At 66.8% G+C, this 57,087-nt stretch carries 51 protein-coding genes and 1 tRNA gene (1 of these 52 only partly in view); 31 read left to right on the top strand and 21 right to left on the bottom strand.

What is annotated here, in order from left to right; translation table 11 throughout:
* From ACLQ3C_RS18240 to ACLQ3C_RS18215, 6 genes are all read left to right on the top strand, one after another.
* Window positions 1-529, top strand: partial view of an AurF N-oxygenase family protein gene (locus tag ACLQ3C_RS18240; protein WP_425706506.1) — the 3' portion only. Its footprint begins 407 nt before the window's first position; the window shows 529 of its 936 coding nt (coding positions 408-936); its start codon lies off the left edge, out of view; its stop codon occupies window positions 527-529.
* Window positions 529-2,112: an FAD-dependent oxidoreductase gene (locus ACLQ3C_RS18235; protein ID WP_425706505.1), complete on the top strand. Its 1,584-nt coding sequence runs from the start codon at window positions 529-531 to the stop codon at window positions 2,110-2,112. Before ACLQ3C_RS18240 ends, ACLQ3C_RS18235 begins: the two co-directional genes overlap by 1 nt.
* A 182-nt stretch (window positions 2,113-2,294) precedes the next feature.
* A complete protein-coding gene (locus ACLQ3C_RS18230) occupies window positions 2,295-2,642 on the top strand; it encodes a molybdopterin oxidoreductase (protein WP_425706504.1) in 348 nt (115 codons plus the stop codon).
* Window positions 2,642-5,140 carry a nitrite reductase large subunit NirB gene (nirB, locus tag ACLQ3C_RS18225; protein ID WP_425706503.1) on the top strand — a complete coding sequence of 833 codons (2,499 nt, stop codon included), beginning with the start codon at window positions 2,642-2,644 and terminating at the stop codon, window positions 5,138-5,140. Before ACLQ3C_RS18230 ends, nirB begins: the two co-directional genes overlap by 1 nt.
* Window positions 5,137-5,469, top strand: a complete 333-nt coding sequence (locus ACLQ3C_RS18220; protein WP_425706502.1) for a Rieske (2Fe-2S) protein — start codon at window positions 5,137-5,139, stop codon at window positions 5,467-5,469. The genes nirB and ACLQ3C_RS18220 overlap by 4 nt, the downstream gene beginning before the upstream one ends.
* A 143-nt stretch (window positions 5,470-5,612) precedes the next feature.
* Complete coding sequence (locus ACLQ3C_RS18215; protein WP_425706501.1) at window positions 5,613-7,277, top strand: MFS transporter; 1,665 nt, start codon at window positions 5,613-5,615, stop codon at window positions 7,275-7,277.
* Between the two features lie 17 nt (window positions 7,278-7,294).
* Here the strand turns inward: ACLQ3C_RS18215 and ACLQ3C_RS18210 are convergent, their stop codons facing one another.
* Window positions 7,295-11,485 (bottom strand): molybdopterin-dependent oxidoreductase, encoded by a 4,191-nt coding sequence (locus tag ACLQ3C_RS18210; protein WP_425706500.1) that lies wholly within the window; start codon window positions 11,483-11,485, stop codon window positions 7,295-7,297.
* Window positions 11,486-11,653: 168 nt separating this feature from the next.
* Between ACLQ3C_RS18210 and ACLQ3C_RS18205 the strand changes: the two genes are divergently transcribed.
* From ACLQ3C_RS18205 to ACLQ3C_RS18180, 6 genes are all read left to right on the top strand, one after another.
* A complete protein-coding gene (locus ACLQ3C_RS18205) occupies window positions 11,654-12,340 on the top strand; it encodes a response regulator transcription factor (protein ID WP_425706499.1) in 687 nt (228 codons plus the stop codon).
* 160 nt (window positions 12,341-12,500) lie between these two features.
* Complete coding sequence (locus ACLQ3C_RS18200; RefSeq protein ID WP_425706522.1) at window positions 12,501-13,919, top strand: ATP-binding protein; 1,419 nt, start codon at window positions 12,501-12,503, stop codon at window positions 13,917-13,919.
* A 181-nt stretch (window positions 13,920-14,100) separates the two neighbouring features.
* Complete coding sequence (locus ACLQ3C_RS18195; RefSeq protein WP_425706498.1) at window positions 14,101-15,684, top strand: S1C family serine protease; 1,584 nt, start codon at window positions 14,101-14,103, stop codon at window positions 15,682-15,684.
* Between the two features lie 92 nt (window positions 15,685-15,776).
* On the top strand, window positions 15,777-16,400 hold the full coding sequence (locus ACLQ3C_RS18190; RefSeq protein ID WP_425706497.1) for a MogA/MoaB family molybdenum cofactor biosynthesis protein: 624 nt from the start codon (window positions 15,777-15,779) through the stop codon (window positions 16,398-16,400).
* Window positions 16,401-17,063: 663 nt separating this feature from the next.
* Window positions 17,064-17,720, top strand: coding sequence for an MspA family porin (locus tag ACLQ3C_RS18185; RefSeq protein ID WP_425706496.1), 657 nt, complete (start codon window positions 17,064-17,066; stop codon window positions 17,718-17,720).
* A gap of 68 nt (window positions 17,721-17,788) precedes the next feature.
* Complete coding sequence (locus tag ACLQ3C_RS18180) at window positions 17,789-18,466, top strand: MspA family porin (protein WP_425706495.1); 678 nt, start codon at window positions 17,789-17,791, stop codon at window positions 18,464-18,466.
* A 397-nt stretch (window positions 18,467-18,863) separates the two neighbouring features.
* Here ACLQ3C_RS18180 and ACLQ3C_RS18175 read toward each other — a convergent pair whose 3' ends face one another.
* From ACLQ3C_RS18175 to ACLQ3C_RS18165, 3 genes are all read right to left on the bottom strand, one after another.
* Entirely contained in the window at window positions 18,864-19,844 is a 981-nt protein-coding gene (locus ACLQ3C_RS18175; protein WP_425706521.1) for an MscL family protein, read from the bottom strand.
* A gap of 127 nt (window positions 19,845-19,971) precedes the next feature.
* Window positions 19,972-21,540 (bottom strand): carboxylesterase/lipase family protein, encoded by a 1,569-nt coding sequence (locus tag ACLQ3C_RS18170; protein WP_425706494.1) that lies wholly within the window; start codon window positions 21,538-21,540, stop codon window positions 19,972-19,974.
* 28 nt (window positions 21,541-21,568) lie between these two features.
* Window positions 21,569-22,225: an SAF domain-containing protein gene (locus ACLQ3C_RS18165; protein ID WP_425706493.1), complete on the bottom strand. Its 657-nt coding sequence runs from the start codon at window positions 22,223-22,225 to the stop codon at window positions 21,569-21,571.
* A 251-nt stretch (window positions 22,226-22,476) separates the two neighbouring features.
* On the opposite strand from ACLQ3C_RS18165, the gene nhaA reads away from it, so the two are divergent.
* Both nhaA and ACLQ3C_RS18155 read left to right on the top strand, forming a co-directional pair.
* On the top strand, window positions 22,477-23,736 hold the full coding sequence (gene nhaA, locus ACLQ3C_RS18160) for a Na+/H+ antiporter NhaA (protein WP_425706492.1): 1,260 nt from the start codon (window positions 22,477-22,479) through the stop codon (window positions 23,734-23,736).
* A 119-nt stretch (window positions 23,737-23,855) separates the two neighbouring features.
* Window positions 23,856-24,197, top strand: coding sequence for an FmdB family zinc ribbon protein (locus ACLQ3C_RS18155; RefSeq protein WP_425706491.1), 342 nt, complete (start codon window positions 23,856-23,858; stop codon window positions 24,195-24,197).
* Window positions 24,198-24,208: 11 nt separating this feature from the next.
* On the opposite strand, the gene ACLQ3C_RS18150 is transcribed toward ACLQ3C_RS18155, so the two are convergent.
* Window positions 24,209-24,799 (bottom strand): 5-formyltetrahydrofolate cyclo-ligase, encoded by a 591-nt coding sequence (locus ACLQ3C_RS18150; protein WP_425706490.1) that lies wholly within the window; start codon window positions 24,797-24,799, stop codon window positions 24,209-24,211.
* 139 nt (window positions 24,800-24,938) lie between these two features.
* On the opposite strand from ACLQ3C_RS18150, the gene ACLQ3C_RS18145 reads away from it, so the two are divergent.
* From ACLQ3C_RS18145 to ACLQ3C_RS18135, 3 genes are all read left to right on the top strand, one after another.
* A complete protein-coding gene (locus ACLQ3C_RS18145; protein WP_425706489.1) occupies window positions 24,939-25,889 on the top strand; it encodes a UTP--glucose-1-phosphate uridylyltransferase in 951 nt (316 codons plus the stop codon).
* Between the two features lie 149 nt (window positions 25,890-26,038).
* Window positions 26,039-27,343: a gephyrin-like molybdotransferase Glp gene (gene glp, locus ACLQ3C_RS18140; RefSeq protein ID WP_425706488.1), complete on the top strand. Its 1,305-nt coding sequence runs from the start codon at window positions 26,039-26,041 to the stop codon at window positions 27,341-27,343.
* A 72-nt stretch (window positions 27,344-27,415) separates the two neighbouring features.
* Window positions 27,416-28,072, top strand: a complete 657-nt coding sequence (locus ACLQ3C_RS18135) for a GNAT family N-acetyltransferase (RefSeq protein ID WP_425706487.1) — start codon at window positions 27,416-27,418, stop codon at window positions 28,070-28,072.
* A 45-nt stretch (window positions 28,073-28,117) separates the two neighbouring features.
* On the opposite strand, the gene ACLQ3C_RS18130 is transcribed toward ACLQ3C_RS18135, so the two are convergent.
* Entirely contained in the window at window positions 28,118-28,927 is an 810-nt protein-coding gene (locus ACLQ3C_RS18130; protein ID WP_425706486.1) for a hypothetical protein, read from the bottom strand.
* Between the two features lie 878 nt (window positions 28,928-29,805).
* Between ACLQ3C_RS18130 and ACLQ3C_RS18125 the strand changes: the two genes are divergently transcribed.
* From ACLQ3C_RS18125 to glpR, 8 genes are all read left to right on the top strand, one after another.
* On the top strand, window positions 29,806-30,522 hold the full coding sequence (locus tag ACLQ3C_RS18125) for a hypothetical protein (RefSeq protein WP_425706485.1): 717 nt from the start codon (window positions 29,806-29,808) through the stop codon (window positions 30,520-30,522).
* Window positions 30,519-31,091, top strand: coding sequence for a hypothetical protein (locus tag ACLQ3C_RS18120; protein WP_425706484.1), 573 nt, complete (start codon window positions 30,519-30,521; stop codon window positions 31,089-31,091). The genes ACLQ3C_RS18125 and ACLQ3C_RS18120 overlap by 4 nt, the downstream gene beginning before the upstream one ends.
* A 157-nt stretch (window positions 31,092-31,248) precedes the next feature.
* The gene (locus ACLQ3C_RS18115) at window positions 31,249-32,265 is read left to right on the top strand and encodes an IS30 family transposase (protein WP_425706520.1); all 1,017 of its coding nucleotides are present in this window, start codon (window positions 31,249-31,251) and stop codon (window positions 32,263-32,265) included.
* Between the two features lie 354 nt (window positions 32,266-32,619).
* Window positions 32,620-33,465, top strand: a complete 846-nt coding sequence (locus ACLQ3C_RS18110) for a hypothetical protein (RefSeq protein WP_425706483.1) — start codon at window positions 32,620-32,622, stop codon at window positions 33,463-33,465.
* Window positions 33,466-33,794: 329 nt separating this feature from the next.
* A complete protein-coding gene (locus ACLQ3C_RS18105) occupies window positions 33,795-35,057 on the top strand; it encodes a sensor histidine kinase (protein WP_425706482.1) in 1,263 nt (420 codons plus the stop codon).
* The gene (locus tag ACLQ3C_RS18100) at window positions 35,054-35,725 is read left to right on the top strand and encodes a response regulator transcription factor (RefSeq protein ID WP_425706519.1); all 672 of its coding nucleotides are present in this window, start codon (window positions 35,054-35,056) and stop codon (window positions 35,723-35,725) included. The genes ACLQ3C_RS18105 and ACLQ3C_RS18100 overlap by 4 nt, the downstream gene beginning before the upstream one ends.
* Before the next feature lie 28 nt (window positions 35,726-35,753).
* The gene (locus ACLQ3C_RS18095) at window positions 35,754-36,416 is read left to right on the top strand and encodes an SIMPL domain-containing protein (RefSeq protein WP_425706481.1); all 663 of its coding nucleotides are present in this window, start codon (window positions 35,754-35,756) and stop codon (window positions 36,414-36,416) included.
* Window positions 36,417-36,557: 141 nt separating this feature from the next.
* Window positions 36,558-37,865 (top strand): gephyrin-like molybdotransferase receptor GlpR, encoded by a 1,308-nt coding sequence (gene glpR, locus ACLQ3C_RS18090; protein ID WP_425706480.1) that lies wholly within the window; start codon window positions 36,558-36,560, stop codon window positions 37,863-37,865.
* Here glpR and ACLQ3C_RS18085 read toward each other — a convergent pair.
* Window positions 37,822-38,589, bottom strand: a complete 768-nt coding sequence (locus ACLQ3C_RS18085) for a hypothetical protein (RefSeq protein WP_425706479.1) — start codon at window positions 38,587-38,589, stop codon at window positions 37,822-37,824. The genes glpR and ACLQ3C_RS18085 overlap by 44 nt on opposite strands.
* A gap of 105 nt (window positions 38,590-38,694) precedes the next feature.
* On the opposite strand from ACLQ3C_RS18085, the gene ACLQ3C_RS18080 reads away from it, so the two are divergent.
* Window positions 38,695-38,767 (top strand) — tRNA-Ala (locus ACLQ3C_RS18080).
* Window positions 38,768-39,296: 529 nt separating this feature from the next.
* Here the strand turns inward: ACLQ3C_RS18080 and ACLQ3C_RS18075 are convergent.
* Window positions 39,297-39,548 carry a type II toxin-antitoxin system prevent-host-death family antitoxin gene (locus ACLQ3C_RS18075; protein WP_425706478.1) on the bottom strand — a complete coding sequence of 84 codons (252 nt, stop codon included), beginning with the start codon at window positions 39,546-39,548 and terminating at the stop codon, window positions 39,297-39,299.
* 286 nt (window positions 39,549-39,834) lie between these two features.
* Here ACLQ3C_RS18075 and ACLQ3C_RS18070 point away from each other — a divergent pair, with 286 nt between their 5' ends.
* Window positions 39,835-41,028, top strand: a complete 1,194-nt coding sequence (locus tag ACLQ3C_RS18070; RefSeq protein WP_425706477.1) for a PfkB family carbohydrate kinase — start codon at window positions 39,835-39,837, stop codon at window positions 41,026-41,028.
* 572 nt (window positions 41,029-41,600) lie between these two features.
* On the opposite strand, the gene ACLQ3C_RS18065 is transcribed toward ACLQ3C_RS18070, so the two are convergent.
* Together ACLQ3C_RS18065 and ACLQ3C_RS18060 are read right to left on the bottom strand one after the other, a co-directional pair.
* Window positions 41,601-41,840 carry a CsbD family protein gene (locus ACLQ3C_RS18065; protein ID WP_425706476.1) on the bottom strand — a complete coding sequence of 80 codons (240 nt, stop codon included), beginning with the start codon at window positions 41,838-41,840 and terminating at the stop codon, window positions 41,601-41,603.
* 54 nt (window positions 41,841-41,894) lie between these two features.
* On the bottom strand, window positions 41,895-42,659 hold the full coding sequence (locus tag ACLQ3C_RS18060) for an SDR family oxidoreductase (protein ID WP_425706475.1): 765 nt from the start codon (window positions 42,657-42,659) through the stop codon (window positions 41,895-41,897).
* 165 nt (window positions 42,660-42,824) lie between these two features.
* On the opposite strand from ACLQ3C_RS18060, the gene ACLQ3C_RS18055 reads away from it, so the two are divergent.
* Window positions 42,825-43,325, top strand: coding sequence for a nitroreductase family deazaflavin-dependent oxidoreductase (locus ACLQ3C_RS18055; protein WP_425706474.1), 501 nt, complete (start codon window positions 42,825-42,827; stop codon window positions 43,323-43,325).
* On the opposite strand, the gene ACLQ3C_RS18050 is transcribed toward ACLQ3C_RS18055, so the two are convergent.
* The 7 genes from ACLQ3C_RS18050 to ACLQ3C_RS18020 all read right to left on the bottom strand — a co-directional run bounded on the left by ACLQ3C_RS18050 (window position 43,285) and on the right by ACLQ3C_RS18020 (window position 49,636).
* Window positions 43,285-44,025, bottom strand: a complete 741-nt coding sequence (locus ACLQ3C_RS18050; RefSeq protein ID WP_425706473.1) for an MBL fold metallo-hydrolase — start codon at window positions 44,023-44,025, stop codon at window positions 43,285-43,287. The two genes, ACLQ3C_RS18055 and ACLQ3C_RS18050, sit on opposite strands and share 41 nt — an antisense overlap.
* A complete protein-coding gene (locus ACLQ3C_RS18045) occupies window positions 44,025-45,302 on the bottom strand; it encodes an MFS transporter (RefSeq protein WP_425706472.1) in 1,278 nt (425 codons plus the stop codon). The genes ACLQ3C_RS18050 and ACLQ3C_RS18045 overlap by 1 nt, the downstream gene beginning before the upstream one ends.
* A 136-nt stretch (window positions 45,303-45,438) precedes the next feature.
* Window positions 45,439-46,596 carry a mandelate racemase/muconate lactonizing enzyme family protein gene (locus tag ACLQ3C_RS18040; RefSeq protein WP_425706471.1) on the bottom strand — a complete coding sequence of 386 codons (1,158 nt, stop codon included), beginning with the start codon at window positions 46,594-46,596 and terminating at the stop codon, window positions 45,439-45,441.
* 188 nt (window positions 46,597-46,784) lie between these two features.
* Window positions 46,785-47,573: an IclR family transcriptional regulator gene (locus ACLQ3C_RS18035; RefSeq protein WP_425706470.1), complete on the bottom strand. Its 789-nt coding sequence runs from the start codon at window positions 47,571-47,573 to the stop codon at window positions 46,785-46,787.
* Between the two features lie 168 nt (window positions 47,574-47,741).
* A complete protein-coding gene (locus ACLQ3C_RS18030) occupies window positions 47,742-48,806 on the bottom strand; it encodes a fatty acid desaturase family protein (RefSeq protein ID WP_425706469.1) in 1,065 nt (354 codons plus the stop codon).
* Between the two features lie 195 nt (window positions 48,807-49,001).
* On the bottom strand, window positions 49,002-49,142 hold the full coding sequence (locus tag ACLQ3C_RS18025; RefSeq protein WP_425706468.1) for a hypothetical protein: 141 nt from the start codon (window positions 49,140-49,142) through the stop codon (window positions 49,002-49,004).
* A 290-nt stretch (window positions 49,143-49,432) separates the two neighbouring features.
* Window positions 49,433-49,636, bottom strand: a complete 204-nt coding sequence (locus tag ACLQ3C_RS18020; RefSeq protein ID WP_425706467.1) for a cold-shock protein — start codon at window positions 49,634-49,636, stop codon at window positions 49,433-49,435.
* Between the two features lie 106 nt (window positions 49,637-49,742).
* Between ACLQ3C_RS18020 and ACLQ3C_RS18015 the strand changes: the two genes are divergently transcribed.
* Together ACLQ3C_RS18015 and ACLQ3C_RS18010 are read left to right on the top strand one after the other, a co-directional pair.
* Window positions 49,743-49,961, top strand: a complete 219-nt coding sequence (locus ACLQ3C_RS18015) for a hypothetical protein (RefSeq protein ID WP_425706466.1) — start codon at window positions 49,743-49,745, stop codon at window positions 49,959-49,961.
* A gap of 68 nt (window positions 49,962-50,029) precedes the next feature.
* The gene (locus ACLQ3C_RS18010; protein WP_425706465.1) at window positions 50,030-50,980 is read left to right on the top strand and encodes an esterase/lipase family protein; all 951 of its coding nucleotides are present in this window, start codon (window positions 50,030-50,032) and stop codon (window positions 50,978-50,980) included.
* Here the strand turns inward: ACLQ3C_RS18010 and ACLQ3C_RS18005 are convergent.
* From ACLQ3C_RS18005 to ACLQ3C_RS17995, 3 genes are all read right to left on the bottom strand, one after another.
* Window positions 50,977-51,810, bottom strand: coding sequence for a maleylpyruvate isomerase N-terminal domain-containing protein (locus tag ACLQ3C_RS18005; protein ID WP_425706464.1), 834 nt, complete (start codon window positions 51,808-51,810; stop codon window positions 50,977-50,979). The two genes, ACLQ3C_RS18010 and ACLQ3C_RS18005, sit on opposite strands and share 4 nt — an antisense overlap.
* 162 nt (window positions 51,811-51,972) lie before the next feature.
* Complete coding sequence (locus ACLQ3C_RS18000; protein ID WP_425706463.1) at window positions 51,973-53,541, bottom strand: 4Fe-4S binding protein; 1,569 nt, start codon at window positions 53,539-53,541, stop codon at window positions 51,973-51,975.
* 65 nt (window positions 53,542-53,606) lie between these two features.
* Window positions 53,607-54,608: an AurF N-oxygenase family protein gene (locus ACLQ3C_RS17995; RefSeq protein WP_425706462.1), complete on the bottom strand. Its 1,002-nt coding sequence runs from the start codon at window positions 54,606-54,608 to the stop codon at window positions 53,607-53,609.
* Between the two features lie 226 nt (window positions 54,609-54,834).
* Between ACLQ3C_RS17995 and ACLQ3C_RS17990 the strand changes: the two genes are divergently transcribed.
* Window positions 54,835-56,646 carry a cation:proton antiporter gene (locus tag ACLQ3C_RS17990; protein ID WP_425706461.1) on the top strand — a complete coding sequence of 604 codons (1,812 nt, stop codon included), beginning with the start codon at window positions 54,835-54,837 and terminating at the stop codon, window positions 56,644-56,646.
* A 26-nt stretch (window positions 56,647-56,672) separates the two neighbouring features.
* Here the strand turns inward: ACLQ3C_RS17990 and rpsR are convergent, their stop codons facing one another.
* Window positions 56,673-56,942, bottom strand: a complete 270-nt coding sequence (gene rpsR, locus ACLQ3C_RS17985; RefSeq protein ID WP_425706460.1) for a 30S ribosomal protein S18 — start codon at window positions 56,940-56,942, stop codon at window positions 56,673-56,675.
* Between the last annotated feature and the right edge of the window lie 145 nt (window positions 56,943-57,087).

Below are 57,087 nucleotides of genomic sequence, written 5' to 3'. Positions count from 1 at the left end.
CGCCAAGGCCAGTGAGAAGATGGTCGGCACCTCCTACAAGCCCACCAAGTGGGTCGGGCGGCTGGGCAAGCTGTTCAAGCGCACCGCCAAGAACGAGGTGGCCTTTGCCGGCATCCTCGTCGCCGAAGAGGTCCTCGACGTCTTCCAGCGCGGCTGCATGCGTGATGACCGCGTCCTGCCGTTCATCCGCACCGTCAACGAGATCCACGTCCTCGAGGAGTCGCGGCACATGAGGTTCGCGCGCGAGGAGGTGCGCGAGTCCATGGAAGGTGTCGGCTGGTTCCGCCGCCAGTTCAGCGCGCTCTACGTCTCGCTCGGCGCATACTTCATCGTGTCGAGTCTGGTGCAGCGCAAGGCCTTCGAGGATGCCGGCCTCGACGCCGACCGCGCGGTCGAGGAGATGAACCACAACTCGCATTTCCAGTCGATGATCCGCGGGAGCTGTGCGCACCTGATGGAGTTCCTCGACGAGGTCGGTCTGCTGACCCGGCCGGCGATGCATTACTACCGGAAAGTGCACATGCTCTGATGTACGTCATCACCCAATCCTGTTGCAGCGACGCAGCATGTGTCTCGGTCTGCCCGGTCAACTGTATTCATCCCACGCCTGAAGAGCGCGGCTTCGGCAGCTCGGACATCCTGCACATCGACCCGCAGGTGTGCATCGACTGCGGTGCGTGCGCCGATGCGTGCCCGGTGGACGCCATCTTCCCGGCCGACAAGCTCGGTACCCGCGACAAGGTGTTCATCGAGATCAACGCCGACTATTACAAGAACAACCCGGACGCCTCGGCCGACCAACTGCCCGTGGTGTACCCGGAGATCCCGAAACTGCCTGCCGGACTGCGGGTTGCGCTCGTCGGCACCGGACCGTCGGGCGGGTACGCGCTGCGCACCCTGCTCGACCGGACCGAGGCGCAGATCACCGTCATCGACAAACTGCCCACGCCGGGCGGCCTGGTGCGTGCCGGTGTGGCGCCCGATCATCCGGGCACCAAGGGTGTCCTGCGCGGCTTCGACCTGATGTACCGGGACCCGCGGGTCACCATGGCCACCAACGTCGAGGTCGGACACGACGCCGGGCAGATCACGCCGGCGGAACTCGCCGAACACTTCGACGCGGTCTTCTACGCGGTGGGCGCGAGTGAGTCACGGCGCCTGGGCATTCCGGGTGAGGATCTGGCCGGGTCGACGTCGGCAACCGAGCTGGTCGCCTGGTACAACGCGGTTCCCGGCGCGGACGCCGCCCCGCCGATCCGCTCCGATGACACGGCCACCGGCCGTGCGGTGATCGTCGGCACCGGCAACGTCGCCCTCGACGTCGCGCGGATTCTCGTCTCGCCGCCGGAGTTGTTGGCCACCACCGACATCGCCGATCGCGCGCTGCGCATCCTCGAGGAGCAGAACGTCCACGAGGTGGTCGTGCTCGGGCGTCGCGATCAGGCCGGTGCCGCCTACACGTCGGCCGAATACCGTGCGCTCTCGACCATTCCGGGCGTCGAGGTGGTCGTCCACGACGATCCCGCTGCGCAGCTGCCAGACCTCACCGCACCGGCCGACCCGAACCGTCGCCGCATCATCTTCTTGTTCCACAGCGCGCCCGCGGAGATCCTCGGCGAGCAGCAGGTGGAAGGGGTGTCGGTGCGGACCGGGCAGCAGAGCCACCGTATCGCCGCCGACCTCGTGGTCCGTTCGATCGGTTACCGCTCGGTGCCGATCCCGGGGTTGCCGTTCGACGAGACGCGCGGCATCTTCCCGAATGACGCGGGCCGCATGCTCGACGAGAACGGTCAGGTGCTTGCGGGCAGGTATGTGCTCGGGTGGGCCAAGCGCGGTCCGAGCGGTGGCATCGGGGCGAACAAGAAATGCGCCCAGCGGACCGTCGAGGACTTCATCTCGGATGCGGTCGGCGGCGAGCTGCCCCGCACCACGCGTGCGGCCGGCGAGTTCACCGCGTTGCTGCGCAAGCGGACCCGGCATGTCATCGGATATCGCGGAATGCGCGCGATCGATCGTATCGAGCGCCGGCTTGGTGCGGAGCAGGGTCGTCCGCGCGTGAAGTTCACGCGGATCCCCGACATGGTCGGGGCTGCGGGCCGCCGCAAGCGGTGATAGAGGGCCCCGCACGCATATGAAGTGCAGCTATGGCGACGACCACGACAATAATCGTCTCGGCCGTCGCCATAGCTGCATGCGGTATTCGCAACGCGCCGGGTATGCGCGGTGAGCGTCTCACAACATCGCCGTAACACGCGGGCAAGTCGCATTTCATGCGCCGTCGGGATAGTGGCGGCATGTCCAGTACCCCGCACTTCCTTCAGGGCGTCTTCGCGTTCACCGGCTCCGGGCTGACCAAGCCCGCGCCGATCGACCCGGCGCTGACCTATGTGGTGCCCGCGGGACTGACGGCGCAGCCGCTGTATTTTCGTGGCGGCAACCCCACCGGCGAGCTGATCTATGTGTCGCTCAACCGCGACGGCGCCCCGATGCGGATCTTCCCGATCGGGGCCAAGGATGCGGTCAACGTCCCGCTGCGGGTGGTCGAGGACGTCGACCCGGATTCGACGCTCGAACTCGTGCTCGCCGCACCCGATGGGTGCGCCGGTGAGGTGGTCATCGACTTCGGGCTGGTGCTCATCTGATGTGGGACGGTGACGCGACCCCCAAGCGGCGGCTGGTCGTCGTCGGCAACGGGATGGCCGGGGCCCGCACGGTCGAGGAGATCCTGGCCCGCGACGGCGGCGAGCAGTTCTTCATCACCATGATCGGCGACGAGCCGTACGGCAACTACAACCGCATCATGCTCTCGCACGTCCTGGCCGGGGAGAACGCGGTCGACGACGACGACATGATGCTCAACCCGATGTCGTGGTACACCGACAACGGCGTCACCCTGTATGCCGGCGATCGCGCGGTGGAGCTCGACCGCTTCGCGAAGACGGTCACCTGCGAGAGCGGCCGGATCATCGGCTTCGACGTACTGATCATCGCCACCGGATCGCACACCTTCTTCCCGAACATGGACGGGCTCCGCGAGGCCGACGGCCGCCTGGCACGCGGGGTGTTCGGTTTCCGCACCATCGCCGACACCAACGGGATGCTGCAGATGGCGACCTCACGGGATCACCTGCGGGCCATCGTCATCGGTGGCGGGCTGCTCGGCCTCGAGGCCGCCTACGGGCTGCGGACGCAGGGCGTCGACGTCGACGTGGTGCACTCGCCGGGGCATCTGATGAATCAGCAGCTCGACGAGCACGGCGGAAAGGTGTTGCGCAACAAGATCGAATCGCTCGGCGTCGGGGTCTACACCGGCAAACGCACCACTGCGGTCCAGCGCACCGACGCCGGAAAGGTGGCGGGAGTGCAGTTCACCGACGGGGATTCACTGCCCGCCGACATGATCGTGGTGACCGCCGGTATCCGGCCCAATGTGGAGCAGGCCCGCAGCGCCGGTCTGGTGGTGGAGCGGGGGATCGTCGTCGACGACCAGATGCGTTGTGAAGACGAGGGATTCATCTACTCGGTGGGAGAATGCGCGCAGCATCGTAGCGAGGTGTACGGCCTCGTCGCCCCGCTATGGGAACAGGCGGTGGTGCTCGCCGACGTGCTGACCGGAGCCGACCCACGGGCCGAATATCATGGCTCGCGCCTCACCACCAAGCTGAAGGTCGCCGGGGTGGATGTCGCGGCGATGGGCGTCAAGGGTCCCGAACGCGAGGACGACGAGTTCGTCCAGTTCTACGAACCGCGTAACGGCATCTACAAGTCGGTGGTGGTTCGCGACAACAAACTCATCGGCGCGATGCTGCTCGGCGATGTTTCCAAGGTCGGATTCCTCACCCAGGCCTTCGACGAGAAGGTACCGTTACCCGAGGAACGCATCTCGATGCTCTTCGACATGGGGACGCCGAGCGCACAGACCGGTGCCGCCGAGCTGGCCGACGACGTGCAGGTGTGCAACTGCAACGGCGTCACCAAGGGCGATCTGGTCGCATGTGTGGCGGGCGGGGCCACCAGCGTCGCCGAGGTCTGTGCGGCCACCCGCGCGGGCAAGGGGTGCGGTTCTTGTAAGGGCCTGGTCGTCGACATCGTCGAATACGCGGCCGGTGGGTCGCTGACCGCCGACGCCTCCGCCGACTGGTATGTGCCATGTATTCCGCTGTCGAAACCCGAACTGATCGAGGCGATCCGGCGTCAGGGCCTGCGGTCGGTGAGCGCGGTGTTCGCCGCGCTCGCACCCGATGGTGAGGACGCGGCGGCGAAGATGCCGCTGGCCTCGCTGCTGCGGGTGGTGTGGGAATCGGACTGGGAACGCGAACCGGGTGCATTGTTCGTCAACGACCGCGTGCACGCGAACATCCAGCGCGACGGCACCTTCTCGGTGGTGCCGCAGATGAAGGGTGGGGTCACCTCACCCGAGCAGCTCCGCAAGATCGCCGATGTGGCCGAGAAGTACCGGATTCCGATGATCAAGGCGACCGGTGGGCAGCGTCTGGATCTGTTGGGGGTCAAGAAGGAAGACCTGCCCAAGGTGTGGGCGGATCTGGGCATGCCGTCGGGGTACGCATACGGCAAGAGCTTCCGCACGGTGAAAACCTGTGTGGGCACCGACTATTGCCGATTCGGCCTGGGTGACTCGACGTCGCTGGGCATCGCCATCGAGACGCGCTATCAGGGGCTGGAGACTCCGGCCAAGCTCAAACTGGCCGTCACCGGCTGCCCGCGCAACTGCGCCGAGGCGCTCTGTAAGGACTTCGGCGTGGTGGCGATCGGCAACGGGCTGTGGGAGATCTATGTCGGCGGCGCCGCCGGCGCGCATGTGCGCAAGGGTGACCTGCTGGCCACCGCCGACTCACCCGACGAGGTGATCCGGCTGTGCGGCTTGTTCATCCAGCACTACCGGGAGAACGGCAAGTGGCTCGAACGCACCTATGACTGGGTGCCGCGGGTCGGGATCGAGGAGCTGCGGGCGATCCTCGTCGACGACCGCGACGGACTCGTCGGCCGGCTGCAGGAGGGGATCGACGCGGCCGTGGGCGCCTACGTCGACCCGTGGCTCGACCGTGAGGAGCCGAAGACCAACGCGCAGTTCACCTCTGCGCTGCCGTTGCTGCCGCTGCCGCAGGTGCCGGTACGATGACCGCGCTCGAGCGCGCCGTCACCACCGAACCGGTCGAGGTGGGCCAGGGCTCCGAGGTGGCGGTGGGCGAGGGCCGCGCCTACGCGGTGGGCGACGAGCAGATCGCGGTCTTCCGGATGACCGACGGCACGTTGCGCGCCACGTCGGCGGTCTGCCCGCACAAGGGCGGCCCGCTCGCCGACGGGCAGTTCGACCTCGGCAAGATCGTGTGCCCGCTACACCAATACGCCTTCGCCTTCGTCGACGGCCGGTGCACGACCGACGGGATCGGCTCGGTACGGACGTACCGCATCGAGGACCGCGACAGCCGGATCCTGGTGTGGATCTGAGCCGTGTGGATCTGAGCCCACGCTGCGGGAGAAGAGTGTCGACGGTCCGAGATGTGGCCGGAACCGTTGGCGAGTAGGGTCGGCGCAGATACGCGGGGGCCGGTCGCCGGGTCTTCGCTCGACTCGATGATCGTGGAGGTCTGATGACTGCATCTGTCCGGGACGATGCCGCGGTGCGCGCATCCTGGATTCCGATGATCGGGCTGTTTCTGGCGCAGGTGCTGATGTCGTTCAATGTCGCGGCGCTGCCGGTCTCCCTCGGTGGGATGGTCGAGGACTTCGGGGTCGCACCGACCGTGGCGAGCACCACCATCGTGGTGTACGGCCTGGCAGTCGCCGCGCTGGTGATGGTCGGCGCAAAGATCGGTCAGCGTCTGGGCTGGCTGCGGGTCTTCCGTGCCGTCATCATCTTGTTCGCGTGTTCGTCGGTGTTGATGATCGTGTCGCCGTCGGTCGGCTGGGCCATCGCGGGCCAGGCGCTCGCGGGTGCGTCGGCGGCCATCATCGTGCCCGCACTCGTCGCGCTGATCGCCGAGAACTACCAGGGTGAGCAGCAGGCGACGGCCATCGGTTCCCTCGGCTCGGCCCGGGCTATCTCCGGGTTCAGCGCATTCTTCATCGGCGGTGCACTCGGCACCCTGGTCGGCTGGCGTCCGGTGTTCGTGATCGTCCTCGTGATCGCCGCGCTGGTGTTCGTGCTCAGTTTCCGCCTCCGGGCGGTGCCCGGCGACCCGGCCATCGACATCGACATCGTCGCCGCGATCCTCATCGGCGCCGGGATCGTGCTGCTGACGCTGGGCTTCAACAACCTCAACAACTGGGGGATCTTCTTCGCCGATCCCGGCGCGCCGTTCGACATCGCCGGGGTGTCACCCGCCCCGCTGATGGTGGTGCTGGGCGTGATCCTCGGTCAGCTCTTCTTCTTCTGGACCCGCCGACGCACCGCCGCGGGGAAGGTTCCCCTCGTCGACCTGTCGGTGCTGCGCAGCCCGCGTGAACGCGCCGCGGTGTACGCCATGTTCATCATCGTGGCGATGGAGGCGGCGGTGAACTTCACCATCCCCCTCTACACGCAGATCGTGCAGGGCCGCACGGCTTTCGACACCGCCGTCGCGATGATCCCGTTCAACCTGACCGTGTTCGTCACCGCCACGCTCGTGGTGCGCACCTACAAGCGTTTCCCGCCGCGGACCATCGGTGTGTTCTCCTTCGTTCTCACGACCGCCGCGCTGGTGTGGCTGGGCTTCGTCGTGACCAACAACTGGGAGACGGTGCCCACGATCCTCGGGTTGATCGTGTTCGGTATCGGGCAGGGTGCACTCGTCACCCTCGTGTTCAACGTGCTGGTCACCGCGGTGCCGAAACAACTGGCGGGCGATGTCGGGTCCATCCGCGGCACCACGCAGAACCTGGCGTCGGCGGTCGGCACGGCCACCATGGGCGCCTTGCTGGTGGCCCTGCTGAGTTTCGGTGTGGTGCAGTCGATCACCGACCATCCGAAGCTGCCCGAGGAGTTGGTCTCGCAGGTCGACCTCGACAACGTCAACTTCGTCAGCAACGACGACCTGCGCAAGGCGCTCGCCGAGACGACGGCCACGCCCGCCCAGATCGACGAAGCGGTCGGCGTCAACGAGGACACCCGCCTGCAGGCGCTGAAGTACGGCTTCCTCGTCCTCGCCGCGATCAGTGCCACGGCGATCGTCCCGGCCGGCCGGCTCCCCGCATATCGGCGCGAGAACATCGACGGTGACGGTGACGACACAGCCGACGACGCCACGGGTGACGACGTCCCCGACGACGACGTCTAGGCCGGCGGGCAGCCGGCTCAGTACACGTCGCGCACGTACCGCTTGTCGGCGGCGAGTGCCTTCACATACTGTTCGGCACTCTTCTCCGACAGCTTGCCGTACTGGGCGACAACACCTTTGATCGTGTCGTCGACGTCGCGGGCCATCCGGGTGGCATCACCGCACACGTAGATGTGTGCGCCGTCGTGCAGCCACCGGTACAACTCGGCGCCGTGTTCGGCGATGCGGTCCTGCACATAGATCTTGCGGTCCTGGTCGCGGGAGAATGCGACGTCGAGGCGGGTCAGCAGGCCGTCGGAGAGCATGCCGGTGAGCTCGTCGCGGTAGTAGAAGTCGGTGGCGCTGTACTGTTCGCCGAAGAACAGCCAGTTGCGTCCGGTGTGTCCGAGCGCTCGGCGTTCGTGCAGGAATGCGCGGAACGGGGCGATTCCGGTGCCCGGTCCGATCATGATCATCGGGGTGTCGGGATCGGCGGGCGGCCGGAAATGGTTGGTGGGAGTGAGGAAGATGCCCACCTCCGCGTCCTCGGCATGATCGGCGAGGAAGGTCGAGCACACGCCGTGCCGCGGCGTTCCGTGCACGTTGTAGCGCACCGCCGACACCGTGAGATGCACCTGGTCGGGCGAGGTCAGCGGTGACGACGAGATCGAATAGGACCGCGGTGCAAGTGGTTTCATGACATCGACCCACTCCTGCGGGGCGGCGTCGATGCGATGCGCGCCGAGGACGTCGACCGACTGCCGTCCCCACGCCCACGCGTTGAATGCGTCCTTGTTGCCGGGAGCGGTCAGCGCCGTGAGCTCCCCATCACCGGTGCGTTCGGCCAGAAAGTGCAGCAGGTCCGGGGTGAGGCGCGCAATCTCGAGTCGGTCGCGCAGGGCGATACCGAGGGTCGTGGTTCCGCCCGGGCCGAGAGGCCCGGTGGGCATGTCGACGGGAGCGTCCGCATCGAGACCGGTGTGGGCGAGCCACTCGTCGACGAGGTTCGCACTGTTGCGGGGATAGACGCCCAACGCATCACCCACGCGATACTCGAGAGCGCCGGGTGGGAGTTGAAAGGCGAAGTTACGTACGTCTTTTGCCGATCCGGCCGCATTGAGCCGCACGTTGTGCACGAGGCTGGTCATCAGCGGCTTCTTGCGCGAGTGGCGGGGGGCGGCCCGCTCGGCGGGTTTCGCCGGTTCGGTGACCGTGACCGTCGGTGTCGCGCGCGGCGCCGAGTCATCGGCGTCGGCATCGGCGGCCTCGGCGAGGTATGCGAGCACTCGTTTGAGCCAGACGGTCGCGTCCTCCTCGAAATCGGGCTCGCAATCGACCCGGTCGGTCAGGCGATGTGCACCGAGGTCGGTGAGGCGCTCGTCGAGTTTACGGCCGTGCGCGCAGAAGTCGTTGTAGCTCGAATCCCCGAAGGCGAGTACGGCATAGGAGAGTTCGGTGAGTCGGGGAGTGTGCTCGGAAGAGAGCCGGTCCCAGAAGGAGGTGCCGTTGTCGGGTGGGTCACCGTCGCCGGTGGTCGCGGTGATGAACAGGACGGTCCCGGTCAACGCGGCGGGGTCGGCGTCGTCCATCGACGCGGAGATGACCGTCCGGCCGGTGTCACGCACCCGCTGCGTGACGGTCTCGGCGAACTCCTCGGCATTGCCCATCTGTGACGCCCACAGCACGGTGACCGGCGGCAGTGGCGTTTTGTCGGGCAATGCCTGCGGCGCCGAAGTGCCGGTGCGCGAGAACAATCCGGCCAGCAGGCCGGAGACGTAGGCGTGGGTGGTGGGTGACAGCTGGGCGTCGGCGGGGAGTGTGGGAGTGGTGTCGGTTGTTGGCGCGCTGCGCAATCCGGCGACGAGGCCGGCGAGATAGAGATGTTCACCCTCGGTGAAGGACGGTGCGGCGACGGTCGTGACACCGAGCGCGGTGGCCAGTGCGTCCACCGGGGCCGACGCCGAATCGGGTGCCGCCACCGCCGCGACCGGTGCGGCCGCCGAAGCCGGCGGCTCGGGCACCGGCAATGCGGCACCGACTCTGGTCAATGCCACCGCGCACACCTTGAACTCCGGCTGCTGCGAATCCGGGTCGATGGCATCGGAGGTGACGGCGTTGATGGCGAGGTGCTCGCCCCACAGGTCGTTCCAGTGGAACGGCACGAAGACCGAGCCGGGTCGGACCCGATCGGAGAGGCGTGCCGGCAGCACGGCCCGCCCGCGCCGGGACGCGACCTCGACCCGGTCGGTGTCGGAAATGCCCAGGGGCGCAGCATCGTCGGGATGTATCTCGACGAACGGTCCGGGCGCCAGCTTGTTCAGCTTGGCGACGCGGCCGGTCTTGGTGAGGGTGTGCCATTGGTGCGGGAGCCGGCCGGTGTTGAGCAGGATCGGGTAGTCGTCGTCGGGCATCTCGGCCGGATCGACGTGCGGGCGCGCGAAGAACTGGGCGCGGCGCGTCGGGGTGGCGAAGGCCAGCCGTGGGCTGCTGCCGTCGTCGAGGGTGTGGACCGACTGACTGCGCCCGTCGTTGAGGTAGCGGATCGGGTGGCGGCCGTCGGCCGGGCCGCAATCGTCGGCCGGACCCGTCTCCTCGGGTGGGCACGGCCATTGGATGGGGGAGCGGCGCAACCGCTCATAGGTGACCCCGCGCAGGTCGTATCCGGTGCGGGGATTGGCAAAGCGCCGGATCTCGTCGAAGATCTGCTCGGCGCTGTCATAGCTGAAGGCGTCGGAATAGCCCATCGCGCAGGCGATCCGGGCGATGATCTGCCAGTCGGGGATCGCCTGACCGGGTGCGGGCATCGCCGGCTCGAACAGGGTGATGTTGCGTTCGGAGTTGACCATGGTGCCGGTGGACTCGCTCCACAGCACGGCGGGCAGCACGACGTCGGCGTAGGCGTTGGTCTCGGTGTCGGTGAACGCGTCCTGCGTGACGACGAGCTCGGCGCGCCGTAGGCCATCGATGACCGTGGCGCGGTTGGCCACCGAGGCAACCGGATTGGTGCAGATGATCCAGCATGCCTTGATCTCGCCGTCGGCCATCCGGGAGAACATGTCGATGGTGCCGCCGCCGACGTCGGTACGCAGCGTGCCCGCCGGGATCTGCCATTGGTCCTCGACGAAGGCACGATCCGCCGCGGAGACGACGGCGCGCTGACCCGGCAACCCCGGCCCCATGTACCCCATCTCGCGGCCACCCATGGCATTCGGTTGCCCGGTCAGCGAGAACGGACCGCTGCCGAGCCGGCAGATCGCGCCCGTCGCCAGATGAAGATTGATGAGCGCGTTGGTGTTCCAGGTGCCGTGCGTGGACTGGTTGAGGCCCATCGTCCAGCAGCTCATCCAGTTGGCGGCGTTGCCGATCAACTCCGCCGCCGAGCGCAGGTCGGCCTCGTCGATGCCGCAGACCTCGGCGACGCTCTCCGGCGGGTACTGGGACGCGAAGTCGGTCATCTGCTCGAAGCCGTCGGTGAACTCGGCGATGAACGCCTCGTCGAGGTGTCCGCCGGTGATGAGCAGATGCAGCAGCCCGTTGAGCAGTGCGAGGTCGGCACCCGAACGCACCGGCAGGTAGAGGTCGGCGGCCTCGGCGGTCGCGGTCCGCCGCGGGTCGGCGACGATGAGCGTGGCGCCGGCCTTGACGCGGTCCATCATCCGCAAGAACAGGATCGGATGGCAGTCGGCCATGTTGGAGCCGATGACGAAGAAGACGTCGGCGTGATCGAAGTCCTGATACGACCCGGGCGGCCCGTCGGCTCCCAGGGATTGTTTGTAGCCGGTGCCGGCGCTGGCCATGCACAGCCGCGAATTCGACTCTATCTGGTTGGTGCCGATGAAGCCCTTGGCGAGTTTGTTGCTCAGATATTGCGCCTCCATCGACATCTGCCCGGAGACGTAGAGCGCGACGGCGTCGGGCCCGTGCTCGTCGACGATGCTGCGCAGGCGCGCGGCGGTGCTGTCGATGACGGCGTCGAGGTCGGCGGGGTGCGGGTCGGCGTCACGGGTCTCGCGCAGCAGTGGCGCGCCCAGGCGGCCGCCGGCATTCAGCATGTCCGCGGTCGTCGAGCCTTTTGTGCAGAGTCGGCCGAAGTTCGTCGGATGGTCTTTGCGCCCGGTGCTCTTGAGTGCGCGTACCGGCCCGTCGGTGGCGTCGGACACCGCCAGGTCGAGACCGCAGCCGACCCCGCAATAGGCGCACAGCGTGGCAGTGGAGGTGGAGGTCGTCACTCCTCCAGCCTCGGCAGGGCGTGTTTCGCAACCCGAATACTGCGGTTACGCCGCTATCAACTTGGCCTCACACCGCAGATCGGCCGATGTGCGGGTGGCGTCACCTGCGTGAACGAGTTACGGCGTTGCTCAGACAGCTCTCAGTCGTTGTGGATAAGACTAGTACCCATGCGGATACTCGTGGTCGACGACGATCGGGCGGTGCGCGAGTCATTGCGCCGATCTCTCACTTTCAACGGCTACACCGTGGATACGGCCGGCGATGGCATCGAGGCGCTGGAAAAGCTCGTCGCCGAACGCCCCGACGTGGCGATCCTCGACGTGATGATGCCACGCCTCGATGGCCTCGAGGTGTGCCGTCGGCTGCGTTCCACCGGCGATGACCTGCCCATTCTCGTGCTGACCGCGCGCGATTCGGTCTCCGAGCGGGTCTCCGGTCTCGACGCGGGTGCCGACGACTATCTGCCCAAACCGTTCGCGATGGAAGAGCTGCTCGCGCGTCTGCGGGCCCTGCTGCGGCGTTCGGCCCCCGAGGACGGCCCCGACTCGGAGACCCTCACCTTCGCCGATCTGTCGCTCGACCCGGTCACCCGCGACGTCTACCGCGGTGAGCGGCAGATCAGCTTGACGCGCACCGAGTTCGCGCTGCTGGAGATGTTGATGGCCAACCCGCGCCGGGTGCTCTCGCGCAGCCGGATCCTCGAAGAGGTGTGGGGTTACGACTTCCCGACCTCGGGTAACGCACTCGAGGTCTACGTGGGTTATCTGCGCCGCAAGACCGAGGCCGACGGGGAGACACGTCTGATCCACACGGTGCGTGGCGTCGGCTATGTGCTGCGGGAGACATCGCCGTAGTGGCCGCTTTCGGACCCGGATCTGTCGGCGCCCCGGCGGGCGGTGGTCGGTGAGTTCACCGCACGGCCCGGCCACCGACCCCGGTGCGTCGATACCGCGCCGCCTGCACCGGCAGGCGGCCCGGCGCTGGTTCCGCTTCCGCCACCACACCGACCGGGAGATGCGGGCACCGACGGCGCTGACCCGATCGGTGTCGCTGCGGGTGCGGGTCACCTTGCTGTCGATGACGGTGGTGTTGCTGGCGGTGACCCTGATGGCCGGCGCGGCGTACTTCGTCGTCTACCGGGCCATGTACAACGAGATCGACACCGGCCTAAAGAGTCGCGCCGACGGCATGACGGCGCTGGCCAAGACCGGCACGCTCAATCAGCGTCCCGGTGCGCTGGTCACCGGAACCGTGTTCTCCACCAACATCTCCATCGCGCTGGTGCGCCCCGACGGATTGGCTCTGCGGATCGGTGACGTGCCGTTCGGTGACGCCGAACGCGACATCGCCGAATCGACGAACAGTCCCGGCAACAACAATCAGAGCCTGCACACCGTCGCGCGCCAGCGGGTGCTCGCCCGCAAACTCGACGACGGCAACACCCTCATCCTGGCGCAGTCGTTGCTGCACACCGATCGCACGCTCAAACGGCTCGCCTGGGTGCTGTTCGTCGTGGGCTGTGGTGGGGTGGCGCTGGCCGCCCTGGCCGGGATGACCGTGGCCCGGGCCGGGTTGAGACCCGTCGCCAGACTGACGCGGGCCGCCGAACGGGTGGCCCGCACCCAGGATCTGACGCCGATCCCGGTGACCGGTAACGACGAATTGGCGCGTCTGACCGAGAGTTTCAACACCATGCTGCGTGCGCTCGCCGAATCGCGGGACCAGCAGGCACGTCTGGTCGCCGACGCCGGCCACGAGCTGCGGACCCCGCTCACCTCGCTGCGCACCAACCTCGAATTGCTCATCGCCTCGAGCGAACCGGGCGCGCCGGCGGTGCCCGCCTCGGACATGGTGGAACTGCGCTCGGACGTGATGGCGCAGATCGGCGAATTGTCGACCCTGGTCGGTGATCTCGTCGACCTCGCACGCGAGGACGCCCCGGAGGTGGTGCACGAGGAGCTCGATCTCGGCGAGGTGGTCTCCGGTGCGCTCGAGCGGGTCCGGCGCCGGCGCACCGACATCGAGTTCACGATGACCCTGACGCCGTGGTACGTCTTCGGCGATCAGCACGGCCTGGCGCGTGCGGTGCTCAACGTCCTCGACAACGCCGCCAAGTGGTCGCCGCGCGGGCGCACCGTGGAGGTCGTGCTCAGCCAGCTGAATCCGACGACGGCCGAACTCGCCGTCGCCGACGCCGGCCCGGGCATCCCCGAAGAGGATCGGCAGATGGTGTTCGAGCGGTTCTACCGGGCCACCCAGTCGCGGTCGATGCCGGGTTCGGGACTCGGGCTGGCCATCGTGCGGCAGGTTGTCGACCGGATGGGCGGGACGGTCCGCGCCGAACAATCACATCTCGGCGGGACGGTCATCCTGATGACCTTGCCCGGTCATCCCGCGCCGGTGGAACCATCGCCGCGGGTGGTTCGTCAGTAGAGAGGTACGCGGTGCAGATGACATCCGGGCGGTGTTCGCGCGCAGGCCAGGGTGGTGATCGCCTAGGGTTATCTGCGCCACGATGCAACGGTGGTGGCCGGTTGTCGGCAGGGCGGATGCCTGTCGGATACCGGCAGCAGTGTCGGAACAGGATTTTCGGACGACAGATGTGGGGACGACGATGACGGGTGGAGGTTCGCACCGCGGGCCATATGACGGTTCGCAGGACTCCGGCGAATCCGGGTGGTCCGGTGCGTACGGCCGTCCGGGCGGCCAGGAATCCGGCAATCCGGGTGGCCCGCCCTCGGGGGCCGGTCCGTCGACCGGGCCCGTACCCGCGTACCCAGGGTCGCCCTACGGCGGTTCGCCGGGGGCGGCGCCGTGGGAGCGGTCACCGGCATTCGGCGACACCAGCGGCGCGTCCACGAGCGAACCCCAGTCGCAGACACCGGGTTTCGGCCCGGGAGGTGCTGATCGGACGCAGTCCTTCGGGGCGGGGCCGGGCGCAGGTTACGGCACCGAATCCCAGGGTGCGCACGGCACTCCCACCTCCGCGTATGGCCCCGGAACGGGTCCGCTGGGCCCGTCGGGTCCCCCACCGGGTACCGGGTTCGGCCCGCCACCGGCGGGCGGCGACCCGCAGGGTCCGCACAAGAAGTCGCGTGGCGGATTGTTCGCACTCCTTGCCGCCGGTGCCGTGGTTCTCGCGCTCGTCGCCGGCGGCGTCGGCGGGGTCGTCGGCGCCCAGCTCGACGACGACTCGACGACCAACACCGCGAACAATCAGCCGCTCGGCGGCGATCCCAGCTCGCGCGATTCCGGCGAGGTCCCGGCCCCGGCCGGATCGGTGCAGCAGGTGGCCGCCGACACCTTGCCGTCGGTGGTGTCGATCGACGTCACCGCAGGCAACGAGCAAGGTGAGGGATCGGGCGTCGTACTCAGCGCCGACGGCATCATCATGACCAACAATCACGTCGTCAGCGGCAGCAACGGCCGCCCGGCCGGCGACGTCGTGGTCAATTTCCAGGACGGGTCGCGGGCCTCGGCACGGGTTCTCGGCGCCGATCCGATCTCCGACATCGCCGTCATCAAGGTCGACAAGACCGGTCTGCGCCCGATCAAGGTCGGCACCTCCGACAATCTCGCCGTCGGGCAGGACGTGATCGCCATCGGTGCACCGCTCGGCCTCGAGGGAACGGTGACCACCGGCATCATCTCGGCGCTGAACCGGCCGGTCTCGACCACCCGCGAGGGTGACACCACCTCGGTCATCGACGCGATCCAGACCGACGCGGCGATCAACCCGGGCAATTCCGGTGGTGCGCTGGTGAATGCGCGGGGCGCGTTGATCGGCGTGAACACCGCGATCGCGACGCTGGGCGGCAGTAGTCAGGAACAGCAGAGCGGCAGCATCGGTCTCGGCTTCGCGATCCCGATCGACCAGGCGATCCGCGTGGCCAACGAGCTGCGTGACACCGGCAAGGCCACCCACGCCGGCCTCGGCGTGTCGGTGCGGCCGAGCACCGATCCGAACGCCCCCGGTGCACTGATCGCCGACGTCCAGGCCGGTGGGCCGGCCGCCGCGGCCGGAATCCCGAAGGGGGCGGTCGTCACGAAGATCGACGACCGTAACATCACGACCGGAGACGCACTGGTGGCCGCCGTGCGCTCGTACAAGCCCGGTGATCGAGTCCAGGTCACCTACACCGCCGGTGGCCAGACCAAGACGGCCACGGTCACGCTGGCCACCTTGCAGTCGAACTGACGCCCGCCACGCAGATGCCGTCGGCCTGACCGAGAACCGCAATCACCACGAGCACGCCGCAATCGTGCCGACTCGCAGAGAGGACAGTGGCCATGATGACCAGCGACTCCGATTTCCAGGTGGCCGAGAACGCGCCGACCGAGAAGGTCGAGGTGGATCCGGCCGACGTCGTTGCCGCCGACGCCGCGGCCCGCGCCTTCGCGGCACGCCATGGCGGACCGGCCCGCGACGGTGCCGGTGACGAGGCGGGCCGCGCGCTCGTCGTCGTCGTCAGTGACCGTGTTGCGCACGGCGACGTCGACAGCCCGCTGGGCCCACTGGTCGGTGAACTGCTCGACGAGGCCGGCTTCCACGTCGATGCGACGATCCTCGTCCCCGGCGACGAGGTGGAGATCCGCAACGCGCTGAACACCGCGGTGATCGGTGGCGTGGACCTCGTGGTGTCGGTCGGCGGCGTCGGGGTGGGCGCGCGTGACGTCACCCCGGAGGCTACCGACCCGCTGCTGGATCGGCGCCTGCATGGCATCGAAGAGGCCGTGCGCAGCTCGGGTCTGGCCGCCGGCGCGACCGACGGCGGACTTTCGCGCGGGCTGGCCGGAATCTCCGGGCAGACGCTCGTGGTCAACATCGCCGATTCCCGCGCGGCCGTCCGTGACGGCATGGCCACCGTTGCTCCGTTGGCCAAACACGTCATCGACAGCATTCGGGATTTCTGAACGCACACCGGGCAAGAAACTCGGCCGGGGTGATTTTCGGTTCAGGAGGGTTTTATATGGCTTCTGGAACATATGACGGAAACAATGCCGCGACGCCGCCGACAGAAGGCGGGCCATCGTCCTCCGGGGAATCGTCGGCACAGGTCAGGCGGGCCGCCCGCCGTCGCCGTGACCTCGACGCGATCTTTGGCGATGCACTTCCGGACGTTACCCGCGATGATCGTGATGAGCATCACAAGAGTGAGGGTCGCTCGCGTTATGACCGCGAGCGGCCACCGCACTATGAATGACGCTCGCAGCGCCGCATTCAGCAAGTTTTCCTTTTGTTAACTTCCGCGCTTTCGGCAGAGGCCGAGTAGCGATTCGCGATAGTGAAGGCCGACGCCGAGACACGGCTGATTCCAGCTGTTGCCCTCTTTGTGATTTCTCAGATAGCGTTCGCCGGGACAACAACCGGTGCCCAGCGTGGAGGACCGGGAGAGGGTCCTGTGGACTCGCGCGAGCGGGGCTGCAGCGGTGGCAAGGTCTGTTCACGTCCCCGTAACCCCATCGATGCGAACGGGTTACCGGGATCGGACACGATTCCTTCGATCACCAAGGTCACAACCGGAGGTGTGGGTTGCACCGCCCGGAGATACAGCAGAATCCTGTGAGAGGGAACGAATGAGCAAGTTCAGCAAGCTTGGGCTGCGCCGTGCTGCGGGTGCATGCGCCATCACCGCCGTCGCGGCGATCGGGCTGGCAAGCATGGGGTCGGGGAACGCCGCGGCGGCTCCCCTCGCCAACGGCCAGAAGGTCGTCACCGGCCTCGACGGCGAGAGCATCAAGACCTCCCGTACCGCCGAGTCGCAGTTCTCGGTCGCGCGCGTCGCCAACAACGGCCTCGGCCGGACCGCGCTGCTTTCGGGCACCTACGCCGCCCAGGGCAGCGACGGCGTCAACGGCAAGTTGAGCGTCAAGATCCTGGCCGGCTGCCAGATCGACGTCAGCGGTTTCTCGGCGACCACCGGTGGCTCGCTTACCGTTGCGCCGCCGTCGCTGACGCTCAGCGGCGGGATCAGCCTGCCGATCAAGCCCGGTGAGGCGACCATCCAGGACGTGTCGGTCACCAAGAAGTTCAAGTCGGGCAAGGGTGCGGCCGTTCAGCTCTCGAACTTCGAGATCGAGTTCCCCAACTGCGGTGGCTACGCTTCGGCCCGCACCATCGTGGTCGCGACCGGCGCCAAGGGATACGACATCAACGCCGACGACGACACCGTCACCGGTGAGGGCACGCTCCTCAAGTCCACTCTCTACGGCCAGCCGTTCTTCGTCAGCTGACCCAAGCAGATAACCAACTCTCAAGCTCTATCTGCTTCGGGCAGATGCACATTCCACGAAGGGGAATCATGAAGAAGATCATCACACGTCGCGTTGCGGCGGGCGTCGGCGTTGCCGGTGCCGCGTTGATGGCGATCACCGCTGCCGGTTCGGGCGATGCGTCGGCGTCGCCGGTGGCGAACACCACGTTCACCAAGACCCTGGTCGACGGCACCCCGGTCACCATCCAGCTGTTCGGCCAGGACGTGAACTACCAGAACTCGATCGTCGAGTCGTTCAACCTGGTTCGTGAGGTCTGGGTGTCGGGCAAGGTCCGCGTCACCGTCGGCGGCAAGGCCACCGGTGGCACCGTCGCGGCCGGTTACATCGTCGGTTGCCAGGTCGACATCGGGCTCGGCGCAGAGAGTGGCGTCGACGGTGGGGTTACCGCAACGCCGAAGCCCGGCAGCAATCCGCCGGTGTCCGCCTCGCCGAGCGGTGAGGGCACCGCTGGCACGACTCTGAGCCTCGGCCCCGGCCAGGCCGGCTACGTCCCGATCGTCCAGGAGAAGGACAGCGACGGTGACGGCGTCAGCGACTACACGTTCACCGGTAACAAGGGTGGCGTCGCCTACAGCCAGGAGCGCTTCAAGGTCAGCAACTGCGGTGGCTTCGCCGAGGCCAAGGCCAAGGTGACCGTGACCGTCGACACCGATGCGGTCAAGGGTGTTGTGACCCTGTACGGCAAGCCGTTCAGCATCGGCTGATCTATCGCGTCCGGACCGTCAGGTCCACCACGCAACGCAGCATCATCTAGAAACACATCATCTAGAAACAAAGGGCGGGAAACCGGAATCGGTTTCCCGCCCTTTGGCGTTCCATGCGCCAGGTGATCGTTCAGGAGTCGTTGGGTCGCTGGATGTTTCGCCGCGAATTGCGCTCGCCGGCGCCGCGCGCCCACCGCGAACGCAATCCCCTCAACGGACGCGGTCCGCGCTCGACGCGAGCGGCTTCGTGCGGAGGCCCGTAGGGGTTGCCGTCCCTCCGGGGGCGCTCGTTCGGCGCGGTCGAGGTAGGCGCTCAACTGCCGGCGCGGTGAAAGACAGCGAACGGCCCGCGTCCACCAGGACGCGGGCCGTTCGGGTCTGGGCCGGTCGGGCCCGGTCAGCGCGAATGCCGGCCGGGGCCCTCCGGCGGATGCTCGCCGGGATACTGCTCCCCCGGATACTGGTCGCCGGGATACTGCTCACCCGGGTAAGGCTGCCCGGGCCGCGGATTCGGGAAGTTGGCGGGCGGATGGTTCCCCGGGGGCGGGTAATTGCCGGGCTGGCCCCCGGGCGGCGGGGGATAGTTGCCGGGCGGCGGGTAGTTGCCCGGTGCGGGCGACGGCGTCGGAGCGCCCGGGCCGGGATACGGCGCGGTTTCCGGTCCCTGACCGGGATGCTCGGGAGTCGCCAACGGACCCGAAGGCGCGGGATCGGAGTAGGCGATCGGTCCCGAGTAAGGGCCGGGATCCGAGTACGAGCCCGGGGCCGAGTGTGACGAGGGGGCGGGCGGGGCCGAAGGCGAGGGCGGCGGCGTCCTGAACTGCCTCGTGGAGGTGTCGTCCGGCCCGGTCGGGCCGTCGCCCGGTCCACCGGTCGGAGGCCCCGACGGATCGCTGAGGTGTGGCGGCAACACCGACTCCGCCTGTTCCCGTGCCGCCGAGCCGGAGTCGTCGGGGGAAAGGAAGTCCCGGATCTCGGTCAGCAGCGAGATCTCGGTGACCTCGGCTTCGTTGGGCTTGCGGCCCAGCGAGGCGAGCTTGTTGTACGGAACGATGATGATGAAGTAGACGACGGCCGCGACGATCAGGAAATTGATGATCGCGGCGATGAGCCCGCCGAAATCGAGAAATGTCGCATTGTTGTCGGTGACCTTGAATCCGAGACCACAGACGGAGACCGGGGCGTTGACGGCGTCGCCGCTGGCCGGTGTGGCAGGGGCGCAATCGCCGCTTCCGGTCGGAATCGCCGCGAGCAGCGGATTGATGATCCCTTTGGTGAAGGCGGTGACGATGCCGGTGAACGCGGCGCCGACGATGACCGCGGTCGCCAATTCGACGACGTTGCCTCTGAGTATGAAGTCCTTGAAGCCCTTGAGCACTCTCCGGTCCTTCCTGATCGGTTTCTGGTGCCAGGTATCCATGCCGTCAAAGTCCCCGAATGGACAAGGACTTTCACGAAACTCTATCCGGGATCGTAAACGAGACTGGCCAAATTGTTCAGCCGAGTCAATGTGACGCGCCGGTCCTGGCGAGCAGGGGTGCGACGGAGGCGTAGCCGTCCGGGTCGAGATCGGGGGACCACGCCGGCCCGGTGAACACGCGCGCGGTGCCCGGTGCCGACGACCACGCCGGCCAGCCGGGGTCACCGCCGATCGTCAGGCCGATCGCCGCGGCGTGGGTCCGGTCGGCAAGTGACTGCGGCGGACGGCGGCCCGTCAACACCTCGACCCGGACGGCGTCGAGACAGTCGAACCAGAACGGTACGTCGATACAGTGCACCGCCCACCCCCGCATGGGGCTCGGCGGTGCGGACCGGAATGCGTAGCGGTACACCCATGTCGGGGCGGTGCCGCGGGCCCGCGCGATGCGCACGACCGTGCTACGGAACACGCGGTCGGTGAGGTAGCGGCCCAGCAGCGCGGCGCGCCCTCGCGCGGCGACCTCGCGATTCGCGGCGAGGTATCCGGAGCGCTGCGCTCGCGGGAGTCCGGCCGCGCCGAGCAGAGCTGTCAACGGAAGCCACCGGAGAATGGTGGCGGCGCGGGGGTTTTTGGCGGCACGGGCGACTAGCACCGAGAATTCGTCGTCGGCGGCTCCGACAACCAGCGGTTTGTCGGCGCCGACGCCGGCGGCGATCGCGTCGATGGTCGGCCGGGTGATCAGCTCGCCGTCGATCGACGGACCGAAATGCAAGCCGTGGGTCAGGAGCTCCCGGGCCGCGCCCAGACTGTTCACTTCGGTGAGGGCCTGCTGTTCCTCGAGGAGCCGCTCCTCGGTCACGGTCGACAGGCCGGCCCGGGTCGGGGCGACGCCGAGGCCGCCGGCGATGGCGCGCCCGAGCGCTTCGGACCGATCGACCGCGATGTCGGTGGTGGCCGCCGACATCGCCCACACGCGGTGGAACAGGTGCTGGGCTGCCGGCATCGCGAGCAGCGTCAGCACCGCCCCGCCGCCCGCGGACTGGCCGGCGATCGTGACCTGCGACGGGTCGCCGCCGAAATACGCGATATTGTCGTGCACCCACTGCAGTGCCAGCAGCCAGTCGCGCACCCCGCGGTTCGACGGCGCGTCCTCGATCCAGCCGAACCCGTCGAATCCCAGGCGGTAGGAGATGGTCACGGTGACGACGCCGTCGCGGTTGAACGAGCGGCCGTCGTACCAGGGGCTCGCCGGTGAGCCGGCGAAGTATCCGCCGCCGTGAATCCACACGAGCACCGGGAGCGCGGCATCGGTGCCCGGGGCCGGGGTGAAGACGTTGACATTCAGCGTGGCCTCGCCCGGGACGGACGGCTCGGGGATGAGTGTCACGCCGGGATCGCCGCGCTGTGCCGTCGCCCCGTAGTCGAGCGCGTCGCGTACGCCCGCCCACGGTTCGGCGGGTACCGGCGCGGCGAACCGCAGATCACCGACCGGCGGCTGCGCGAACGGGATGCCGAGGAACGCCGCCGACCCACCGGCTTCCGGCTCGCCGCGCCAGCAACCGCGTACCCGTCCGGTGACGGTGTCGGCCTCGGCGTGGTGGATGGTCCCCGTGTCATCGGTCCCTGTGCTGTTGGCCATGGCGGCGTCGGTCATGCACTCTTCCTATCGCACGCCGCCCAACTCAGTGCAGGACCACCGCGAGCGCCGCGTCGAGCCCGGCGCCGGCCACCCGGTGTGCGGCGCTCTCGGTCATCGCGAGCAGGATCGGCGGCGTCGTGGTGTTGCGCGTGGGCGTCGCCGCCGCGGTGGTGGGCACGAGCGCCACGATGGCCCCGCCCGCCAGGATCTGCGCTTGCGCGTTGAGTACGTCGACGACGTCGCCGGCGCGCAGCAGCGAGGCGACGGTGTCGTCGGCCAGGCGGATCGGGACCAGCCGCGCGTCGGCGCGCCCGGTCAGCTGCATCGGCAAACGTGGTGAGAGCAGCCGGGATTCGGTGACGACCTCACCGGTACGCACCGGGCCGGTCACGGTGTGCGCCTCACCGTCGGCCCGCAGCCGTAACGCGCCGTCGGGAACGAGCTCGACGGGAAAGCGGAGTTCCCGCAGATCGGTGCCGGTGATGGCCTGGCCGGGCAGCAGATCATGTGCGGCGACCAGGACCGGGGCATCGGTGGTGGCACGCTGGCCGCCCACCTCGACGACCACGGCGACGGCCACCAGCACACCGGACGCGACGCGCCGGATCATCACCGACCGTGCCCACCCCGGCCGCACCGCGTACGCGACGCGGTCACGCAGCCGCGGACCGAGTGCCGTTCCCCGCCTCCGAAGGTCCATGCGGCAGAACGATACTGGCGTGCGGGCGCCACAGTGGACGGGTGACGGCCGGCTGTGGACAGACCCCGGGCTTCACACGGTGTTTCCACAGAGATGTGCGTGCCGATTGGACGCAACCGGGGTCGAACCGGGAGAATGGACGGCGGTGTGCCGGGAAGTCTGGTCGGCTCCGTCCTCGAACAGGGCGGATTCGTGCCGACCCGATCGCAGATCTGCACCGATCGCGATCCCGACCGAATCAGGAGCTGCCGATGGCAGAACCCGAATTCACCCCGCCCACCTCGACCCGCCGCGACCGGTTGCGCCGCATCCTCGCCCTCGACACCACCAGCGGCATTCTGCTGCTGGCCTTCGCGGCTGTCGCGGTCGTGTGGGCCAACACGCCGTGGCGGCACGCCTATCACGACCTGCTGGCCATCGAGGTCGGCCCGGGATCGCTGGATCTGCATCTGTCGCTGGAACAGTGGGCCGCCGACGGGCTGCTCGCCATCTTCTTCTTCGTGGTCGGGGTGGAACTCAAACACGAATTCATCGCCGGGAGCCTGCGTGACCTGCGGTTGGCCGGGGTGCCGATCGCCGCGGCCGTCGGCGGGATGATCAGCCCGGCGCTCGTCTATCTCGCCGTCGTGGCCGCCATGTCCGGCGACTCCTCGGCGTTGCACGGCTGGGCGACGCCCACGGCCACCGACATCGCCTTTGCTCTCGCGGTGCTGGGGATCTGCGGGCGCGGTCTGCCGCTGGCATTGCGCACCTTCTTGCTCACCCTGGCAGTGGTCGACGATCTGCTCGGCATCATCGTGATCGCCACCGTCTACACCGACACCATCGACCTGCTGACGCTGGTGGCCGCGGTGCTCGTCGTCGCCGTGTTCGCGATCGCGGTCCGCGCGCCACGGACGCGCTGGTGGGTGCTGCTCCCGCTCGCCGTCGTGGCGTGGGGACTGATGCATGCGTCGGGCGTACACGCCACCGTCGCCGGTGTGCTCCTCGGGTTCGTGGTGCCGGCCAAGCCGATCCGTAGTGAAAAGACCAGCCGCGCAGAGGTTTTTGACGACGCCGTCCGGCCGTGGTCGTCATCGGTGGCGTTGCCGCTGTTCGCATTCGCCGCGGCCGGGGTGTCGGTGGTCGGTGCCGGGGGTTCGCTGGTGCAACCGGTGTCGATCGGCATCGTCGTGGCGCTGGTCGTCGGCAAGTTCGTCGGGGTGCTCGGCGCGACCGCGATCATGACGCGGTTCACCCCGCTGCGCCTGCCCGACTCGATCGGGCTGCGTGACCTCGTGCCCATCGGCATGCTCACCGGTGTCGGGTTCACCGTCGCGCTGCTGATCGCTGAACTGTCCTTCGGTGAGGGCGAGCATGCGGCGCCGGCCAAGGCTGCGGTCCTGTGCGGCTCGGTGGTGGCCGCCGCCCTCGCCGCGGTGCTGTTGCGCTGGGACGCGCGCAAGGCCCGCGACCCCGACATGAACTGCGACGGCATTCCCGACCACGACACCGAGGTCATCGGCGGCTGAACCCGTCTTGGCGCCCTCTCCGGCACTGTTCTTGGCACCCTCTTTGGCACTCGGAATGTCGGAGTGCCAGTCTCGGTTAAACTAGGCAAGATTTCATACGTTTCCTGTGGAGGTTTGCGGTGCCCACCTACTCGTACGCGTGCACGGAGTGCGACAACAAGTTCGATATCGTCCAGTCGTTCTCCGACGATTCGCTCACCGAGTGCCCGCAGTGCGCGGGCCGATTGCGCAAGCTCTTCAACTCCGTCGGCATCGTCTTCAAGGGCAGCGGCTTCTACCGCACCGACTCACGCAACGGCTCCACGTCGTCGGAGAGCGCGTCGTCGTCGGAGTCGAAGTCCGAGTCCAAGTCGGATGCCAAGTCGTCCTCGGACTCGTCGTCCGCCAGCTCCGGCTCGTCGTCGAGCGACTCGTCTTCGTCGTCGAGCAGCACCAAGGCCGCGACTCCCGCGTCTGCCTGAGTCGGTCCCGATCACCCCAGCTTTTCGAACCCGCCGCCCGGCGTGAGCGCCCATCCCATGGGCACGTCGTAGGCGTCGGCGGGTAGGTCGTCGACGAGTTCGTCGTCGTAGACGACTCCCACCAGCTCGGCCCTCGACCCGCCGATCGTGCGGTCGTAGTAGCCGGCACCGCGGCCGAGGCGGATTCCGGTGTGCGCCACGGCCAGCGCCGGTACAAAGATGACCGCCGCGTCGTCGACGGCATCGGCGCCCAGGCGCGGGCCACGCGGCTCGAGCAGACCGAACCGCCCGCGCTCGAGGGCGTCCGCCGGCCCCGTGTCTGCCAACCGATAGTGCACCCACTCGAGTGGCCGCGGATCGCCTGCAGGCACCGCGGGCAGCAGCACCGCGCACCCGCGCTCATGCAACGCATCCACGAACTCCACCGATCCCGGTTCGGCGCCGATGGGCACGTAGGCCGCGATCGTCACGCTCGGTCCCAGCCGGAACGGACTCGACGCGAGATGGGTGATCAGCGCCGACGCCGCGTGCGCGCGATCGGTGGCAGGCATCTGCGCACGCCGGGCCGCGAATCGCGCCCGCAATTCGGCCTTCGTCGGCACCGCCGCCTCCTCTCGTCCCGTCTGGACCGGCAGCCCGCCGCCGAGCCGGTGTGACGCTCGTCTCGGCCGTACTGTCCGCCCAGCGTCGCACCGCGGTACCTGTGGCTCGTTCCCGGCATCCGACACTAGGGTGTTCTACATGACCAGCGCGAGTAGCTCGACGACCGAGTTCCCGGAGTACAGCGACACCCCGGACACCCCGCCGATTCCGCGCACCGCGGTGGTCCCGGCGGCGGGCCTGGGCACCCGGTTCTTGCCTGCCACCAAAACCGTGCCCAAAGAACTGCTGCCCGTCGTCGACACCCCCGGTATCGAGCTGGTGGCCGAGGAGGCGAAATCGGCCGGTGCCGAGCGGCTGCTGATCGTCACCGCACCCGGCAAGGACGGGGTGGTCGCACACTTCGTCGACGACTTCGTCCTCGAGAGCACCCTGGCCAAGCGCGGCAAGCAGGCCATGCTCGCCAAGGTGCGCAAGGCGCCGTCGCTGCTCGAGGTGGCATCGGTGGTGCAGGAGAAGCCGCTCGGTCTCGGTCACGCGGTCGGCTGTGTCGAGGACTACCTCGACGACGACGAGGACGCCATCGCGGTCCTGCTGCCCGACGACCTCGTACTGCCCGGCGGCGTGCTCGAGGTGATGGCCCGCACGCGTCAGCGCCGCGGCGGCTCGGTGCTGTGCGCCATCGAGGTACCCGAGGATCGGATCAGCGCCTACGGGGTCTTCGACGTCGAGGATCTGCCCGACGCCCACAACCCGAACGTGAAGCGGCTCAAGGGCATGGTCGAGAAGCCCGAGCCCGGGCAGGCGCCGTCGAATCTGGCTGCTGCGGGACGATACATCCTCGACCGCAAGATCTTTGACGCGTTGCGCCGCATCAAGCCCGGCGCCGGCGGTGAACTGCAGTTGACCGACGCGATCGCCCTGCTCATCGAAGAGGGCGAGCCGGTACACGTGGTGGTCCACCACGGCACCCGCCACGACCTCGGCAATCCCGGCGGCTACCTGAAGGCGGCCGTCGACTTCGCCCTCGATCGCGACGACTACGGCCCCGATCTGCGGGAGTGGCTGACCGAACGCCTCGAGCGGGACTGAACGGCCGGGCACGCGGTGTGCGACGGTGCGGTGTCTCCGCGCGCCTGCCGCGTGCACGCCGCGGCGGCGGCTAGCCTCTATGCGAAGGTCGCCCGGGCAGGGATCCCGGCCGATGACGTTGCACGCGGCCGGCGGCGGAGTGAGGTGAGATGCGTTCGGTTGAGGATCATCTGTCGTTGGTGACGGCCGCCGCGGTCGCGCCACGCCCGGTACGTGTGGCGATCTCCGAGGCGCAGGGCCTGATGTGCGCCGAGGAAGTCGTCACCGAACACCCGATGCCGGGCTTCGATCAGGCCGCCGTCGACGGCTATGCGGTCCGCGCGGTGGACGTGGCATTCGCCGGGGTGCCCGCGCCCGAGGACGTCGAGGCGTTCGACGCCAACGGCGCCGAACTCATCGACCTCGAGGCCGGTGAACCGATGATCGTGTCGTTGCCGGTCGTCGGCGAAGTCGCGCCCGGCGCACGCACCCCGACCCGGCTCCAGCCGCGGCAAGCGGTTCGGGTCGAAACCGGTGCTCCCATGCCCACTCTCGCCGACGCGGTGGTCCCGCTGCGCTGGACCGACGGCGGTGACTCGAAGGTCAAGGTCGGCCACGGGGTGGAGAGCGGCGACTATGTGCGGCGCGTCGGCGACGACGTGCAGCCCGGTGACGTCGCGGTGCGCGCCGGATCGATCATCGGGTCGGCGCAGGTCGGCCTGCTCGCCGCCGTCGGCCATGCCCGGGTGCTGGTACATCCCCGGCCGCGGATGTCGGTGATCTCCATCGGCTCCGAACTCGTCGATATCGACCGCACACCCGGCCCCGGCCAGATCTACGACGTCAACAGCTACGCGCTGGCCGCGGCCGCGCGCGACGCCGGCGCCGACGTCAACCGCGTCGGCATCGCCGAACGGGACAGCTCCCGCATGCGCGAAGTTGTTGAGGCTCAACTGATCCGGTCGGAGATCGTGGTGATCTGCGGTGCCATCGGCGGCTTGGCGGGGCATGCGGTGGTCGACGCGCTGGCCGACCTCGGCGACCTCGAGATCGTGCGGGTGGCGATGCACCCCGGGTCGGTCCAGGGTTTCGGCCGGCTCGGCCGTGACGATGTGCCCACCTTCTTGCTGCCTGCCAATCCGGTCAGCGCACTCGTCTCCTTCGAGGTGATGGTGCGCCCGCTGATCCGCATCGCGCTGGGCAAACGGCAGCCGATGCGACGGGTCATCAAGGCGCGCACCATCGGTCCCATCGCGTCGGTCAAGGGCCGTAAGGGATATCTGCGCGGTCAGCTCATGCGGGACGAGCGGTCGGGGGAGTACCTGGTGCAGGTCCTCGGCGCGTCCCCGACCGGCTCGAGTCACCTCCTGGCCGAACTCGCCGAGGCGAACTGCCTCATCATCGTCGAATCCGACGTCGAAGAACTCGGCATCGGCGACGAGGTCGAGGTGGCCTTCCTCGCCCAACGCGGCTGACATCTGGCCGCGCTGCGCGCATGAGCCGGTTACCGCCGCGCCGCCGACCGGTCACCGCATAGACTCCCTGATGTGTTCAGGTGGCTGAGTGGCGACCCGGTCAGTCCGGGATGGCCGGCAACGTTGGGACCGCTGGGGACCCCGGCGGGGGCGGTCACCGTGCGGCCCGTGAAATTGCGGGATGCCAAGGACTGGAGTGAGCTGCGCATCCGCAACCAGAACTCGCTGCTGCCCTGGGAACCGACGGGCATCGGCCCCTGGGCGTCGCGGCATCAGGTGAGTTCGTGGCCGCCGCTGTTCGCGGTCCTCAAATCCGAGGCCAAGCGGGGCACGTTGCTGCCGTTCGTGATCGAACTCGACGGCCGCTACATCGGGCAGCTCACCGTCGGCAACATCCAGCGCGGAGCGGTGCGCACGGCGTGGATCGGATATTGGATCGACGCAGGCCATGCCGGCCAGGGCATCACCACCGCGGCCGTCGCGCTGGGCGTCGACCACTGCTTCGGGCCGGTCGGACTGCACCGCCTCGATGCGACGGTGCAACCGGAAAACGTTGCCTCCCAAGCGGTGCTGCGCAAGATCGGCTTCCGCCGGGAAGGGCTGCTGGAACGCTACATGGACGTCAACAAACGGTGGCGCGATCACTACCTCTACGCCCTGACCGTCGAAGAGGTGACCGGCAGCGCCGTCGAGACCCTCGTCCGGTCGGGGCGGGCGGCGTTCCTGTAGCGGCCCCGGCTGCTCACGTCGCCGGCTGGCCGAGTCGCCGGCTGCTCAGCCGCCGAAGAACAACGCGAGCGCGTGCGCCGAGTCGAGCGCCGACGACACGTTCGCGGCACACACCACGCCGGTTGCCACCGCGAGCACCGTCAGTGCGGCCGCGGACGCGTATCGACGGCTCCGGTGTCCGGCCGGGGTTCGGCGGGCCGCGGCTGCGATGCCAACCGCCCAGCCGCCGAAGGCGACGACGAGGACGGCGGAGATCACAGCGAAAGCCTTGTGGTACAGGGCGAAATCGTCGACGAGGACCGAAAGTGGCGCAGACATGACACCACTCGGGTGCGTCAGTTGCGCGTACGCCTGCGCGCTGATGGCACTGATCCGGGGATCGCCCGCGTCGGTGGCCAGCGGTATCAGCGTGGAGAGCGGGGCGACGACGCCCTGCAGGTTGGCGGCCACGATCGTCAGCGCCAGGGCGGCGACGACTGCCGCGGGCGTGGCGCGTACCAGGTGACGGCCGGAACCGTCGGGCGCCGTCGGGGTGCGGCGGCCACCGCGGTAGAGGTCGATCGTCAGGCGCACGGCGACGACCAGAAGTGCCGCCGCCAGAACTGCTTTCACGATGTGGAAGCGTTGCCAGTAGTCGACGAGACCGGCCAGATCGTCGGGGAGCTGTGCGGTGCCGCGGGTCCAGAAGTCGACGACGGCGTCGGCGGTGGCTGCTGACATGTCGGCGGGTCGGCCGCCGCCCAGCCCGGCCAGGGGTGCCGGGAGGAGCATCGTCGCCGCACCCAGGGCGACCGTGGTGCCGGCGAGGGCGATGACCCGACGAGGGCCGGGACGGCTGGATAAGTGAGTAGTCATGGGCGAGAGTGTCTTTCGGATGGAGGATGGGGCGTCTACCATCCTTCGCATGGGGTTGGTGCCACCGCATCGGCGGTGCAAACGGTTCTGTCTCCTGTGGACTCCTCCGCGCGGATGACGGGGGAATCGTCCGCGCGGAGGGTGCTGGGGGCGCGGTGCGGCGACTACAGTCACCGTGCAGGTCGTCGGGTTCGTGCGGTCGGTGGCCACGTGTCGGCTGCTGTCGGTGGTGGTGCCGGTGGTGCTCGTACTCGGTTGTGCGGCAATCCAACTCGTCCAGCGGACCGGTCCGATCGCCGATCGACTGGTTGCGGGACCAATTACTCACCCGTTCGCCACTCGAGGCTAGGTGTTCGTTCAAGGAATGTTTTCCGCGATTCCCGTTTTGGGGGGTCTTTCCCGGTCCGGAATTTCCGCCTACCGCCCCTACCGGCACGGATGGGAATCAATGAACGCGGTGTCGGTCTTAGTTAGGTTGCCGAATCCTGTGAGTCGTGGTTAGGTATCTGGGAACGGTTCAGAATCTGACATCGCACATCCACTACGGTGTACTGGTGGGTATGAGGGAGGCGTCATGTGAGCGATGGCAATCCTCGAGGAGGTCTTCCAAATCATCGACCTTAAGACTGGAAACGCCGACGTCAGCAACAGTTGGCGAAATGATCTGAGCAGGGCACTCGGTATCGCACGAGACGTGATGCAGTCGGTCAAAACGAACATCCCGCGGCCTCCCAAGACCGCGCCGCCGCCCACTCCGCCGGCGGCAACGCCATGAGGCAGTTCGATCGGGCTCAGCCGACAAGCTCACAAGAGACATCGATACAGGACACGACAGGAACGAGGACATAGTGGGCGTTGGAGCGAGAGGCTGGCGGGAATTGGCCGTCGGTGCCGCCGAGATCCTGGGTGAGGACTGGGTGCTCGCAGGCAAAGGGGCCTCAACGCGGTTGGTCCGGGCGCCCGTCGGACGGTGGCTGCAGTTCGTCGGCTACGAAGACACCCGTCTGGGCAGGCTCATCGCTTACAACACATTCCTGGGCCGGCCACCGCAGGCTTCGCAATCAGGTGACGGGCCGGCAACGATTAGCGATCACTTCGTTATGTCGGGCGAGCAACGGCCGCGACGCTTTGACACCCTTGGCTTGGCCGAAGGCGTCGCGCAGTGGGCGCAGGCAGTCGACACTGAGGTGTTCAAATCAATCACCAGCGTTCGAGAAGAACTGGAACTGCTAGAGACAGCCAAGGTTCAACGTGAAGCCGTTGGGCAGTTCCTTTTCGAGGCAGCATCCCTCCAACGGCTGGTGTCGATGCGAGTGGTGTGCGGGTCGCGTTCTCGTGAGGAGTTGGTCAGCGATATCGATTCGGTGCTTGCCGATCCGTTCCTTGAGCGGTACAAGCCGTACGCGTCGACGCGGAAGAATCCACGTACCTATCAGGAGTACTTCACCGCTCTGCGGGGTGCGGTGGCGAGTGGTGATCGAGGTGCGGTCGAGTCGGTGGTCCGGGAGGCCCGCATCGATAGCTTGCGGTTGCTGGGTGTTCCGGATGAGGCGATCGGTGATGTGGTGTTCCCGGAACCGCAGGTGTCGCTATGAGTACCTACGGCACCGTCGTTATCGCTGATGTCCCGGATGAGGATGCGGCGCAGCGGTTATTCGATCAGTTCCGCGAGGTGTTGGGCCGTACGTTCACTGGGCGTACTAATCTGCCGTTCCCGATGCGTAACCCGCTCGATGACACCGAGATCGAGGTGGAGGCCGGTGACTCGTCGGTTCGGGTGACGCTGCTGGTCAATGGGGCGGTCGCGGCAGGCAAAGCCGCCGAGGTGTTCACAGGTGTGGGCGCTGGGCGGGCGGTGATGTGCGAGGACGGCGACGAGTGGGGTGTGACGGTATCGGGCTGGCGACTGACCGACGGCGATGCCGAATGTGTCTACCGCGCCTACCTGCCGGCTGAGGACGGCGCGGTCGACGACCAGGCAGCCGGCCACGTCGTGACAGGCCGAACGGCTGCTACCAGACTGGCTGAGCTGTTCGACGTGGAACCCGACCCGGTACGAACGCTCGATGCCGACCCAACTCCGATCAAGGTCGGCATCGGCTACATCGCAGACCCGTTCCTGCCGTGGCTGCACAACCTTGATCTCGACTGGCCGGAATTCTGACTGACCTCAGTGCGATATTCCAGCACCCGGAATCGTCTCGCGAACGGAACAGGCAGGCCACAAAAACCGGCGTTCATAAAGGCATAGGCGGTGTCATACCCTCGAAGCAACGGTAGCCGAGAGGCGTTGGTGGACAGGGGCTGTGGTGGGACGCAGGATGTTGACGGTGGAGGATCGGACTGAGATCGCTACCGGGATCAAGGCGGGTTGGTCGGTGACCGCGATCGCGGCGCATGTCGGCCGCTGCAAGTCGGTGATCTCACGAGAGGTCCGCCGTAACTCTACCGCGGCGGGGTATCGGGTGGTGGCCGCAGAAAAGCGGGCCACTGCCGCGAGGACACGTCCGCAGTCGCGTGCGATCGATGCCGATCCGGTGTTGGCCGCACGGGTGCGAGCGGATCTGAAGGCTTCTCGTACACCACGCCAGATCTCGGGGCGGTTGCGGCTGGAGGCATCTGAAGACAATGTGGAACTCATGGACGGTTCCCTCGATGCCCAGGGCCGCACGGTCTCACACGAAGCTATCTACCGGTGGATCTATGCGCACCCCGGAAAGGAGCTCGCTAAACAGGGAATCATGTTGCGCAGCAAGCAGGTTCAACGCAAACCTCGCAAGAAGGTCGGTGAGCGCAACGCGCGGATCGTGGGCATGATCTCCATCGATGACCGTCCGACCGAAGCTACCGACCGACGCGTGCCCGGCTGGTGGGAGGGGGACCTCATTGTGGGTGCCCGCAACAAGTCCGCCGCGGTCACCCTGGTCGAACGCAGCACCCGCTACACGCTGATCCTGGGGCTGCCCGACGGGAAGAAGGCCGTCGGTGTAGCCGATGCGTTGATCGACCATCTCCACGCGTTGCCGGCGTTCATGCGGCAGGGGTTGACCTGGGATCAGGGCACCGAGATGGCTGAACATGCCTCGGTCACCGTAGCCGCTGACCTGCCGATCTACTTCGCTCACCCACATTCGCCGTGGGAGCGTCCCTCCAACGAGAACACCAACGGACTGATCCGCGAGTACCTACCCAAAGGCACCGACATCACCAGCAATCAGGCCTACCTCGATGCCATCGCCCGCGAGCTCAACGAACGCCCACGACAAACCCTCGACTTCTACACCCCCCGCGAGAAGTTCGAAGCCCTCCTACGAGACAACGTTGCTTGCACGGGTTGACACCGCCCATATCATGATTCGCTGGGTAAGTCGAGTGAATGGCAGAACCAGTTCCGGAGAGACTGAACGTGAACGTCGCCGCGTAGAAATTGTGCCGAATACGGCCTAATCGAGTTGTTCAAAGTTTCCCTCTGCAACGAGAGGCGGTCCCCGTTGGGGAAGTCCACTGCCATCAGATCGCCCAGGCCGCCTGCAATCCTGCCCCATTGTTCGTTGTCGGCCAGCCGTACGCGGTGCCCGCGTTCGAAGCGCAACCCACCGGTAGCAAGAACTGGCGACGTACGTTCGATCCCCGGTATCGGCAACCAGAAGTAGATGCCGGCGCACTGAGTCGCCAATTCTATCGTGACGTATGTGAGAGATGAGAGCATGTCAGAAAATGGCAACCACTACGGCGAGCGCAGCGACATCCCGGACGACTTTCGATGGATAAAGCTGTGGCCGAACTCGATGAGTTTAGTGCCAAAAGCGGTGGCGGTTGCCATCGTGGTGTTGAGCCTGTTCGTTCTGGCTCGACACGGACCGGTCTTCATCTGTATCGGTGGGTTCCTCGCAGGGAGCGTTGTCCTGCTCGGTTCGGTCGCGCCAAATCGTCCAGCTGTCACCCTCACCGATACCGGAGTGCGTCTCGGCTACCGCGTATGGGCGCCCTCGTCGCCGACCTACTTGTTGGGCGCAGCTACCTCACTATTGGTGTTCATGGCCGTCGGCGGCGCGTTGGGACTCGCTCCACAATGGTTCGCCTACGGAGGTGCGATAGGTGCAGTCTTGTGTGGTGGTGCGCTCGTCATAGGTTCTGTCGTCCGATCTCGTGCGTTGCTCAACATCGACGCCACCTCGTGCACAATCAAGATTCACCACGACCACTGGCGAGTGACGCTTTCGGACGAGCTAGACCTGGTCGCCGATATTGACCACTCCGCCGGCGATCAGCCGTGTCTACGGTTCAGTTGCCCACCTGGCACATCGGTCGATCTGACCACAGCGGAGCCGAGGACCAACGTCGACAAGGTCGAGCATGTGATTCGATCCAAGGACTTCACTGTGGAAGCCAACGCCCTGGCATCCACGTTGTTCTTCCTACGCTCGCACCCTGATGTCAAGGTGTCGCCGCAAGCATTGAGCCGCATGCTCATCCCACCACCGCGATCAGTTCGCCGACGTCTGGCAATCAAAGAAGCCATCGCCTATGAATGGTGATTCAGCATCGTTTGCGTAGTCTTTCCGCTGGTGATCATGGCGCTTATCTACACGTTGGTGGAAGGGATGGTACCGAGTGAAGAATTCGTCGGAGACAGAACTGCCTGGCGTGTTGCTGACCAGGGCCAGGGAACGGGGCGGCACTTCGAGTTCGTTGAGTCGCCGGAGCAGGTCGGCGGCGAGGTAGCGATTCCTCGATATTGGGGTGGGTGCCACCACATCGGCGGTGCGAACGGTTCTGTCTCCTGGGGGACTCCTCCGCGCGGATGAGGAGGAAGTCGTCCGCGCGGAGGGTGCTCGGGGCGCGGTGCGGCGACTACAGTCGACGAATGTCCGAGATGGTGCCGGGCCGGCTGCCCGAGCGGATCACCGGTAACGTCCGGCGCTGGCGGGCGTGGTGGCTGACTGACGATGCCGAGCCGAGTCGTGTGACCGTGCGGGTCGTCGGGTTCGTGCGGTCGGTGGTCACGTCTGGGCTGCTGTCGGCGGTGGTGCCGGTGTTGTTCGTACTCGCTTGTGCGGCAATCCAACTCGTCCAGCGGACCGGTCCGATCGCCGATCACCTGGCCGCGGGCCTGGTCGTCAGTGTGCTGTTGACGGTACCGTTGCTCGTCCGGCGGCGATACCCGGTGACGGTGTTCGCGGTGATCGCCGTCGTCGCCCTCGTGCAGTGGTCGTTCGATCTGCGACTGGTGGCCGACATGTCGCTGCTGATCGCGCTCTACACGGTGGCATCGGTCTATCCGGCGCGCATGGCGTGGGCGGCCGCGGCGGTCGTCGAGGTCGGATCGCTGCTGGCGGTGCTGCGCTGGCAGCCGGTCGACGGGCGTGTCGACAGTCTGGTCCTGCTGACCGGGCCGACCGTCGCCGCCGTCTGTGCCGGGATGGCCGTCCGTAGCCGACGGGTGGCGATCGCGACGGCCGCCGAGGATGCGCAACGGCGCGAACGGGAACGTCATCAGCAGGAGATGATCGGGGCCGCGCGCAACCGGGAGCGGATCGCCCGGGAGATGCACGACGTGGTGGCGCACGGATTGTCGGTGATGGTGACATTGACCGAAGGTGCTCTGGCCAAACAGGATTCCGATCCGGCCGTGGCGCGGGCAGCGATGACGCGGGTCGCCGACACCGGCCGGAGTTCGCTGGCCGAGATGCGCGATCTGGTCGGGATTTTGCGCGGCGACGACGATCCGCCCCACCGGCCGCAGCCGGGAATCGGTGAACTGGACTCGCTGGTGCGCGAGACCCGCGCCACCGGCGTCGACGTCGAGGTCGTCACCGACGGCGTCGTCACCGCGCTCGGAGATGCGGTGTCGCTGAGCGTGTATCGCATCGTGCAGGAGGCGTTGACCAACGTGCGTAAACACTCCGAGGCGAGCCGGGTCCGCGTCGAGCTGAGCTACCGCCCCGACGAGATCGTCGTCGAGGTCCTCGACGACGGCGGCGGCTCGGACCGAGCGCGGGGGAGCGGGCACGGGCTGGCGGGGATCGCCGAGCGTGCCGCGCTGCACGGGGGACAGGCGCATGCCGGGCCGGTCGACGGTGGCTGGCGGGTGTGGGCGCGGGTGCCGACGGGCGGGCCGGTCCGATGACCATCCGGGTGGCGCTCGTCGACGACCAGGAACTGGTGCGGATGGGCCTGCGCATGATCCTCGACGAGGCCGACGGTATCGAGGTGGTCGGCGAGGCATCCGACGGTGAGCAGGCCGTCGCGCTCGTCGACACCTGTCGTCCCGACGTGGTGTTGATGGATGTGCGGATGCCTCTCGTCGACGGCGTCGAGGCCACCCGGCGGGTGGTGGCGCACGCACCGCAGGTGGCGGTGCTGGTGCTGACGACCTTCGACCTCGACGAGTATGCGTTCGCCGCCATCCGGGCCGGGGCCGCCGGGTTCTTGCTCAAGGATGTGCGCGGCGCCGACCTGGTGGCCGCGGTGGCTGCGGTCGCGCGCGGCGACGCGGTGGTGTCGCCACGCATCACCCGCGCGCTGCTCGATACGTTCGTGGCGACCCCGGACGCCACTGCCACCGATGGCGGTTCTGCCGGTGCGGGGGTGGACGTGCTCACCGACCGGGAGCAGGAGGTGGTCGCCGCGGTGGCGCGTGGACTCTCGAACCAGGAGATCGCCGCGGAGTTGTACGTCTCCGAGACGACCATCAAATCCCATGTGGCGCACATCCTGGCCAAGTTGGATCTGCGCAACCGGATTCATGTCGTCATCTATGCCTACGAGCACGGGCTCGCCGGGCGCAGAGGCTGAACACCCGGGTACGCCTACCATCGGAAGAATGCCTGCTCTGGAGATCAACGTCCGTGGCTCCGCTCGGGAAAACTTCACGCCCGAGCGGGCATTGGTACATCTGCGAGCCGAAACCTCCGGTGCCGAACGCGATTCGGTCTACCGCGATGCGGTTGCGGTGCAGGCGCGGCTGGCCGGGGAGCTCGACGGGCTCGTCGGACGGTCGGCGGTGACGACGTGGTCGGCCGGCACCGTGCACGTGTACTCCTATCGTCCCTACGACAAGAACGGCAATCGCCGGGACCTGGTGTACACCACCGACATCGGCGTCGACGCCGAGTTCGTCGACGTCGACGAACTCAATCGCTTCATCGACGTGTGGGCCGTCGAGCCCGGCGTGAGCGTCGACGGGGTTCACTGGGATCTGACGGATGAGAGCCGTCGGCGACACGAGGCACAGTTGCGCGCCGACGCCGTCGGAGACGCGGTGCTCAAGGCCCAGGCGTATGCCGATGCGGTCGGTCGCGGTCGGGTGGTACCGGTGCAGCTCGCCGACCCGGACATGCTCGCTGACCCCTCGCCGGTCGCGCGCGGCATGATGCTGGCCGGTGCGCCGTCCGGTGCCGACGGTGGTCCGGCGCTCGACCTGCGGGCCCGCGACATCGAGCTGTCGGTGCAGGTGGATGCGCGGTTCGTCGTCGAGCCGGACTGATTCCGGCGCCGCCGCTGTCTGAGAGAGTGATGTGAACCGGCCCAATTCGGGTGTCGGTCGGCGCGCCTGCGCTGGATACACCGAGGTCGTCCCTAGATTGTGTGGTGGCCCGGTGTAACCAGAGTGAAGAAAGGGAGAGCCATGCCGAACTCCGTCCTGTGGGTCTGCCTCGTCGCGGTGTGGCTCTTCGTGTTGGTCCCGATGATCATCAAGGGCCGCCCGCAGATGAAGAAGACCACCGACGTCGCCAAATCGACCCGGCTGCTGCACCGCGGTGGAACGCGAGCGCACAATGTGCGCCGCCGCGCCGCGGGCGCGCACCCGCACGATCCGTCCTGGAAGTCCGAGCGGACCACGAGCCGCACCGCGACCGCCGTTCTCGACGAGGACGAGGACGAGGATATCGAGGACAGCGTCGATGCCGACGATGTGGACGCCGATGACATCGTCGCCGAAGCCGGTGTCGCCGAGGATGATTCGGTAGACAGCGATTCGGTGGACAGCGATTCGGTGGACAGCGATTCGGTGGACAGCGATTCGGTGGACGTCGATTCAGCGGTGGCCGACGACGCCGAGGATGACGAGACGGTCCCCGTCGCGCGTGTCGAGGCCGACGTCGTCGAGGTGGAGGTCGATCTGGTCGACGACGCCGAGGATGACGACGAGGAGCGGTCCGAGAACGACGACCTCGACGGTGACTATGAAGACGCCGAGTACGAGGATGCCGAGTACGAGGACGAAGACGCGGAGTACGAGGACGATCTCGACGACGAGTACGACGACGATTACGAGGATGCCGAGTACGACGATGACCTCGAAGACGAGTATGACGACGATGCCGAGTATGACGACGATGCTGAGTACGACGACCTAGACGACGCCGATCTCGATGATGAGATCGACGAGGAGTTGGAGGGCGTCCACCGGCGGTCCGGCGTGGCTGCTGCTGCCAAGGAGACCGACCCGGATTCGGCGCAGGACCGTAAGTCGCGCCGCCGCAGTGCGTACCGGATCGATGCGACCGGTGACGCGTTGCGCTACAAGGAGCGGCAGCGGGTGACTCTCGTCCTGGCTGCGCTGGTTGTTGCTGCGGTCGTGTGCGGCGTCCTGCTCGGGCTCGTGGGTTGGGCAGCGACCGGTGTGGCCGGCGTGGTCTTCATCGGCTATCTCTTCTACCTACGCCGAACCGTGAAGGCAGAGCACCAGATTCGGGCGCAGCGGATCGCGCGGGCGCGGCGTGCTGCCCGCGAGGATGCCGAGCGTGAGCGTCGGGAGATGCAGACCGAGGAGTTCGCGGCGGCACCGACCCCGCCCCGGCTGCGGCGACCCGGTGGCGCTGTTGTCCTCGAGATCGACGACGAGGACCCGGTCTTCGATCACCTGCCGCCGTTCCAGCGGCGTCGGGTCATGCGCGAGGACGAGGACTTCCGGCACGCCGCTGCCGGCTGACGCCGACCGATTTCGGGTGCGCCGCAATCCATTCGCGTCCTGCACGCGCTGCGCGGCAGAGCGCCAGACGTTCTCCGACGTATAGCGACGGTGCACCCAGCAGCGGTATCCACGACAGCGTCGAGAATGGTCGGGGAGCCCGGGGCCGGCGACTCATCTCGGCGTCGACCTTGCGCAGGATCTGCGCCGTATCCCAGAGGAGCCGCAGTGCCGAGGGCCGGCCCGTCGTCGGAGCGTCTGCCCCTCCGCCCGACGACGGCAGGGCGTCGTCGGGTAGGTCGCGATCGCACAGGACCGACGCGAGGAGCCGAATCTGCCATGACCGGTCGGTGACGCCGTACTCGCGCGCGACGGCGATCAAGACGGTCGCCTGGTTGGCGAATCCGAGGGGTGTGGCGATGGGCAGCGCCTTGGCCCACGCGCCGAGGACGCCCGGGTAGGCCAGCGCGACGGTGTTGACGGTGCCGAGCCGGCTGATCCACCAGTCGGCCCGCGCGTTCATCGACAGTTCGGCCCAGCCCTTGGTGCCCGGCCAGTCCGCGACGTTCAGCGCGTTCGCGACCGAGTGCTGCACGGCCGCGAGGCCACGGTGTTCCCCGTCGTCGAAGGTGTGCTCTTTCAGGCCGAGCGGATCGCGGTCGGCGAGCAGATCGAGGAGCGGGTCGATCACCCCGATCGCCGCATCCAACGATCGTGCCAGCTGGTCGTTTGTCATCTCGGCCACGTCAGCAGAGTAACCACAGGTGGGGGTGACACGCGCTGACCTGGCGTTTGTGAGCACCGGCGGGGGTGCTGCTAGAGTGTCAACGGTCGGTTTCCGGACCGGCACGGGGCTATGGCGCAGTTGGTAGCGCGACTCGTTCGCATCGAGTAGGTCAGGGGTTCGATTCCCCTTAGCTCCACCGAGAACACCAGATCAGGCGGCCTCTCCCGAACCGAGGAGGGGCCGTTTTTTTTGCTCACCCGCCGAAGGTCCGATCCGATCAGGAGGTCGGCGAGGTCGGGAAAGTCGGTGCCGCGTTTCGGACCGTAACGGTTGGTGTCAGACCAGGCGGCGATGCATATCCGCGACTGCTGCAGCTCGCTGATCGTGCGGGCGTGTGCCGGCAGGTGCGGCGGGTGGTGTCGTTGATGGGGTTGCGGTGGATCGCGTCATGCTGGGCGTCGAGCGTGAGCATCCCGATAGCGCGGTGTGGTGCCGCCGGGACCGCGCATTGGTCGGCACCACACGCCGGAACCGGTCGAGGACGCCGACGGTGCCTCTCCGACTCGGATGTCACCGAGGCTGGGGGTGATCCGCAGGGCGATCAGTTCGTGGTCATCGTCGAGGGTGTCCACCGCGTGGTCACCGAATTCGACGCGCATGGCGAGCCACAGCCGGGCGGGTGATCCGCTCCCAGGTGCCTGGGGGTAGCGGTGGACGTGGCATGGCTAGTCATCGAGACCGAGTTCGGCCATCACCTTGTCCAGAGGCATGGTGACGTCGTCGCGCTCGTGGACTGACAGACGGTCTTCGAGGTCGTCGATGTGTGCCATGAGGTCGTCATAGCGCCGCGTGGAAATGAGGACGGCGGCAGGACGTCCGTAGTTCATGATGACGACGTTGTCGTCATCGGCGTCCCTGACGAGTTCGGAGAGACGCCCCTTGGCCTCACTGACCGGGACGAGATGTGGTGTGGTCATCGGTAAACCTATCCGCGTGAGCGATTCGGGTGACAGTGACGACGCGGATCGAATCCTCGATGAGATAGACGACCCGGGAGTTTCCGACGCGGATGCGATAGGCGTCAGTGCCGATCATGGCAGCGCCGAGAATCTGCGATGGCTGCGTACTTGGCCAGTGTATGACTGATCTGGTGTTGTGTGCCGAACGCCCGGAAACGGTAGGTTTCACTCTCTCGGAAACCGCTTGATATTTAGGTGATCGGCGGTAGGTTTCTCGGCGCACACCCGCGGGGACTCTGGTGGCGTGAGCGTGGTGGTGATCGGCCAGATCGGGCGTGATCTGGTAATCCGAACGGACGGCCTGCCCGAGCCGGGCGGGACGGCCCCGATCGTGCAATGGCACGAGGCGCTCGGCGGCAAGGGCGCCAATCAGGCTGTGGGACTTGCCCAATTGGGTGTCGAGGTGTCGTTGATCGGGGTTGCCGGAACCGATCGGTACGGCGACGACGCGGTCGCCCAGGCGGTCCGGGACGTCATCGATGTCACCGGGGTGGTTCGTCGTGGCCGCACGGCGTTGCTGGTCGACCTCGTCGACGAGCCGGCCAGTCGACGATTGTTCGAAGATGTTCCGGCGGAGGCGCTTTGCGGTGTGCCCGACATCGAGCAGTCGGCGGCGCTCATCGCCCGCGCCGACACCGTGTCGCTCCAGTTGCAGCAGCCGGGACAGACCGTGCTGGCAGCCGCGCGGCGGGGGAGGGTCGCCGGCGCGCGGGTCGTCGCGGACGGCGCCGTGCAACCAGACCTCCGGGCCGACCTACTGCCGCTGCTCGATGTGCTGCGTGCCGACGCCGAGGAGGCCGCGCTGATCGCCGACGACGCCGCTCCGACGACGCAGTCGGCGGCCCGCGGACTCGCCCGCAAGCTTCTGGCCCAAGGTCCGTCGCTGGTGGCGTTGGCGATCCCCGACGTCGGCGACCTGCTGGTCTGGCGCGATGGTAGCGAGCTCTACCCGCATGCCGACGTACCGGTGCAGGACACCACGGGTGCGGGAGACGCCTTCGTCGCCGGACTCATCGCGGCGTTGCGCACAGGCGCCGATCCACGTCGCGCCGGGCAGGTGGCATCGGCGGCTGCGGCATCTACCGTCCAGCACCTTGGTGGCAGGCCGACGCTGGAGGCAGTTCGTCGCCACAACCTCGTCGAATCGGTAAGACATGGCTCCCGGAAACCGAGAGCCATGTCGTACCGATTCCGGGCGGGTCACCGAAGTGGGTTGACGATCCGCACGCCGCGAAGGGTGCTGCCGTGTATCAGGTCCTCGGTCCAGAGTTCGTCGCAGCTGCCCGGGCTGCCGCTTCGGCAGCGCGTCGAGGATTCTTGCAGCATCGGTGCGCGTCCGGCCGAGTTTGCGTGTGAGTACCGAGTGCAACTCGATGAGCACTTGCGTGCTGACGACCGCATTCGTGGCATTCGCGCCGAACAGGTCGCGCGCACGTGACTGCTTGTCGGGGAAGCTGTCGTCGAATTGGTAGGCGATAAGATTTGTGTCCAGGAATACGGTCACTGATCGGCCTTGTGGGGCTCGTCGTAGAGTTCTTCGCGCGTCCAGCCGGCGCCGCTGGTGGTTCCACTCAACGAGCGCGATAGGTGAACAAAGTCGACAGCCGCGCGTTGCCGACGGGAATCGTCGGCATCCGTCGGCGCACTCGATGAGACGTTGTGCAAGATACTGATTCACTGATTCGCCGCGTTCGATCGCCCGTATCCGCGCTCGCTTGAGTGTCTCGTCGTCGACGGTGATGGTCAGGTTCGCCACGAAGTCAGTGTAGTACTGGTTCCGTGTTACACGGCTCGCGTCGCGCGACAGGCTTCTCATGGGTATCCGCGGGGAGACTGGTGGTGATCGGCCAGGGCGCGTCATGTGCCGTCCTGTCCTTGCGCGCCATATCGAGTCCACCCCCGAACGCCAAGAACTGGATCAGCACTACCCCGCGAATCGGTACGACATGACTCCTGGAAACCGAGAGCCATGTCGTACCGATTCCAACCCCGAGGGACGGGGGCCGAGCGCTACTGCTGCTCGTTCTTCTCCCGCTGCTCGTCGGTCTTGGCCTGCGCGCGTGCCTTGTCGGCGGCTGCTTCTTTCTCCGCGACCTCGCGCTGGGAGTCGGCCTTGTCCTGCTGGGCCCGGCCCTCGCGGGTCAAGTTGTCCTGACCGCTCAAGGCGCCGGCAGCTTCTTTCACCTTGCCCTTGGCGTCTTCGACGACGCCCTTGACGCCCTCCGAGGGTCCACTGTTGTTGTCAGCCATCAACTTTCTCCTATCCTTGTTATCTGCTGCAGTTCCCGTAATGAGCGACGGTGATCACCTGGTGGTGTAACCGCCGTTGGCGAAGATGGTCTGCCCGGTGATCCATCCGCCATCGGTGACGAGATATTTGATCAGCGGCGCGATGTCCTCGATATCGGTGAGTTGATCGTCCATCGCTTGCGACTTGTGGAATTCGACCCGTTCATCGGTCTCCTGCGGGTAGAAGAAGGGGGTGTCCATCGGGCCGGGCCCCACATTGTTGACCGAGATGCCACGCTCGATGAATTCCTTGGCGGCGGCACGAGTGAAGTGCTCGGCAGCGGCTTTGCCGCCGTTGTAGGTGGAGTAGCCGTCGGTGAAGGCAGGCAAGAGCGAGGTGACGAGGGTGACGATCCGTCCACGGTCATTGATGCGCCGCCCCGCCTCCTTGAGAAAGAAGAATGCGGCCTTCGCGTTGATACCGAGCATCTTGTCGTACTCGTCCTCGGTGGTCTCGAGAATCGGCTTGCGGAGCACCATTCCGGCGGTGTTCACCGCGATGTCGAATCCGTCGAATTCCCGGACAGCCGTGTCGAAGACGCTCTCGACGTCGTTCGGCCGAGTCAAGTCGGCCTGGACGGCGACCGCCTGCGCACCGGCCTCCTGCACGGCCTCGACCGTCTGCTCGGCGTCCGAAGCGGAACTGTCGTTGTGATAGTGCACCACCACCCCGCGGGCGCCTGCGTCGGCGAACGTTCGGCTGACCAGACCGCCGAGATTCTTCTCGCCGCCGCCGATCACGGCGACCTTGTCTTCCAGCGTCGTCCTGTGCGTCGTCACCACAACCTCCTTAGGTCACGAACTTTCGTTACGAGACTTCGCCCCAGCTGGGATAGGCAGTACCCGATGTCGGCAACCGGTAAACCGGTCACCGCGGTGGGGGGATCTGCACCGATGGGCCGTCACGCCCGAAGGCGCGGTCGGGGCTCCGACTACGCTGTCGATGTGGCTCCCATCACAGACCGCGTCGGCGCGTACCTGCTTCGGAACCGTTCGGTGGTCCGCGCCCCCATCTGGCTCTATCGGCACAATCTCGGATGGCTGTTGGGTCGGCGGGTGCTGATGCTCGAACACCTCGGACGCCGGTCCGGCCTCCCGCGGTACGTCTGTCTCGAGGTGGTCGACCGGCCGTCGGCGGACGTGCTCGTCGTCGTCAGCGGATTCGGTACGAGCTCTCAGTGGTACCGGAATCTGATGGCCTGCCCGGAGTGCAAGGTCAGCATCGGCACTGCGCGGAGTCTGCCCGCGCGTGCGCGCCCGATGTCCGACGAGGAGTCCGCCGAGACCCTGCAGCGATATCAGCAGGCGCATCCTCGCGCGTGGCGGAATCTGCGGGGCATGATCGAACAGGCCACCGATGCGTCCGTCACGACTCTCCCGATGGTCGCTCTGGGGTTGGCCGACGTCAGTCGATCTGCAGGCGGACCGGATCATCGGTCGCATTGAGGTAGACCGCGAGGTCTGCCTCCTGCTCCATGAGTGCGGTGACCTGACCGCCGACGATCTTCAGCGGAACGTCATGCCCGGGGACCATGATCACGGACTTGTCGGCTTCCATCAACGATTTCAGCTTCCGGATGCTTGCGACGCCGGCTGCGGCATCCATCGTCGACGCGGCTGTCTCCGTGCCGAGCTCATACCGATTCTTGACGGAGTCGCCGGCGAAGAGAACGGTGCCGGTAGGGGTTTCGGTCCGGAAAGCGATATGTCCTGGGGTGTGGCCGGGCGTGTCGATCGAGAAGATGCCCGGCAGGACCTCCTGATCACCGCGCACCAGGCGCACATCGCGGCGACCGTTCGCAAGTTCTCTGACGTGGAGATCGGGAACAAACGTCGTTCCCGGCGGCTGTGCTGCGGCCCAATCCATTTCGGTCTCCGACACGAGCACCTGCGCGCCGGGGAACATCGTGAAGTTGCCGACGTGATCCCAATGGAGATGGGTCACCAGCACGTGCGTGATCTCGTCGGCGGTGATGCCGAGCCGGCCGAGTCGCTCGTGTAGAAGCGGAATGTAGGCCGGGGGACCGGTTTCCACCAGCACGCGCCGTTGGCCGTCGTGGAGCAACGAGACGCTGCTCCATCCCAGGCCGCCATGGGTTCGGCTGATGGCCGGAAAGCCTTCGACGAGAAGATCGAGCATGTACATCAGGCAGCCACCTCGGATCGTTGTAGCGGACGATTCGACAAGTACCGGCTGGTGAACGATCCGATGAGAAGCAGGACTCCGGCGACCAGGAATGGCGCGGTGTAGCCACTCGTCCAGTCCACGAGGTACCCGGTGATGATCGGTGCGAGCAGACCGAAGAGGTTGCCGCCGAAGGTCACCAGCGCGAAAACCCGTCCACCGGAAGACTTGTCGGTGGTCAGGTCGCCCGCCAGCGCGAAGTTGAGGGTGATGGCCGCGGTGATCACGAGCAGGATCCAGGAGATCAGGATGACGACGAGGGCAAAATTGCCCACCCACGGCAACGCCAGCAACGGAAGTCCGAGCAGCAGCGTGAGGCTCACAATCTTGCGCCGGCTGCCACTGAGCACGTCGGTGTTCTTGACGGCCCGGTCACTGATATAGGCGATACCGACACTTCCGACGGCGGCGATGCCGTACGTGATGCCGGTGACCCAGCCGGAGCCCACATCTTTGAGGCCCTTTTCGGTGGTGAGATAAAGCGGAAGGAAGCTCAGGAAGAGATAGTTGGTGTAGACGGCGCATCCCTGGGTGATCATCAGCCCCCAGATCGTCCGCATCCGCAGCAGCGCAACGACACTCAACTTTGCGGCACCGTCGGGGGTGATTGGGCTGTCCCGGTTCTCGAGAATGAACTGGCGCTCGGTGTTCGTCAGCCACCGAGACTTCTCCGGCGTGGTGTAGACGATGGACCACACGATTCCGACGAGGATACCGGCCGCGCCGAGAATGAAGAACGATGCGCGCCAGCCCCATGCGGCGATCAGGTAGGCGGCGATGACGGCACCGACGGCCGGACCCACCAGCGCACCCGCATTCAGCATGCCGGTGAAGATGCCGCGTTCCTTCGACGGCGCCCATTCCCGCACCACGAGATTGCCGACGGGATAGACGCTCGATTCGCCGGCGCCGAGCAGCAGTCGCGCGATGACGAGCATCGTGAGCCCCAGCGCTCCGCCGGTCAGGCCGGCACCCAGGGACCAGACGATGATGCTGATCGGCAGGATGAGTCGCGCGCCCCATCGGTCGGCCATCATGCCCACCGGTACGAGAAAGACGATGTAGGCCCAGTTGAAGACGGACGTGATCAGGCCGAATTGTCCGGTGGAGAGGTCGAATTGGTCGATGATGTGCGGCGCGGCCACGGACATGTTGACGCGGTCGATGTAGCCGAGCGTGATGATCAGCAACAAGCCGAACGCGATGATGAAGCGCCGGTTGTCGGTCAGGCCGCGCATAGTGCTGTGCTCCGTCTGCGACCGAGTCAATATTGACTTCATTGTCGAATATCCTTAGAAGGCAGAAACGAGGGTTGTTCGTTGGCCGTCCAAGGGCGCATCGATATCGTTGCGCCCTTGGACTTCCGGGGGTGCGCTATGCGACGGGCTGGCCCTGCCGCGACGGCAGTTCGACGGTGTAGCGGTCGACCTTTTCGAGGTCGAGTTCCAGGCCCAGGCCGGGGCCCTGCGGAACGGCCAGCATGCCGTTGGTGGGCTCGGGGTAGCCCCCGACAAAGATCTCCCGGCAGGGATTGTCGATGAACATGTGCTCGAGCGCGAGCAGTCCGGGGGCCGCCGCCGAGACGTGCAGCGCGGCCAGCTGCGAGTACCCGCCCGAAAACCCCGTGTGCGGGGCGAAGGCCAGGTTGTGGGCGTAGGTGAGCGTCCAGATGTGCCGGGCACCCGTGATGCCTCCGCAGCGGCCGAGGTCGGGCTGCACGACGTCGATGAGGCGCTTTTCGATCACATCGCGCATCGTGAAGATGCCGAAGTCGGTTTCGCCGCGCGCCAACGGCGTCGACGTCATGCCGTGGATCTGCTCGTAGCCGCCGAGGTCGTCCATGAACACCGGCTCCTCGAACCAGCGGATGTCCAGCGGCTCCATCTTGCGTCCCATCCGGATGGCGCCGGCGGCGTCGTAGGCACCGTTGGCGTCGACGACGAGTTCCAGCTCATCGCCCACGGCCTCGCGGATGGCCCAGAGTGCGCGGAGGTCGGCGTCCTGGCCACCCTCGTGCGGCTTGCGGCCGATCTTGACCTTGAGTCGCTTGAAGCCGCGGGCCTGCTGCGCGAGGGCCTCGGTGACCATGGTGTCGGGGTCGGAGATGTAGACCGACGAGGCGTAGACCGGGACCTCCGAGCGACCGGCGCCGGCGAGGAGCTGCCACACCGGCTTGCCCTCGATCTTGCCCACCAGGTCCCACAGAGCGGTGTCGGCGCCGGAGACGGCTTCCATCACCACACCCGACACGTGACCCCAGGTGCGCAACTGCTGAACCATCTCGACCCACAGGCCCTCGATGTTGCGCGGGTCCTTCCCGATGAGAACCGGGGCCAGCAGGGACTCGACTGCGACCGCGGTCATGGCACCCCCGCGTCGGGCGAGTGCTTCGCCGTAGCCGACGTGCCCGGAATCGTCGTGGATCTCCACCAGAACCATGCTGTAGGTGTTGAAGTCTCCGGCACCGAAGACAACGCCGGCCTCGGGCGTGGCTTCGAGAAAACGCGCTGTGACGGCGGTGATGATCGCCATGGTTGTAACTCCTTCTTCATGCTTCCCACTTTGTTGTGAAGCGGGTCACCACCGACGCTAATCACGCGTGGCGTCTCAGCTCAACCTCGCACGGGCAGAATCCGCGGCAAGTTGGCTGGCCCTTGCCATTTCGGGGAGGTAGCTCGCTCGGCTTCTCTATCCATGAAAAGCGGGAAGCGATTTTTCACCTAGTGAGAAGGTCGGATCGATGGCAAGTAGCCCATGCTGATCGACGCCTTGTCGGCGGCGCGCCGAAGCTGAGGGAGGAGTTCGTCGATCATCCGTTCGTGCGACCACTGCGCGGATTCGACGGACACGGCGATCGCCCCGGCTGCTCCGTCCAGGTTCATGACGGGCAGCGAGATCGAGCGCAGGCCGAAGGCCACCTCCTCGTCCTGCGATCCCCAGCCGCGTTCCCGGATGGTGGCGAGCTCGGCGCGCAGTTCGTCCATCGTCTGCACGGCATTGGGGCCCATCCGGTAGCTCGCAAGATCGACGCCGGCCAAGGTCGCGTCCAGCTCGGGGTCCTCCAGACAGGACAGCAGTACCTTTCCCATTGCGGTGCACGCGGCCGGAAGCAGCGACCCGGCCACCACATTTCCCACGACGTATCCGGCCGACTTGTACCTCAGCAGGTAGACGATGTCGGCGCCGGACAGGACTGCCAGGCTGCAGGTCTCCCGGGTGTGCCGCTGCAACTCGCGCAAGGGCAGGCGGGTGGCCTCGACGACCTCGTTGCCCTGCAGCGCGGCGAACCCCAACGTGAGGACGGCCGCGCTAGGGGTGAACGTGCCGTCATCGAGCTGCTCGACGTAACCCGAGTCCTCGAGGGTGCGCAGGATCCGAAAGCACGTCGACACCGGAATCTTCGTCGTCCTGGCCACCTCGCTGACGCCGAGCGCCCGCTCGTTGGGAGTGAAGCAGGCCAGCACCCGCAGACCCTTCTCCAGCGCGGCAATCCGATAGTGGTCCGTCAAACCCCACTCCACTCGTCAGCAACTATGAACCACAGCATAACGAAGGGGAGTGGCGGTCGATCGCAGTTGCGCTCCCGCTCAACGATTTGCTTCCCGCTCACCGAGATCGGTGAGCGGGAAGCAAATGAGTGAGCGGGAAGCGAACCGGCGGCGGCCGCCGCCGGCGGATCACCGATACATCTGCACCAGCGGGCAGGTGAAGGGGTCACGCTCGCCGAGGCCGGCCTGGTTGAGGTAGCGGACGACGATCGCGTAGGAATTGAGCAGTGACGTCTCGGTGTAGGTGACCGAGTGGCGAGCGCAGTGCGCCCGCACGAGGGGCCGGACCTTCGCGAGATTGGGTCGCGGCATGCTCGGGAACAGGTGGTGCTCGATCTGATAGTTGAGCCCGCCCATCATGAAATCGGTGAAGCGTCCGCCGCGGATGTTGCGTGACATGAGGACCTGACGGCGCAGGAAATCTACCCGCATCTCCTTGGGAACCAACGGCATACCTTTGTGGTTCGGAGCGAAGGCGCCGCCGAGCAGGACCCCGAACACGCCCATCTGGATAAGGATGAAGGCGAGCGCCAGCAGCGGTGGCATCACCACGAACGGCAGCACAAACCCGAGGCCGAGTCGCAGTGTGATGAGTGAGAGTTCCAAAAAGCGTTGTGGCACATGCGTTCGCGCAAACAACCCTTGATAGCTCGCGACGTGGAGTGCGGCCCCTTCGAAGGTCAGCAACGGGAAGAACAGCCAGCCCTGCCTGCGAGTGAACCAGGCGTAAATGCCCGAACGCGCTGCCGCGTCCTCGGGGACGAACGCGATGGGGCCGTCGGCGATGTCGGGATCGACGCCGATCTGGTTCGGCGACTTGTGATGTCGATTGTGCTTGCCCCGCCACCAGTGCAGCGATAATCCGGCGCCGGCAGCCGCCGTGATGCGAGCCACCCACTCGTTGGCGGCGCACGAGGCGAACATCTGCCGGTGGGCACCGTCATGTCCGAGGAATCCGAACTGGGTGCTGATGATGGCGATGGCGCCCGCGACGCCCAGTTGCCACCAGGAGTCGCCGAGCATGACGACCGCGATCCAGGCGGCGACCAGCGCCACCGAGGTGGCCGCAATGCGGACGATGTAGAAACTCCGTCGGCGTTCCAGCAGGCCCGAGGCACGGACCTCGGCGGCCAGCTCGGTGTAGGAGCTGACGAAATTGTTGCGGTTGGGGCGGATCTGTTCGGTCTGTGACACGTATGCGCCTCGTGCTTTCTGCTCTGTGCGAGCCCCACTGTCAGGCGCCATCGGCGTGACGGGACTCCCAGGGATGAGGCGGGCGGTACTCAGGAAAGTACCGGCGGAAATTCAGGCCGGAGAATGGAATTCACCACGTGGGCCAGACCGTGATGTCGGATGTGCTGATGGGTACGGCGGTGTCGATGGGTGCGGCTATTCGGTGGACCGGTGTTCTCCGGCGCGGCGCGCTTCGGTGCTGTCGGAGAATGTGAGGTGCACCGACATCGGCGCGTCGGTGGGCAGTGGTGACTCGCCTGTCGCCTCATACGGGTGGGAGAAGAGTTCGTGGGTCATGGTCATATCCTTTGAGGTTCGCCGGATGCATCTGAATGTCGTGGGGGGAGTCGTGCGATGGGGTGCGGAGACGGCTCCGGACTCGGTGACTCGGGGGAATGCGCGTCATCTCCGCGCTCCTCACTGGACGCCGCTGCAGCGAAATGATCGTCCTGCCGAAGGGTGCGTCAGCACCGGCTGGGGTGCCCCAACCCTACAGGACGCGGGGGATCTCGGTCGGAAACGCCGATATAGACGGCAACAGCCCCGACACCGGGATGGTGTCGGGGCTGTCGGGCCTGATGAGAGGCTTACAGAGCACTCACATTGGTGGCCTGAAGACCTTTGGCGCCCTGCTCGACGTCGAACTCGACGCGCTGCTGCTCTTCGAGAGAGCGGTATCCGTTGCCCGAGATCGCAGAGAAGTGAACGAAAACGTCCTCACCCTGGTCGTCGGGGGCGATGAAGCCGAAGCCCTTTTCGCCGTTGAACCACTTAACGGTTCCTTGTGCCATCCTGCAACTTCTTCCTGTTGAAGGGAATCAACGTGACTCCCCGCAAAGATTGTCGCACACTTCGTACACAAAGCAAGCATCAGTGCACAACGGCTACCATCCGGGCATGACAGCAACTCGCGTCCCCGTGAAGTTCGAGCCACTGTTCGGCGACGTCGGCCTCGATCCGACCTTTGAGGCGATCGCCGAGGAATCGGGCGTCAGCGTCGATGGCGCTCGCGAGGCGCTGACCGGCGCCGTCGACGATTCGACGACAGTGCAGAAGATCGCCGACACCTTGTGTGTGGTGCCCGAGGCCCTCGACGAGCTCATCCAGGAGCGATAGCCGGCCCGGCGGCTCCAACCTCGGCCGAACGCCCGTTCCGCGGCCCAAGCACTTGCTAGGTTCCCTGCATGGGCTTGCGCAGGATGGTCGTCGGCGTCAGTGTGATCGCCGGGGCGATCGTCGCCCTCATCGGCGGGGGCGGTGGAGTCGCACGCGCCGAGTTGCCGGTCGGCTACAACTTCCTCGGCGGCATCCCCGACGAACTCGCTCACCCGGGTGGGTCGCTGCCCGGCTCCAATGACCTCTCCTGCCGGCCGTCGGCCGCGCATCCGAATCCCGTTGTGCTGGTTCACGGTACGGGCGGATCGCAACAAACCAACTGGGGTACCTACGTACCGCTGCTGAAGAATCAGGGCTACTGCGTCTTCGCGCTCACCTATGGCGTCGTGGACCGGGCGCCGTGGCCGGTGAGCGCCGTGGGCGGGATGACGCCGATGGAGGGCAGTGCGGCGCAACTCGCCGCCTACGTCGAGAAGGTGCTCGCGGCCACGGGCGCGCACAAGGTCGAGATCGTCGGGCACTCGCAGGGCACGCTGATCCCCGACTACTACGCGAAATTCCTCGGCGGACACGACAAGATCGACAAGTACGTCTCGCTCGCACCGCTGTGGCAGGGGACCGGTGTCGGTGGCGCTGCGGTGCTGATGCCGGTTCTCCGGCAACTCGGCCTCAGCGCCGCGCAGTTCCCGCTGTGTCAGGCCTGTGCACAATTCGACCCGTCGTCGGTGTTCATGATGAAACTGCGTGCCGGCGGCGTCTACTTGCCCGGCATCACCTACACCAACGTCAGCACGCGCAACGACGAACTCGTCGTGCCGTATACCTCCGGACAGCTACCCGGTGGTCCCAACGTTCACAACATCGTGGTGCAGCAAGGATGTCCGGTCGACTACACCGAACACGCCGGGCTCGCCGGTTCCCGGCGGGCGGCGTACTTCGTGCTCAACGCGCTCGATCCGGCGCATCCCCGGCCGGTCCCGTGTGACCGGGCCGCGCCGATCACCGGCAGCGCGTTCTAGGCGATGTCTGCGGCGGTCAGACTGCGGGCTGCCGCCAGGCGCCGATTGAGGCCGACGGCCAGCCATGGCTTTGCTCCCCACGCGATCGCCCGACCCGTGAGAAGAGCCGAGCCGGCCGAGAAGCGACCGTGCGCGGCGAGGACGACGGTGATCGGGTCGACGCTGATGTAGACGTCTGGGTGCGGCGAATCGGCCGGGTCGATCTCGAGGTGCCCGTCGTCGAATCGGTAGACGATCCGCTCGGAAGTGCGTCGGATGCGGACGTCGTAGGTGGCGTTGTGTCCATGGCAGATATGCGAATCTGCCCAGGGCCGCAGGAGTTGATGTCCGCCGCGGGTGACCATCGGCGCGATTGTCGGGTCGATGTCCCAGCGTGCACCGAGCACGCGCGCGATATCGCGGCCACGCACCGTCATCTCGCCGATGAGAATGCCCAGTGCGGTATCTGAGCGAACTCGCTGGCTGCCGGCGATCCGCATCATCGGGACCCGTGCGCCGAAGTGGCGAACAGTGTCGAGGAGCTCATCGAGGTCGGCGAGAAACTTATCGGCCAGTGTCCGGGTGTCCCGGGTGGGCAGATTGGCGATCTGCTTCGCGTAGACATCATTGAGATCGCTTGGCCGGCAGGGCCATTCGTCCTTACCGCCGACGAGGTCGAGGTAGCGCGACGGCTCGCATGCGATGTGTCCGACACAGTCGGCCAGCGACCATCCCCGACACGATTCGACGCGCACGTCGGGCGAGTCGACGTCGCGCACCAACTCGGCGAAGCGCTCGCCGATCGTCCGTGCCGCGTCGATGTAGTCGAAACGAGAAATCGTTCCGGGCATGCACACACCCCCATTCGCGCCGCCGACGTTACTCGGCAGTCGGCGAAAGTGCATCAGTTGATCCACAGCGAATTGTCAAAGGAAGCCGAATCGTGACCGATCCTGCTTTCTGGGGACGGACCTACCAATAAAAGGGGAAAGCTGTCTGTAAATACGGGAGGGTCAGAGTCTTCCGAGAAGCGATGCGATGCGGGAACCGCGGCGCGGCGCGGCCAGCTCGCCGGCCCGTCCGGCCCGGGTTCGCAGATCGTCGACGAGCGTGGCGACCGTCTGCGCGGAGTCGGTCTTGTTGGTGCCGATGAACCCCGACGGCCCGCGCTTGATCCATCCCGTCACATACACGTCCGCCAGCGGCGACCGGGACAGCGGTTCGCCGGCCGTTCCGTCGCCGACGACCCGGCCGTTCTCGTTGGGGATGACGCCCCGGACCGGATCGAACGGCAGGCCGGGCACGGGCCGACCGCGATATCCGATGGACGTCAGGATCAACCCGGCCTCGACGCACTCGGAACCGCCGTCGGAACGGTCGACGACGACACCGCAGGCACGTCCGTCGACCACGCTGATCGTGCGTGGCGTGCGGCCGAATGCGAAGCGGATGTGCGGGACCGTCGGCGTCGGACGCGCGGCGACCTCGCGCAGCACCTCGAGCTTGGCGCGTGTGACCGGGTCGGTCGTCGAGGACGGATCAGGAACCTCGTCGGACTGGTCGACGGTCACGGGGATGCCCCCGTCGACCAGCCCGACGAGCTCGGGCAGGGTGAACGCGGCGTGTTCGGCGCCGCGTCGACCCAGGATGGTGACCCGGCCGATGGCCGAGTTGCGGAGTGTGGCGAGGGCGTGGCCGGCGATCGAGGTGGCGGCCAGCTCGCGTGGGTCGCGCACCAGGATGCGGGCGACATCGAGCGCGACGTTTCCGGTGCCGATCACCACGGCCTCCGGCACCGAGAGATCGACGTCGAGGTCGGCGAAGTCGGGGTGATCGTTGTACCAGCCGACGAACGAGGTGGCGCTGGTGACGCCCCGTGAGCCGGCGCCGTCGATCTCGAGGCGCCGGTCGGTGGTGGCGCCGCCGGCCCAGATCACCGCGGTGTGGCGCGAGCGCAGATTCTCCAGGCTCAGATCCTGGCCGATCTCGGTGCCCAGGCGGATCTCGAGGCGCGGGTGCCCGGCGATGTCGTCGAACAGCGCCATGACCGACCGGGTCGACTCGTGGTCGGGCGCCACACCGAAACGGGCCAGACCGAACGGGCGGTCGAGCCGTTCGTACATGACCACCCGCACCTGCGGGTAGCGCAGCAGATCGTCGGCGGCGTACATCGCCGACGGTCCCGAACCGACGATGCCCACCGACACCGGGCCGTCGACGCCGAGGGTATCGGGGTGCCCGATCGGGGCGAGCGGCCGGCGGTGCGCGGGGTCGACCGGAAAGCGCGCCTCGGTGAGTCCGGCCGCGGTATCCGGTGCGTCGGCGGACGTGATGGGGTACATCGACGCGTTGATGTCGATGAACCGCTCCTGACCGTCGGTCAGGCGATGCGACGCGGTGATCGCGCCCACCGGGCACGCAGTGACGCATGCGCCGCAGTCCACGCACGTGGCCGGATCGATGTAGAGCATCTCGGCGATGCCGAAGTCGGGTTCGTCGGGGGTCGGGTGAATACAGTTCACCGGGCACGCGTACACACAGGACGCATCACCACAGCAAGCCTGCGTGACTACATGGGGCATGGGATCAGAGGTCTTCGGCTATCGGGGTAATGGCTATCGGGGGAGCTGACGCGGGGTCGCGGCGATCAGGGCGCCGAGTAGATGGGTTCGCTGCGGAATCGTGAGGACCGACCGGAGATGCCGAGTATCCGCCACAGGCCCCGGGCCGCCGGGTTGTCCAGGCCGCACTGCTCCGCGAGCATCCGCACGTCGCCGAAGACGTTGCGCCGCACGCGTTTGGATTCCGGTGAGCCCCAGAAGATCTGCCGCATCACCGAGTCCGGAATGTCGAATTCGCGACGGAAGGACCGCGGCGGCACCATGATCGCGCCGAGCAGCCCGCGCATGGCGATGGGGAGCGTGAGCGAGAGCAGGAAGCGCCGTACCGGGCCCTTCTTCGGGACCGTCTCACGCAGGTGGTGGTGCGCAAAGGAGATGTGCCGCGCCTCCTCGGCGACGTGCAGTTGCATGACCGCCGACATCGCGGGATGTAGGTCGTCGGTGGTGCGCAGGAAGTCTTTTTGCAGGTGGTCGATCGGCTCCTCGCCGCCGAGTATGCCGAAAAAGAACACCGTCGGGAAGACCGTCGATATCAGCGGCAGGAACATCGAGACCCGACGGTAGAACACTTTCGCGCCGGGCACGTCCATCCCGATCCGGTTCACCATCTCCTGGAACATCAGGGTGTGGTTGCATTCTTCTTTGGATTCATGGGTGGTATAGCGAAATCGCTTGTCGCCGTTGTGGAGTGCGAAGCTGTACTGCATGAGTCCACGGATCAGGATGGATTCGAACTGCAGGCCGACCTTGGCGACGTTGGCCTGACGCCACATGCCGATGGCGATCTGCTTGTCCCGCGGCTGCGACTGATACCAAGGGTGGCGTCCGATCGGATCGACGTCATAGGACAGAATCCACCGCGGATCGTCGGGTATCACCGCCATCTCCGGGGCATCCCAGTCGATGTCGAGGTAGGGATCGAAGTTGCGGTGTACCGACGCCGCCGACAGGTCATCGAGGACTCGTGCGTAATCGTGATCGGTGTCGGACTTGGATTGTTCGGGAACGTACCTGAGAACCTCGGTCATCTCTGGCTCCTGGAATTCGGGCGGCACGGGCGATCGGACATCGTGCCTTCATACGACAACAAGCGTTGACACTGACGGTAGATGTGCGCGCCGTCGTATGTCAACGGTCAATGTCACATTTGTCGGTGTGCCAAATCTCCTCATGTTTGCGACCGATCGCCTCGATCAGACGTACTGACGAGATGCGGATGCCCTCAAGGACGACTCTCGGGAGATCATGTACGGCATGGAGAAGATCCTGATCGTCATCGGCGCGATTCTGTTGATCGTGGCCGTCACCGAGCTGGCGCCCCGTATCCGCGTCCCCGCGGCCCTGGCCCTGGTCGTGATCGGCGCGGTCATCGGTATCACCCCGTTCGTGCCGGCGATCCACCTCGATCCGGAATGGATTCTGGTCGGCGTCCTCCCGCCGCTGCTCTATGCGGCGGCCGTGCAGATGCCGACCATGGAATTCCGCCGCGACTTCCGCACGATCAGCGCGCTATCGGTGGTGCTCGTCCTGGTCAGCGCTGTCGCCCTGGGCTTCTTCTTCCGGGCGATCATCCCCGGAATCGATCTGGCGACCGGCGTGGCGTTGGGTGCCATCGTCAGCCCGACCGACGCGGTGGCCACCTCGATCGCCAAGAAGCTCGGGGTTCCCTCCCGCGTGACCGCGGTTCTCGAGGGTGAGAGCATGCTCAACGACGCGACTTCGCTGGTATTGCTCCGGGCGGCGGTCGCGGCGACCGCGGCCTCCATCTCGTTCGGCGGGGTCGTTCTGAACTTCGCGTATGCGGTGGTGGTTGCCGTGGTGATCGGCGGCGTCATCGGTGTGCTGAATCTGTGGGTGCGTGCGCGCGTCGCCGACCCGGCGGTCAACACCGCCATCTCCTTCACCGTGCCGTACCTCGCCTACCTGCCCGCCGAGGAACTGGGTGCCTCGGGCCTGGTCGCGGCCGTGACCGCGGGGCTGATCACCGGCGCGGGCGCGGTCCGTTACCTGACGCCGCGCCATCGACTCTCCGACACCCAGAACTGGCGGATGGTCGAGATGCTCGCCGAAGGTGGCGTCTTCTTCCTCATGGGCCTCGAACTGTTCGGCCTGATGCGGGACGTGGCCGACGAACACGACGGGGTGGGGCATGCGGTGTGGCTCGGGCTGGCCGCACTCGGGATGTCGCTGGTGATCCGCTCGATCTACATCGTGCCGGTGGTGTGGCTGATCGATCACCGCAGGCAGCGCGGTCAGGCCATCCGTCCATATCTCGAGAACTACACCGCGAGACCGACCGCCGGTGCGTCGTCGGACGAGCAGTCGCCGATACGTCAGCGGCTGCGGCGCTGGGGTTGGCGATTGCGGTTCCGGCACAAGCGGGATCCGGATCAGGCCTCGCCGAACACCATGTCGCCGGAGACGGCCGGACGCATCAACGCGCGCATCACGCGGACGCTGGCCGACATCAACTACTACGACGAAGCACCGCTGGGCCGCAAGGAGGGCGTCATCATGGTGTGGGCGGGAATGCGTGGCGTCGTCACCGTCGCCGCGGCGCAGACCCTGCCCACCGACATCCACTCGCGGTCCCTGCTGGTGTTGACCGCATTCGTGGTGGCGGCCGCCTCGCTGCTGTTGCAGGGCGGCACGTTGACGGGGCTCATCCGGAGCCTGCACCTGCCCGACACCACCGAGAACAAGCGGGCCGAGCGACTACGGTTGCGCGGGGAGATGGACCAGACGATGCGCACCGCGATGGCGCAATCGGAGTTGGTCCGGCAAATCCCTTGGCTGCGTGCACGTATCGAACAGGCCAGCCACGAGGCCGAGCAGGACGACGGCAGCGACGACGGCAATGAAGGAGATATCACGTCCGGGGCCAGCTACGGCCTGAACTACACCGAACGCGCCCAGCTGCGGGCGGTGCGCCGCGAGATCATCGCGGCCCAACGTAGACACCTCCTCCGCTTACGCCGAGAGGGCAGCTACTCGTCGGAGGCGTTGTCGCGGATGCTCAATCAACTCGACGCCGAGGAGATCAGCCTCGACCCACAGCTCGGCTGATCTCCTCGGATACCCGGCGACGGCGTTCAGCGACGGGACTCGCAGGGCAGCAACGCCATCTCGCGTGCGTTGCGGATCGCGGTGGCGACCTGACGTTGCTGCTGCGGTGTCAGACCGGTGGCCCGGCGTGGCCGGATCTTGCCGCGGTCGGAGATGAACTGCCGTAACGTCTCGACGTCCTTGTAGTCCACCGGTTCTCGGCCGGTCGGCCGTAGGCCCAGTGACATGAGCTTGTTGCGGGGCCGCGGCTGGTTCTCGTCGGGCCGCTTGCCTCGCTCGGAATCGGATGGGGACATGGGATTCTCCTGCTGAGTCGGAGGGCTGGGCGCTGGTAGCGATAGCGATACGTCGCTGTGGCAGCGGTTAGCCTCGATTTTTCGTGCCGGTTGTTCAGTGTGCGGGTTTCGCCTCGGATCGGGTTGGTCCGAGGCGGTTTTCGGT

Origin of the sequence: Gordonia sp. DT30 (assembly GCF_049844915.1) — a bacterium.
GTDB lineage: Bacteria > Actinomycetota > Actinomycetes > Mycobacteriales > Mycobacteriaceae > Gordonia.
Note: the sequence above shows the minus strand (reverse complement) of the source record. Positions and strands in the feature narration are given on the sequence as shown.

Bases quoted from the DNA above. Each gene is read 5' to 3' on its own strand.
- ACLQ3C_RS18235 (WP_425706505.1), top strand. From the start codon at position 529: ATGTACGTCATCACCCAATCCTGTTGCAGCGACGCAGCATGTGTCTCG.
- ACLQ3C_RS18230 (WP_425706504.1), top strand. From the start codon at position 2,295: ATGTCCAGTACCCCGCACTTCCTTCAGGGCGTCTTCGCGTTCACCGGC.
- nirB (WP_425706503.1), top strand. From the start codon at position 2,642: ATGTGGGACGGTGACGCGACCCCCAAGCGGCGGCTGGTCGTCGTCGGC.
- ACLQ3C_RS18220 (WP_425706502.1), top strand. From the start codon at position 5,137: ATGACCGCGCTCGAGCGCGCCGTCACCACCGAACCGGTCGAGGTGGGC.
- ACLQ3C_RS18215 (WP_425706501.1), top strand. From the start codon at position 5,613: ATGACTGCATCTGTCCGGGACGATGCCGCGGTGCGCGCATCCTGGATT.
- ACLQ3C_RS18205 (WP_425706499.1), top strand. From the start codon at position 11,654: ATGCGGATACTCGTGGTCGACGACGATCGGGCGGTGCGCGAGTCATTG.
- ACLQ3C_RS18200 (WP_425706522.1), top strand. From the start codon at position 12,501: ATGCGGGCACCGACGGCGCTGACCCGATCGGTGTCGCTGCGGGTGCGG.
- ACLQ3C_RS18195 (WP_425706498.1), top strand. From the start codon at position 14,101: ATGACGGGTGGAGGTTCGCACCGCGGGCCATATGACGGTTCGCAGGAC.
- ACLQ3C_RS18190 (WP_425706497.1), top strand. From the start codon at position 15,777: ATGATGACCAGCGACTCCGATTTCCAGGTGGCCGAGAACGCGCCGACC.
- ACLQ3C_RS18185 (WP_425706496.1), top strand. From the start codon at position 17,064: ATGAGCAAGTTCAGCAAGCTTGGGCTGCGCCGTGCTGCGGGTGCATGC.
- ACLQ3C_RS18180 (WP_425706495.1), top strand. From the start codon at position 17,789: ATGAAGAAGATCATCACACGTCGCGTTGCGGCGGGCGTCGGCGTTGCC.
- ACLQ3C_RS18170 (WP_425706494.1), bottom strand. From the start codon at position 21,540: ATGACCGACGCCGCCATGGCCAACAGCACAGGGACCGATGACACGGGG.
- ACLQ3C_RS18165 (WP_425706493.1), bottom strand. From the start codon at position 22,225: ATGGACCTTCGGAGGCGGGGAACGGCACTCGGTCCGCGGCTGCGTGAC.
- nhaA (WP_425706492.1), top strand. From the start codon at position 22,477: ATGGCAGAACCCGAATTCACCCCGCCCACCTCGACCCGCCGCGACCGG.
- ACLQ3C_RS18145 (WP_425706489.1), top strand. From the start codon at position 24,939: ATGACCAGCGCGAGTAGCTCGACGACCGAGTTCCCGGAGTACAGCGAC.
- glp (WP_425706488.1), top strand. From the start codon at position 26,039: ATGCGTTCGGTTGAGGATCATCTGTCGTTGGTGACGGCCGCCGCGGTC.
- ACLQ3C_RS18130 (WP_425706486.1), bottom strand. From the start codon at position 28,927: ATGACTACTCACTTATCCAGCCGTCCCGGCCCTCGTCGGGTCATCGCC.
- ACLQ3C_RS18120 (WP_425706484.1), top strand. From the start codon at position 30,519: ATGAGTACCTACGGCACCGTCGTTATCGCTGATGTCCCGGATGAGGAT.
- ACLQ3C_RS18115 (WP_425706520.1), top strand. From the start codon at position 31,249: ATGTTGACGGTGGAGGATCGGACTGAGATCGCTACCGGGATCAAGGCG.
- ACLQ3C_RS18105 (WP_425706482.1), top strand. From the start codon at position 33,795: ATGTCCGAGATGGTGCCGGGCCGGCTGCCCGAGCGGATCACCGGTAAC.
- ACLQ3C_RS18100 (WP_425706519.1), top strand. From the start codon at position 35,054: ATGACCATCCGGGTGGCGCTCGTCGACGACCAGGAACTGGTGCGGATG.
- ACLQ3C_RS18095 (WP_425706481.1), top strand. From the start codon at position 35,754: ATGCCTGCTCTGGAGATCAACGTCCGTGGCTCCGCTCGGGAAAACTTC.
- glpR (WP_425706480.1), top strand. From the start codon at position 36,558: ATGCCGAACTCCGTCCTGTGGGTCTGCCTCGTCGCGGTGTGGCTCTTC.
- ACLQ3C_RS18075 (WP_425706478.1), bottom strand. From the start codon at position 39,548: ATGACCACACCACATCTCGTCCCGGTCAGTGAGGCCAAGGGGCGTCTC.
- ACLQ3C_RS18065 (WP_425706476.1), bottom strand. From the start codon at position 41,840: ATGGCTGACAACAACAGTGGACCCTCGGAGGGCGTCAAGGGCGTCGTC.
- ACLQ3C_RS18050 (WP_425706473.1), bottom strand. From the start codon at position 44,025: ATGTACATGCTCGATCTTCTCGTCGAAGGCTTTCCGGCCATCAGCCGA.
- ACLQ3C_RS18045 (WP_425706472.1), bottom strand. From the start codon at position 45,302: ATGCGCGGCCTGACCGACAACCGGCGCTTCATCATCGCGTTCGGCTTG.
- ACLQ3C_RS18040 (WP_425706471.1), bottom strand. From the start codon at position 46,596: ATGGCGATCATCACCGCCGTCACAGCGCGTTTTCTCGAAGCCACGCCC.
- ACLQ3C_RS18025 (WP_425706468.1), bottom strand. From the start codon at position 49,142: ATGACCCACGAACTCTTCTCCCACCCGTATGAGGCGACAGGCGAGTCA.
- ACLQ3C_RS18020 (WP_425706467.1), bottom strand. From the start codon at position 49,636: ATGGCACAAGGAACCGTTAAGTGGTTCAACGGCGAAAAGGGCTTCGGC.
- ACLQ3C_RS18015 (WP_425706466.1), top strand. From the start codon at position 49,743: ATGACAGCAACTCGCGTCCCCGTGAAGTTCGAGCCACTGTTCGGCGAC.
- ACLQ3C_RS18010 (WP_425706465.1), top strand. From the start codon at position 50,030: ATGGGCTTGCGCAGGATGGTCGTCGGCGTCAGTGTGATCGCCGGGGCG.
- ACLQ3C_RS18005 (WP_425706464.1), bottom strand. From the start codon at position 51,810: ATGCCCGGAACGATTTCTCGTTTCGACTACATCGACGCGGCACGGACG.
- ACLQ3C_RS18000 (WP_425706463.1), bottom strand. From the start codon at position 53,541: ATGCCCCATGTAGTCACGCAGGCTTGCTGTGGTGATGCGTCCTGTGTG.
- ACLQ3C_RS17995 (WP_425706462.1), bottom strand. From the start codon at position 54,608: ATGACCGAGGTTCTCAGGTACGTTCCCGAACAATCCAAGTCCGACACC.
- ACLQ3C_RS17990 (WP_425706461.1), top strand. From the start codon at position 54,835: ATGGAGAAGATCCTGATCGTCATCGGCGCGATTCTGTTGATCGTGGCC.
- rpsR (WP_425706460.1), bottom strand. From the start codon at position 56,942: ATGTCCCCATCCGATTCCGAGCGAGGCAAGCGGCCCGACGAGAACCAG.